Here is a 56,815-nt window from a genome sequence, read left to right on the forward strand (position 1 = left end):
AGTCAAGGCGGACTATTTGGCCTCGTACGCCACCAAAAATCAAAGCGACTTGCATTAAAAAAGAGAAAGAACCCCGCTTTCTCTTTTTTACATCGCTTTTAACGTTTGGCTTTTTTTATTTTTTCCTTCCACACGGGATCGTCACGCAAAAAGGCGTACGCCGGATCTGTTTCCATTTTTTGAGTCAGCCCGATTTTGTTTTGCCGGTTCAACAAAGCGGGATCCGGCCTGTTTCGAACGTCCTCGAAAAGCGGATCCAAAACGAGCTCGTACCGGGTGTCCGGGGCGTTTAAAGTCGTTTCGATCCAAAAAAGGCTGTTCTTTTTGTCTTTTTCCATCAGCGCCATCCGAAGCCGCGCGTGGTCGCTGACCGCCGGATACAATCCGAGCGTCTGGACGAGGGAGTCCACGACTTGCAACACGCGGATGGCCCGGTTCGTTTTTTTGTCCCGCTCAAGCGCGTCGGCCAGTCCCATCCAATGCGCGACAAGACGCAACGCGTCGTTCAGCGCTTTTTCCGAAAGCGCGGCGCAGGCCTCTTTCGTTTTCCCTTGTTTTTGAAGGGAGGCGATTTCCAGTTCGGATCGGTCGACAGTCACAACCGGCAGCGTATGGATCCAGCGCTCCGCCTCTTTCCATTCGCCTCGCTCCAGCTTTTTGCGAGCGACTTGCATCGCCGAGGTGTGGGCGACGGCCTGATTTTTGCTTTGAGCGCTTTTTTCATACCAAGCCAAAATTTGATTCTCGATTTCCTGCCGGCCGTTGAAATCATCTGCCGCCAGACGCAAGCCGTTTTCCATGAGGAACGCGACGCATGCCATCATTTCCACACTGTCGGGATATTGCCGAAACAGTTCCCTCGCCTTGTCATACGCCGCCTTGACGCCATCCCGTTGAAGGAGCGTCTGAAGCTGTTCAAGCCACGCGTCCATGTCCGATTCGGACAGCGAATCGTGAAAACCGAAAAGATCGTTCATATCGACGCCAAGCTGCCGGGCCAGACCGGGCAGCAAGGTGATGTCCGGAAAACTTTTGCCGTTTTCCCACTTGTTGACGGCCTGGGCGCTCACATGCAGCGCCAGACCGAGCTGTTCCTGCGTGATTCCTTTCTTTTTCCGGTTTTCCCGTATGATTTCTCCAATTTCCATGGTCTTTCTCCTTTTTCTTTATTGTAAAAAGAAAGAAAACCGCTGTCGAGTGAGGGCTTCGACAAGTCCGCCTTGAAAAAATCAACTATAGGTTTATCGTTTACAACGCCGTGATGGTCGCTAAAAAACCAAGCACGATGCCGGGTACGTTGGCGGCCACGATCGGCCAGTTTTTCGGCTTGCTGAAGAGGCCGTACAAAGTCCAAAGGACGCAGTTCAGGCACGCCGCCAAAGGCTGGATGAACGTGCCTTTATGGCCGGCTAAATTGTCCTGGATCTGGGCGATGTACGATACGTACATCACGACTGACATAAAGGTCGCGGCCCAGCCCAAATATTGGATCGCTTTAGAGTCTTGTGGTTTTGTCATCATATTATCACTTCCTGTGTTTTATTATAATAAATTTTGTTTTCCAACCCGCAAAAAAAGCCCGCTTTTTTGCGGACTTTTGATGACGAACCAACCGTTTTCGCCCAAAGCGGGTTAACACAAGACGCCAAGAGCGCTTCCGATTTTTCCACCTTGGATAAGAAAACATTTAACCGCGCGTTGAAGGGTCGTTTGCTCGGGAAGCGAGTGAATCGGCGTATCGACCGGCCTTTGATACAGCCATTCGATAAACTCGTCGTCGGTTTTGTCGGTCGCCAAAATAGCAAACCGGTCCTGAAACGCGCGGATATTCGAGTTTTTGGGCAAAAGCGGACGCAGCGCGGGCGAAAGCAGCCACGAATCGCACGTCCATGGAATCTTCGCCGAATCGTCAAAATAACGTCTGGCCTCTTTCAGCGAGGCGTCGACCCTTTCGGGTACAAGCGACGCGTCCGAAGGAATGTGGATGTCGATCACTTTCTGACCTTCCCTCGTCCGTTTTTCATATTCAAGCGCGCCAAGCCGGACGACGCGACCGCTCACCTGCCGCCACGTCCACCATCCCCGGTCAAACCGGTATTTCCCGGTGCGACGCCGGCACTCGTTCACAAAACGGGAGAATGCCTTCATCGTTTCGACGTATATCGCACCCGTTTCATACCGTTTGCGTTGACGGCTTGCGCATACGAGCTGGCACCAAAGCATTTTCCATCCATCCGCGTCTTCGCCAAGCGCCGTTTTCAGTCCGACATACGCCTGCCGGTTTTGTGCCGGATCGCCTAACGCGCTCAAAAGAGGTTCGAGCGCGGCCAGCTCCAGCGTTTCGCTTTGGACTTGTAGCGCAAGAAGAACGTCCTGTGGCATCCCGATTTGACGCGCCAGCTCCAGCGCGGCGAGAGCATCTTTCATTTTACTCGACTTCGACGATCATCTCGATTTCGATCGGCGAGCCAAGCGGCAGTTCCGGCACCGCCACCGCTGTGCGGGCATGCTTCCCTTTTTCGCCAAGGGCCTCGCCTAAAAAGTCGCTCGCGCCATTGGTCACGACGTGCTGCGACACGAAGCCCGGCGCGCTGTTCACAAAGCTTTGGACCTTGACGATTTTTTTGATTTGATCCAAATCGCCGATTGTCGCCTTGATGGCGGCCAGCGCGTTGATCATGCAAAGGCGGGCGGCTTCCTGCGCCTGCTCGAGCGTCACGTCGCTGCCGACATGTCCCTCGTAAATGAGCGCGTTGTTTTGGGTTGGCAACTGTCCGCTCAAAAACAGCAGGTTTCCCGTTCGACTCACCGGAATGTAGCTTCCTTTGGGCGCCGCCATCTCTGGAAGCTCGATCCCCATTTCCTTTAATTTCATTTCGACTTTCATGTTCGTTTCTCCTTTGTTTTCCTTTTTTAAATCCATCCACAAAAAAATGGAGGTGTCCAGCGGACTGTCGTTGTAGCGCGAGGCCGGCTCGAATCCGCAACGCTCATACAGGTGGAGCGCACCTTGTAAAAACGGCAGCGTGTCCAGCCACATCGACTCGTAGCCCATGGTTTTCGCCTGCGACACGATTTCCTCGACAAGCCGGCGGCCAAGATGCCGCTTTTGAAAAGCCGGCCGCACATACAGACGTTTCATTTCGCAGCGCTTCGCGTCCAGACGCCGCAAGGCGACACAGCCCGCCACATCCCCATCGACAGTAGCAAGCAATAACGCCCCGTCGGGCGCGTCGTATTTTTCATCCAGATGCTCCCGTTCCGCCTAGGTAAGTCTGGAACGCCGGATCGTTGGCGACGAGCATCTGCGTGTACTCTTCGAAAAGTTCACAAACGGAGTCAGGATACGCCAGTCCGGATCGTATTTTGATCATATCGTTCCTTTCTATTCGAAAAAGTCCGGTCGCCCGGACTTTTTGTTTTTCCTACAGTTCTTCCCCGTTCGTTTCAATGACGTGTTTGTACCAGCCAAACGATTTTTTGCGGCTGCGCTCCAGCGTTCCGTTGCCGTCGTTGTCCTTGTCGACATAAATGAAGCCGTACCGTTTCTTCATTTCGCCAGTCGAGGCGGAAACGATGTCGATTGGCGCCCACATCGTGTAGCCGAGCAAATCCACGCCTTCGTAGTCGACCGCTTCCTTCATAGCCGCGATATGGTTGCGCAAATAGTCGATTCGGTAGTCGTCGTTGATGGAACCGTCTTCCTCGACCACGTCGACCGCGCCAAATCCGTTTTCCACGATCATCATTGGCTTATGCCAGCGGTCCCATTGCCAGTTGAGGGCGTAGCGCAAACCGGTTGGATCAATTTGCCATCCCCATTCGCTGGCCGCCACATGGTCGTTCGCGACAAGATCCTCCCACTCGTGATAATCGTAAGCCGGATCCTCTTTTTGGTCTTTGGTCGCGAAAGACATGTAGTACGAGAAGCCAACATAGTCCACCGTACCTTCGAGCAAGTCTTTTTGCTCCTCTTCGCTCAAGTCGATCTGGATGCCGTCGCGCTCCCACAACTTGCGGATCATTGTCGGCACGACGCCGGTGCAGTGCACGTCGCCAAACCAATAGCGCGTGTTCATCGCGTTGTACGCTTTCATAATATCGGCCGGTTTGCACGAATATGGATAGATCGGACAGAACGCGATCATACAGCCAACCATCATGTCCGGGTCGATTTCATGGGCGGCTTTCACCGCTCTGGCGCTGGCGACCAGCTCGTTGATGGCGGCCTGGTACATGAGCTGTTCCATATTGTCGCCTTCCTTGACGAGGATGCCGCTGTCCTGAATCAAGTGATGCGCGCTGTTCCACGAAGTCTGGTTGTTGATTTCGTTGAACGTCATCCAGTATTTGACTTTGTCTTTGTAGCGCTCGAAGCATACGCGGGCGAATTTGACAAACAAGTCGATGACGCGCTTGTCCGCGAATCCGTTGTATTTCTTCACGATGCCCCAAGGCATTTCAAAGTGGGAAAGCGTGATGACCGGCTCAATGCCGTGCTTGCGGCACTCGTCGAACATGTCGTCGTAGTATTTCAAGCCTTCCTCGTTTGGTTCTTCCTCGTCTCCGTTCGGGAAGATCCGCGTCCAGGCGATCGAAGTCCGGAACGCCTTGAATCCCATCTCGCCAAACAATTCGATGTCGCCTTTGTAGTGGTGGTAAAAGTCGATCGCCTCGTGGTTTGGATAGTTTTCTCCTTCCAAAACGCCATCCGTCACGCGGCGAGGCACATCCCGGGTCCCGGCGGTCATGACGTCCGCGACCGAGATTCCCTTTCCGCCTTCCTGCCAGCCTCCTTCAAGCTGGTGAGCGGCCACAGCGCCACCCCATAAAAAATCCTTTCTAAAAGCCATAATTTCTTATTCCTCCATCTGCTTTTATTATAATTGGAAACCGCTTAGAAATCATCAAAAAGAAAACAATCCGTGTAATTTATTGTGCTATAATTCCAACGAAAGGATGATACTATGAAAACAAAACAGCAAAAACCGATTGTCGGAATCATCGCGGCGGTCGTCGTCGTTTTGATCGCGGGCTATTTCTTTTGGCACCGCCAAAACACGCAAACCGAAACGGCGACCATCGACACGTCCAAAACGTATTTGGCCGACATCGTCGTCAAAGACTACGGAACGATCCAGGTGGCGCTTGACCCGAAAGAGGCGCCGTTGACGTGCCAAAATTTCATTGAGCTGGCCAACGACGGCTTTTACGACAACTTGACGTTCCATCGCATTATGAAAGGGTTCATGATCCAGGGCGGCGATCCCAACGGCGACGGAACCGGAGGCTCCGAGAAAACGATTCAAGGCGAGTTCCAGTCTAACGGCGTCGACAACAAACTCGCCCACGAGCGCGGCACGATCTCGATGGCCCGCTCCAGCGATCCCAACAGCGCCAGCAGCCAGTTTTTCATTTGCGACGCCGACGATCCGTTTTTGGATGGTGACTACGCCGCGTTTGGCCACGTTGTAAAAGGCATGGACGTCGTGGACAAGATCGCTAGCGACGCCAAGCCGCTCGACAACAACGGCACGATCGCCAAAGACGAGCAGCCCGTTATCGAGACGATCCAAATCACCGAGGAATAAACCATGGACAACGAAGTGGTTTTCCGCCACGACGCGCGTCTGCGCGCCGAGTCCATCGCGATTCGCACCGAAGTGTTCATCAAGGAGCAAGGATTTCGGGACGAGTTTGACGCGTTGGACGAGCGTTCCAGACACCTTGTGGCGTTTGTCGACCGCGTCCCTGTCGGGACGACGCGGTATTACCGGATCGACCAGAACACGTTCGCCATCGGGCGTTTGGCGATCGTGAAGTCGCACCGCGGCCAGGGCCTTGCCAAAGCGCTGATCCGCCAGACCGAGCGCGCCATTAAAAAGGAGGGCGGAAGCCAAATTCAGCTCCACGCCCAAAAACGGCTCCAGGCCATGTATGAGAAATTCGGATTCTCGTCGCTTGGTGTCGAGGACGAGGACGAAGGCGTCCCTCACATCTGGATGGCGAAGTCCATCTAGCATCCGGAAGCGAAAAGCGTTTTCTTTTTCCGCTTCCTTTTTTTTCGTCCGCCTGTATGAAAACAAGCTTGATCATGCGAAAGGATTTTTTTCCACAACTGTGCTTCAATACGTTTATGAAAACAATTCAAAAAGTACAATGGCTGACGGCCGCCTTGTTTGGCGTTCTTGGCCTGATAGCTATCCTTGCGCCTCAATCGTCGGCTTTCTTGTTGATTCGAACGATGGGCTGGCTGGGCGCGTTTTCCGGATTTTTCTTTCTTGTGGACGCGGTTCGTAAAAAGCGAAGCCTCGACGGCGTAGGCGGATTGCTTTGCCTGCTCTTTTTTGTCTGGGTGCTCGTAGGCTGGAACCACGACGACTCGATTTTGCAAGTGTTGTTTTGCGTCTATTACGCGATCATCGCCATCGTTTTTCTCATCCAGGCGTTTTTGGATGGAAAAGAGCGCGTCCAGGACTGGAAAGCGGAAACTGCGCTTGGACTGTTGTACGCGGCGCTATCCGCCTCGGGCGCGTTCGGTCTGGCGTACATCCAGAACTTGTTCGGCTTGTATCTTTGGCTGCAAGCGCTCCAGCTCGTGCTGGAACTGTATTTTTTTCGCCATCCTTACAACGTTCGCTATGCCGCCCTGCGCCCGTGGATGTGCCTGCCGGCGTGGATCGTCGGCGTTTTGCCAAGCTTTGTGATTGGCTTTCTTGTCACGCGGCGCATGGAAAACAAAGCGACGCATTTTGACGCGAGAAAAACTGACGAGCAACCCGATTTGCGCGTATGGATCCATACCGGAACGTACGGAACCAAGCTGTACGGCCATATGACGTTTTCAAGAGATTCGATCATGTATTCGTATGGCAACTACGACGTGCCGGCGATGAAGCTTTTGAAAACGATTGGTCCCGGCGTGTTTTTTTCCGTCAACGACGAAATTTACGCCAACAACTGCTGCATCGTCGAGCAGTGTCCGCTTTTTGAATACGGGATCCGGCTGACCGGGAAACAAAAAGAGGCGTTCGAAGCGATGAAAGACAGCATTCTGGCGCAGTCGAAGCCATGGCATTGCGCCTTGCAAAAAGCGGAATGGGCGCATGGACCGGTCGACTTCCAAGATTTCGAGCACGTGTACGCGAACCGGCTTTGGTACCGAACGTGCGCCCTCTTTCGCAAGTACACAAAAACCCGCTGGGCGTGGTATTCGCTGCTTGGCAACAACTGTTCCAACTTTGATTCCGCGATGCTGAACCAGATCGGGCTTGACATCCCTGTCAGTCACGGCATCGTTTCTCCCGGCGAGTTTTTTGAATATTTCGAGGAAGCGTATGAAGATCCGGATTCGAACGTCATCTCCAAGAGCTGGCATTCGGCTCGCGTTCCTTCGACTTTGTTCCCGACGATCGACTAGATCATCGGGATTTTTTTTCTATCGGATCTTTGATGTCTTTCACATGCTCGTCAATCACATCGAGCAAATGAAACGTCCCGTCTTCGTATTCGTATTCATAGATGACGCAGTTGGCGAACTTTCGCATTTTCCGCGCCCGTTTGGGTTCGACCCGGTTCGCGAATCGAAACGAATTGGAACCGTGCGCGACGATCAAAATGCTTTGGGCGTCGTCTTCCTCCACGAGATGCCGGATCGCCCTCTCAACCCGGTCTTCCACCTCTTTTGGCGACTCGCCGCCATGCGCCACATAAAACGTGTTCAAGTCGTCGCCTTTCTTGCAGCCAAGATCTGTGCTTTCCCCTTCCAAATCCCCGTAGTGGAACTCTTTCAAATCCTCGTTGCGCGAATACGGCATCGACGTGATGTCTTTGAGTGTTTCCTCCGTGCGGTGCAGCGTCGAGCAGCACGCTTTGTCAAACTGGATTCCCCGCTTTTCAAAATAAGCTTTCGTGGCGCGTGCCTGGGCGTGGCCAAGCGGCGTCAAAGGCGAGTCGCACCACCCTTGGATCTTGTTTTTTTTATTAAAAAGCGTTTGTCCATGACGAACGATATAGACTTTCTTTTTCATTGATTTCTCCTGTTTTTCGTGTTTGATAAAAAAAGCATACCACCATTGGATATGCTTTTCCCATTCAAGTGAATGTTATTTCTCGTTTTCGATCGTCGCCTGCGCCGCGGCCAGACGGGCGATTGGAACCCGGTAAGGCGAGCACGAAACATAGTTCAAGCCCATTTTGTCGACAAAGTGAATCGAAGCCGGGTCGCCGCCATGTTCGCCGCAAACGCCCAGTTTGATATCCGGACGCGTTTGACGACCAAGGTTGGCTGCCATTTCCACGAGCTTGCCGACGCCGTTTTGATCCAGACGGGCAAACGGATCGTTTTCATAAATTTTCGCCGAATAGTACTGAGGCAGGAACTTGCCGGCATCGTCACGCGAGAAGCCGAACGTCAACTGCGTCAAGTCGTTCGTTCCAAAGGAGAAGAATTCCGCTTCCTTGGCGATCTCGTCCGCCAAAAGCGCCGCGCGCGGTACTTCGATCATCGTACCAACGTGGTATTTCATATCCGAACCGGCTTCCTTGATAATCTCGTCCGCCGTTGTCGTCACGATTTTCTTCACGTATTTTAATTCAGCTAAATCACCAATCAACGGCAGCATGATTTCCGGCACGATGTTCCATTCCGGATGCGCCTTGTTGACGTTGAGCGCCGCTTTGATGACCGCCGCCGTCTGCATTTTCGCGATACCCGGGTTGGAAACCGCCAGACGGGAACCACGGTGGCCCATCATCGGATTGACTTCGTGCAAGTTCGAAATAACCTGATTCAACTCGTCTTCGCCAATGTTCATTTCGCGAGCGAGCTCTTTGATGTCATCCGGGTTGGTTGGCACGAACTCGTGCAGAGGTGGATCCAGGTAGCGAATCGTCACCGGACGTCCTTCCATCGCCTCGTAAATGCCTTCGAAGTCTTTTTGCTGCATCGGCTCTAGTTTGTCAAGCGCCGCCTTCATTTGATCGTCGGTTTTCGCCACGATCATTTCTCGGATTGCCTTGATCTTGTCGCCTTCGAAGAACATGTGCTCGGTACGCACAAGACCGATGCCCTCGGCGCCAAACGCAACCGCCTGCGCCGCGTCGCGTGGCGTATCCGCGTTCGTGCGGATCTTCAGACGACGACGGTCGTCCGCCCACTTCATGAATCGTTCGAAGTCGCCCGAAATCGTAGCCGGCACAGTCTTGATCGCCTCGCCATACACGTTTCCGGTCGAACCGTCGATCGAAATCCAGTCGCCGCGGTTGAATTTTTTATCGCCAATCACGAAATAGCCTTCGTCGTCGTGCATTTCAATGTCGCCCGCGCCCGATACACAGCAAGCGCCCATGCCGCGCGCCACCACGGCCGCGTGACTCGTCATGCCGCCGCGCACCGTTAAAATACCTTGGGAAACCGCCATGCCTTCAATGTCTTCCGGCGAGGTTTCCAGACGGACAAGAATGACTTTCTTTCCTTTTTCCGCTTCCTCTTTCGCTTCTTCCGCCGAGAAAACGATTTGACCGGATCCGGCGCCTGGCGAAGCAGGAAGCGCGGAAGTCACCGCCTCGGCCGCCGCCAGGGCGTCTGCGTCGAACATTGGATGAAGCAGCGAATCCAGCTGCTGCGGCTCCACCATCATCAGCGCTTCGTCCGTGTTGATCAGCCCTTCGTCCACCATGTCGCAGGCGATTTTCAAAGCAGCTTGCGCGGTCCGTTTTCCATTACGGGTCTGGAGCATGAACAATTTTCCGTTTTCGATCGTAAATTCCATGTCCTGCATGTTTTTGTAGTGATTTTCAAGTTTCGAGCAAATATCGACAAACTGGTCGTATGCTGTCGGCGACACTTCCTTCAGCTGGTCGATTTTCTTCGGTGTCCGTACACCCGCCACGACGTCCTCGCCTTGCGCGTTCATCAAAAACTCGCCATACAGCTTGTTTTCGCCAGTCGCCGGGTTGCGGGTGAAAGCGACACCCGTTCCGCAATCCTCGCCCATGTTTCCAAAAACCATCATCTGCACGTTGACAGCCGTTCCCCAGTCGCCCGGGATGTCGTTCATGCGGCGATAGTAAATCGCCCGGTCGTTGTTCCAGGAACGGAACACGGCCTCGATGGCTTCCATCATCTGCTGTTTTGGATCCGTCGGGAAGTCTTCTCCAAGTCCCGTGCGGTAAAATTCCTTAAAACGCTCCACCAGCGTCTTCATATCGTCGGCGGTCAGCTCCAAATCGTCCTTGATGCCGCGTTCCGCTTTCAACTCGTCGATGATTTCCTCAAAGCGCTTTTTCGAAAGGCCTTTGACGACGTCCGCGAACATCTGGATGAAGCGGCGGTACGAATCGTACGCGAACCGCGGATTTCCACTTTTTTCCGCGATCGTTTCCGCCACGACGTCGTTGATTCCCAAGTTCAAGATCGTGTCCATCATCCCCGGCATGCTCGCCCGGGCACCGGAACGAACCGATACGAGCAGCGGGTTTTCCGCGTCCCCGAACTTCTTTCCGGTTTCCTCTTCCAGTTTCGCCAGATATTCCATGATCTGCGCCTTGATTTCATCGTTGATTACTTCGTCGTCTTCATAATACTTGTTGCAGGCTTCCGTCGTGATCGTGAACCCGTTTGGAACCGGCATTCCCAATTTGCTCATTTCCGCCAGGTTCGCTCCTTTTCCGCCAAGGAGATTGCGCATGTTCGCATCGCCTTCGTTAAAAAGGTAGACATACTTTTTTTCCATTACATTTCCTCCCTCAAATTTTGTAACCGTTTACATCATAAGGAGTATAACACATTATGTGATTTGATACCACAAAAATTAAAAAAAAAGCATCTTTCGATGCTTTATGTAATGTCGAGTACAAGCGATTCCTTTGATTCGTTCTTTCGAACGTCCCGGCAAATATCCAAATTCGCGCAGGAAACCGGACAACGATCTTCCAGCCGCAGCCGGATATGATGCGGAGTGAACGACGTGATCTCCTCGTCGTCAAACCCGACGACCATGTTGTTTTTCGATAAAATGATCGGCCGCTTTAAGATTGACGGGTTATTTTGAATGAGGCGGATCAATTCATTGGTCGACAGCTCGTTAAAATCCTTCTTCAAGGAACGATACACTTTCGAACGAAGGGAGATGATATCCTGCGTCCCGTTTTCACAGCGGGAAAGCAAGTATTTGATTTCATCTTCTTTCATCAAAGTGGTGTAAATGTTTTTTTCGATAAATTCAATGTGATTATCCCGCAGCCACTGCTTCGCCTTGCGGCAGCTCGCGCAGCCCGAGGATGAGTAAAGTATTAGCATAAATCCTCCCGCTAACCCATTTGAATTGTATCATTGTATTTAACGGAAAGTAAAGTATCCAAGAAAAATAAATATTTATTCTTCGAAAGATGATTGCTCGCTGTGATAGAATAAGACCAGCGCTAGGAGGAATCATACATGAAACGAATGTTAAGCGGAATCAAACCGACCGGTCGCCTGCATCTAGGCAACTACATCGGCGCGATCAGCCAGTTTAAAAAATATCAGGAAGAATACGAGATGTTTATCTTCATCGCCAACGAGCACGCCATCACCGTGCCCATCGAGGCCAAGGATCTGCGCAAAAACACGAAAGATCTGATCGCCTTGTATTTGGCCAGCGGTCTGGACCCGGAAAAAGTCACGATCTTTTTGCAAAGCGACGTGCCGGCCCACGCCCAGCTTGGCTGGGTCATGACTTGCATGGCCTACATGGGCGAGCTTCAGCGAATGACCCAGTACAAAGACAAAACCGCCAAAGGCGAAAGCGGCGTCACCGCCGGCCTGTTCACCTATCCGCCGCTTATGGCCGCCGACATCCTGCTTTACGACGCGGACTTTGTTCCTGTCGGCGTCGATCAGAAGCAACACGTCGAGCTTACGCGCAATTTGGCGGAACGGTTCAATCATCGCTATTCCGACACGTTTACCATCCCGCAGCCGCTCACAAGCACGGTGGGACAAAAAATCTACTCGTTGCAGGATCCGGAAAAGAAAATGTCGAAATCGGCCACCGATCCGAAAGGAACGATCGACCTGCTCGACGATCCGGCTGCGGCCCGGAAAAAAATCATGTCCGCCAAAACCGATTCGCTCGGCGTTATTCGCTTCGATCCGGAAAACCAGCCTGGATTGGCCAACTTGCTGACGATCCAATCCGTTTTATCCGGTGAGCCGGTCGAATCCATCGTTCAACGCTACGAAGGCAAAGGGTACGGCGATCTCAAAAAGGAAATCGGCCAAACCGTGTTTGATTTTCTAACCGACCTGCAAGCCCGCTACCGCGATATTTTGGACAGCGGAAAAGCCGACGAGGTTCTCAAAGCCGGCGCGCAAAAAGCGGCCGCCATCGCCAACAAGAAAATTCGAAAGGTGTACAAGAAAATCGGATTTACCGTATGATCGACCTCGACACCCTTTTATCGCAAGCCGCCGATCCAAACTACAAGACGTTTCACAGCCGGCTCGTTCCCGGCGTCGCGCTGCGCGGCGTCCGGACTCCCGCGCTTGAGCGGATCGCGCGCGACTTGGCGAAACAGTACGGCAAACAGGCATTGGACACCCTTTCGCCATCCGACTATGAGAAAACCGTGATTTACGGCATGCTCGTCGCCTACGTCCCGCTTGCGTTCAACGACCGGCTCGCCTATTTGGAAACGTGGCTCGCCCATAACGACAACTGGGCGTCCAACGATCTTGTATGCGCCCGCCAAACGTGGATGCGCAAACACAAAGCCGATCTCGTTCCCTTTTTAAACGCCTGGATGGAAAGCGGAGATCCCTGGAAACAACGCTTCGTGTACACGACGCTGCTATCCCACTACAAACAAAGCGACGATTTGCCCGTGATTTTCGAATTGCTGCGTCATCCCTACGTCTGCTCGTATTACACGCAGATGGGTCTGGCGTGGCTGCTTTGCGAATTGCTTCTTCGCGCCCCGGAATCCATCGAGCCCTGGCTCGTGCAAGGACGGTTTGACGCGTTCACGACGCAAAAAGCGTTCCAAAAGGCGATCGAATCCAAACGGCTTCCGGAAACGAGCAGGAATCGGTACCGGTCTTTAAAAAAACAAATCCAGCCGGCTTGATGGCTGGTTTTTTTCGTGTCGAAAAAAAAGACCCTTGGCCTGCCAAGGAGTCCTACAAATAAAATACCATTAAAATCGCGATGCCCAAAAAGATCCGATACCATCCAAAACCTTGAAACGTATGGTTTTGGATCCAGCGCAAAAACCATTTGATCGTGACCACGCTCACCACAAACGTCACCACCACGCCAAGCGTCAGCAAAATACCTTGCAAAAACGAAAGCGTGTTTCCGTTGTGAAAATAGGCGAACCCGTCCGCCAGTCCTGCCAGCACCATGACCGGCACCGCGATCAAAAAGGAAAACCGGCTCGCGACGGCTCGGGAGCAGCCTAAATACATACCGCCCAAAATCGACGCACCGCTGCGCGAAGTCCCCGGTACAAGCGCCAGGCATTGAAACAGCCCAATCGACAGCGCGGTCTTGGAGTCGATGCCATCCAGCCGCTCGATCGTCACCTTTGGCTCGTGAAACGAAATGAGCACGAAAATGATCCCGTACGCGATCAGCGTGATTGCGAAAACAAAATAAGCGTTCAAGTACGTTTCGATAAGCGAGCGGCACAAAAACCAGCCGGCACAAACCGGCAGCGAGCCGCACAACACGTTGCCCCACAGCCGCCACGTATTGAGCCGTTCCGCCCGCCGCTTTGTTTTCGACCACGGATTGAGAGTCTGGCAAAACACGTACAGCACCGCCGCGATCGAGCCAATTTGCAAAATCACTTTAAAAAACACATAAAACGATTCGGGATGGAGCGGCCAGCTACTTTGCAGCAAAAGCAGATGGGCTTTCGCGCTAATCGGCAGCCACTCCGTAATTCCCTGGACCAGTCCCAGAACGATGGCCTGGAGAAAGTCAAAAAAGATACGCATCGTCTCGATCAATCCTTTCCAAACGCCTGAACGATCCCCTTAAATATCTCCCCTCGCACCTCATAGTTTTTAAACTGGTCAAACGACGAGCAGGCTGGCGACAGTAAAATCACATCGCCCGGCTCGGCGATTTGGATAGCCTGGCCAAACGCCTCCTCCATCGTCTCGACACTTGTTTGTCGCGAAAAAACATCCTGAAAACGCGCTTTCGTTTCCCCAAACGAAAAACAGTGCTTTACTTTGTCGTCGTATTGCTTCAAATCCTCAAACGAGATGTGCTTGTCTTTGCCTCCGCAAAGCAAAATCACGTTTTGATCGAACGCCGAAAGCGCCGCGCACGCCGCGTGGGTGTTGGTCGCCTTCGTGTCGTTGTAAATGCGCACCCCGTTCCATTCACGCACGAACTCGATTCGATGCTCCACGCCATGAAACGAGCGAATGACTTCTTGAATGTCGGCGATAGACACGCCTAGCTTGTACGCCATGCAGGCCGCCATCATCGCGTTGCCGCAGTTGAAGTCGCCCACGATTTTAAGATCCGCCACGTCGAACAGCTTCAAGTCGCCAAGCCAGGCCGCCCCGTTGGCTTTATACAAGTCCACGTCGGTTCGCGTCAAGGAAAAGTCGATCACCGTGCAAGGAATGTCGCAAGCGTAACGCATGATTTCCGGATCGTCCACATTGCGGATGAACCAGTCGTCCGACTGGCAGTTGGCGTAAATCTTCATCTTCGAGCGATAATACGACGCCAGGGAATCCATGTAATCCAAATGATCCGGCGCCAAATTTGTCACCGTGGACACGACAGGATGAAAGCGTTCGGTACCCAGCAACTGAAAATTCGACAGCTCCAGCGCCACATCCAGATTTTCGTGACCGTGTTCCAAAACGATTTCGCTGAGCGGCACGCCGATATTTCCGGCCACCTGCGCGGCCTGGTCCTTCTTTTTCAGCATTTCGAACAGCAGCGTCGTCACGGTCGTCTTGCCATCCGTTCCTGTGATCGCGCCATATCGAAAGCCTGGCGCCAGACGATACGCCGTTTCAATTTCCGTATAGATCGGATTTCCCCGCTCCACGAAATAACGCACGAACGGCGCCGTGTAAGGAATGCCCGGGTTTTTCACGATCAAGGCGTATTCGTCGTCTTTTAAAGAATCCGGATGCCCTTCGTCGAATACTTGAATGCCTTCCAGTCCTTGCCGGTCGATAGCTTTCATGTCCGTCAACACGACGTCGTATCCTGCTTTTCGCAAAAGCTTCGCGGCCGCTTTTCCGCTGCGGGCCGCGCCAATGACCAATGCTTTTTCCATTTTACATCACTCCTAACCATAAACCGAGCAACGCGCAGACGATGCCCGCGATCCAAAAATTGCGAACGACTTTTTCTTCCGGCCAGCCGCCCTTTTCGTAATGATGGTGCAGCGGCGCCATCCGGAAGATCCGTTTTTTCGTCCGTTTGTAATGGGTGACTTGAATGATCACGCTCAAAACTTCCGCCACGAACACCGCGCCGATGAGAATGAGCAGGATTTCCTGCTTCAGCACCATGGCCACGGCCGCGATCAAGCCGCCCAAAGCCAGACTGCCGGTGTCGCCCATAAAAATTTTGGCCGGATGCAAGTTGAACACCAGGTAGCCAAGCAAGGCGCAAATCACGAGCCCGATCAAAAAGCCGACATTGGCTTGCTGCTGAAAAAAGGCGAACGCCAAAAACGGAACGAGGGCGATGACCATTTGCCCGGCGCAAAGCCCGTCCACGCCATCGGTGAAATTGACCGCGTTCGTTTCCGCGGTGAACATGATGAATACCAAGAAAAAGTACCACACGCCTAAGTCGATCGTTTGATCCAAAATCGGGATCCAGACGCCAGTCGAGGCGGTCGAGCGGTACAACAGGAAAAACACGACAGCCAAAACGGACTGCATCGCGAATTTCACCGCGGGCTTCAAGCCCTCATTGTCCTTCTTGACCACAATGATATAGTCGTCAATAAAACCAATCAACCCGTACCCGACGTACGCCAGCAAAATGATTCCCGTGTTCATGTCCAACAGTTTGAACGGCGTGCACAAGGAAAGAAGAAGAAAGACGAGCGTCGGAACGAGAATAAACGCGAGTCCGCCCATCGTTGGCGTCCCGTTTTTCTTTTTATGGGACTCCAGCCCTTCCCCGCGCTCCGTCTGCCCGAATTTGATTCGATGCAGGTAGTCGATGAGTGCCGGCATAAGTCCGAGCATGAGTCCGAGCGTCACGAGGCAGCCCGAAATCATATAAAGTGCTGATGACACATTCATAATTCTTAAACCTCACATTTCATTCCCGATTATAGCACAATTTGTGAAAAATAAAGTAAAACTGATGAATAAACACTTGAAAAACAGTAGGCAGAATGCTATTATATCTAAGCAATTGTGCAAATGGAAGTAAAGGGGGACAGCAAGATGTCAAGAAGATGTGCAGTATCTGGTAGAGGTCCTTTATCTGGAAACAAACGTTCTCACTCTATGCACGCGACTCGTCGTAAATGGAATGTTAACCTTCAGAAGGCGACAATCATGGTAGACGGCAAACCGAAAAAAGTTCGCGTAAGTGCTCGTGCCTTGAGAACATTGAAAAAGCAAAGCGCTATTTAATCTTTACTGGAAAGAGAAGAGGGATTTTCCCTCTTTTTTCTTTTGCGCCACAAAAAGCCGGAAATCTCAAGCGAAGAATTTCCGGCTTTTTTCCCGATAATCGTGCGCGAGCTGATCGTTCCATGGATGAATCGTCCGATAGACGATTGGACTTCCCCGCTTTCCGTATTCCGTTTCCAAAAAATCATAATACGTTCCCGGCGTGATGATGCCCCGCACGCTCAACACGTCGCTGCCAAGCTGCCCGAGAATAATGTCGATAAAAGCGGCGCAGTTGTCACCCAAAACCCAATACGTTTTGAACTTCCCTTTTTTCAGCTTGTAAAACTTCGCTCCCGTCCGGTAATGAAGCCGGGAAGGATAGTCGTGCCGGTACGCCGCGAAATTGTCGTAGCCGTCTTCCTGCTCGATTTTCGTGTACCAGCGATACGCCCGGCGCTCCAGCAAGTCAAGCTGCCGCTCCACTTCCTCGATCTGCTCTTCCTCCAGATGGATCCCGTATTCAAAGATGGAGTTTTTTTCCGCGCGCATCGCGTTGGGAATGTACTTCTCAAGCGGCACGTTAAAAAACGCCCCGTCGCCAATCGTCTGGTTGAACCGAAACGACGTCACGTCGTAGTTTCCATAGCTATAGACGACATCCTTGTACGCGAAACAAATGTGGCCGACTTTCTGGAACCCCTCCGGTCCAACGTGCACCATGACTTTTAACGGCGTCGACTCGTCCATTTTCCGGTCATACAGTTCCGGCGTCTTTCCTTCCGACAAATACTTGTTCACCGAGCGAATCGCCCAATCCGGAAAGAACACACACAAAACTGGCGGCAGCATAATGCGAATATGCCGTTTCCAGCGATACCGGACTTCCGGCTGCACGCTTTCCCAGGCGTCATGTAAATACTGGATGCCAAGCACCACAAAATACAAGCCGAAAAACCGCATCAGCAAACCGGTTTCAAACTCTGGATTGAACAGCAAAAACCCGCCAAGCAACGCGTACAAAAGCGTCAAAAACAAAAAGCCTATTTTCCCCGGAATGTGGTTGATGACATGAAGCACGTACTGGACCAGCATCGCCAAAGCGCACACAAGACAATACGCGCCAAACGTCACCCGGATGATCCATTCCGGAAAATGGGTATACTCTTTCAGCACGATCACAAAGAAAAAAGACAGGACGGAAAACAGCAAATCCGCCTTTTTCTTTTCCTTTGAGTACATATACGCCAAATACACGCAGTTCAACAAGCAATACACGACCGTCAAATCCAATATGAACGAGTATACTTGCGCCGGCATCGCCACGCAAATAAGACCGCACACCATCAGCATCCCGCCAATGGCGACGCGAACAAGCAAATCTTTCATTCCCGATTCTCCTTAGCGGTCCGTCATCACGCACAGCACAGCCCCGGAAGCAATCGTCACGATCCCTTCCTTTGCCACAATCGAGTTAGACAACGTGTAAATGTCCGCCACGTCGATCGCGCGCGAATCCAGCGGATACAAAAACCCTTCCAAAGTGATCACGCTTGGCTCCAAAGCGAAAAATGAAACGTTTCGAAAGCGAGCCGGCAGCCGGTGGACGCCCGCCTCCAAACAAAACGCCACCTGCCCTTGATCGTACAGCACCAGATTACGCGCCCGGTACGCGAGCAGCCGCAAATTCGCGATCGTGTGGTCGACACGTCCGCCAAAGGCGCCCGCCAAAACGATGCGATCGAACCCTTTCTCCTTGGCGATCGCGACCGCCAGCTCCGCGTCCGACTCGTCTTTCATGACCGGATGGCGCTCAATCGGAACCGTTTTTTTCATTTGTTCCAACGCGTCCGGACTCATCGAGTCAAAGTCCCCGACCGCGAAAGCCGGCGCAATGCCCGCTTCCTGAAGCCGCAGCGCCCCGGCGTCGACACCAATGTACGTCGCGCCCGTCACGACCGGAATATCCGTCGCCCTTGGCGTCGCTAAGATAGCCGTCTTCATTCCAGCATGCCGGCAATCGAGGAAATGACGTCGTTTTTAAACACGTAACTGCCGGCTACCAAGACGTCGCAGCCCGCGGCGACCGCCTTCTTGTACGTTTTGTCGTTGATGCCTCCGTCGATTTCGATCCGGAACGGCAAGTCTTTTTCCATTCGCTGCCGGTGCAGCCATTTCACTTTTTCCAGCTGGTCTTCCATAAACGACTGGCCGCCAAATCCCGGTTCGACACTCATGATCAGAACCAAATCCAAATCCGGCAGAATGCCGGCAAACGGTTCGATCGGCGTTCCGGGTTTCACCGTGATGCCCGCTTGGACGCCATGGCTGTGGATCTCGCGCAACAGCGCCCGGATCCGTGCCGGATCGTTGTCAAGCGCCTCGGTATGAAACGTAATCAAGTCGGCGCCGTTTTCCATAAAGACTTGCGCGAAAAAAACCGGGTCCTCCACCATAAGATGAACGTCCATAAACAGAGGGCACGCCTTTTTGAATCCACGCAAAATATCCGGACCAAACGTCAGATTCGGAACAAAATGTCCATCCATCACATCAAAATGAAGCCATTCGGCGCGCGAGCGTTTCAACAAATCTAGCTGGTGGTCGACATCCGAATAGTCCAGCGATAAAATCGAAGGCGCGATAATCAAATGATGCTGTTTCATTTATAAGTCTCCTTTCGCGGCGTCGCTTCCACGATCGCCTTATAGTCTTCATACAATGCCAAAGGCACCTTTCCTTCCTCGACCGCCTGTTTTAGAGCGCAGTCCGGCTCATTGAGATGGCGGCAGTCCGAAAATCGGCACGCGCCCACATACGGAGCGAACGCCTTGATCTTGCGATCCAGATTCGTTTTATCCAGCAGCGTAAAATCCAGACTGGAAAAACCTGGCGTATCCGCCACCCAGCCGTTGGCCACCGCATGCAGCTGGCAAAACCGCGTCGTATGTTTGCCGCGGCCAAGCGCCTTGGAAATTTCCTGCGTCTGAAGCTGGAAACCTGGATCGAGCCGGTTGAGCAGCGAGCTCTTGCCCGCCCCCGACTGGCCGCACAGCACGCTTTCCTTGCCGGCCAGCGCTTCGCGCAACCGGGTGTCGTCGCTGCCGGGATACGTTTTCAGCACGTCGTATCCGCACGCTTGCAGCGCGTCGAGCTGCGCCTCGATCTGGTCGCGTTCCGCTGGCGAGGCGAGATCCCATTTCGTCAGGCAAATGACGGGTTCCACGTCGGAAAGCGACACGAGAATAAGAAGCCGGTTCAGCAAGTGGATCGAGAAATCCGGATCCTTGCAGCTCGTGACGATCAGCGCCTGGTCGACGTTGGCGATGACCGGACGCAACAATCTGTTTTTTCGCGGACGCACTTTGACAATGCGATACGAATCCTGCACTTGCTCGTACTCGACGCAGTCGCCGACGACCGGCGCGGTTTGCCGCCGCATTTTTCCGCGCGGAATCGCGACGACGATTTCCTGCTCGTTTTCAATCGTGTAGTGATTGGAAATGATTTTTGTGATGGTTCCTTGTTTCATGGTCAATAATACAGTGTGACGACACTGTCCGTTCCTTCCTGTGTGTATTCGCTGCCAGCCGGCGGCGAGGTGGAGGTCACCTTGTTGAGCGTTGAGCCACTCACCTTGCGCGTCAGAACCGCGATGCCTTGCGAGTTCAAATAGTCTTTCGCCTCTTCCACGTTCATGCCAATGAGCGTGGACGGAATCGTGATTGTCGGATATTGGGAAACGACAAAATGAATCGGCACATTGGCGTCCGGGTCGATGCGGTCTCCCGGTTCGAGCAGCGACTGCTTCAAAATGACGCCGGGATTGGTGTTGGGTTCTCCCTGATACTCGATTTGCACATCGAGATGCACGTTTTGCGCCGCCAGTTCCTGCTGGACGCTCGCCAGCTCAAGACCGGTGTAGTCCTGCACAAGAAAGCCAAGCCCTTTGGACACGACCACGTCGATCGGCGAGTCGCTCAAAATGACGGATCCTTCTTTCTCGCTGGCGCGAATGACGCGGCCTTGTTCGACCGTGTCGCTCAACGCGTTTTCAAAACGTACGTTTTCCAGCGAGAAATGCGCCTGCGTCAAAGCGTCGCGCGCTTCCTGCTCGGTCATGCCGACGATTTCCGGCATCGTTTCATAGCCTAAAAAGCCGCTAAACCGGATGGCGCCTGTCACCGTGCCGATGGCGACCGCCAAAACGCACACGATCGCCAGCCCGGCCGTCCACATGCCCACCGTGATCCATTCATGCCGCTTCTTTTTGCGAACCTCCGGTTTGCGGGCGGCTTTTTTTTGCACTTTCACATGCCCGTCCTCGACTTCGATAATGTCCATCGTCGGATGTTTGAGCACGAGCCGCGGCATATTGCGATACGCCGTTTCCAAACAATGCTCTAAATCGTACAGCATCTCGTCGGCGCGCTCGTACCGCTCCTCCACGTCTTTGGCCGTCGCCTTGAGGACGATATTCTCCACCGACTGCGGGATGGAAGGGTTGAACAGCCGCGGATACGGCATCGGCTCGCGCAAATGCTTGATTGCGATTTCCGTCGGCGTACTCCCTCGAAACGGCACGTCGCCAGTCAGCAGCTCGTAAAAGACGATGCCCAGCGAGTAAATGTCGATTTGCCCGTTTGGCTCCTTGCCTTGCGCGGTTTCCGGCGCCAAATAATGCGCCGAGCCCATGACGGTGTTGTAGTAAGTCAGCTGTACCGCGTCGTTGGCGATCGCGATCCCAAAATCCGTGATCTTGACGGTGCCGTCGTCTTTGACCAGCACGTTTTGCGGTTTGATGTCGCGATGAATGATGTGGTGGGCGTGGGCCGTGACGATCGCGCTCGTCAGCTGATGCATGATGCCAATCGCCTCGTGGTAGTCCAGCGCCCCGCGTTGGGAAATGAGTTGTTTTAGCGTTCGGCCACGCACGTATTCCATGACGATATAATGGCAGCCTTCCGACTCCCCGACATCGTAAATGTCGACGACGTTTGGATGGGAAAGCTTGGAAGCCGCGCTCGCTTCCCGCTGGAACCGCACCAGCGTGACCGGATCCTCGGCCAGCTTGTCCCGCAGCACTTTGATGGCGACTTCCCGGTTCAGGATCTGGTCGAACGCCAAATACACATCCGCCATGCCTCCCTGGCCGATGACCGCCTTGATTTTGTATCGTTTCGCTACGATGTCGATCATGGCCGGTCACCTGCCTCTTTTTCCAGCAGCACGATCGTGCAGTTGTCCATGCCGCCGGCCTGGTTCGCCTTGCTGATGAGAAGATTGACCTTTTCAGACAGCGACAGCCGCAAGTCGTTGACAATGTCGCAAATCGCGCTTTCGCTCACATAGCCGTGCAGTCCGTCGCTGCACAACAGCAAGTGCCGGTAGTCGGAGTCGATTTTGTGCAAGTCCATCCGGTAGACGCGCCACACACCCAGCGCCGAAGTCAAAGTGTTTCGCTGCGCGTGCGACTTGGCCTCCTCCTGGGACAGCTTGCCTTCCCGCATAAGCTGGGCGATGACCGAATGATCCTCGCTCATTTGGATGAAGCCATCCGCGTAGTCGGCGTACAACCGGGAATCGCCCACATTAAATATATAAGTCGCGAAGCGGGTAATGAGGGCGCCCACGCACGTCGTTCCCATCCCCCGCTGGGTTTTGTTGCGCATCGAGCGCGCGAAAATCTGGTCGTTGGCTTTGTTCAGCATTTCCCGGATCCAGCGCTCGACTTGATAGTCTTTTTTCAAAACCGGCGACTTCATAAATTCATTGTACAGACACGTCGTGGCGATATTGCTCGCGACCTCGCCCGCCGCGCTGCCGCCAATGCCATCGCACACAAGCGCCAGCCAGTCCCCGTTGTCGTTGCGGGCGATGCAGTAGTCATCCTCGTTGGTGCTTCTTGTCTTTCCAATATCTGTATTCCCGCAAACTTTCATCGCTTCCTCCTTCCCGTTTCCACTTGTTTTGTTCGTTTCCTTGACCCCTTGTTCATGTCCTTCCCCTTTCTGTTTTGGCTCACGCGTCCAAATCCGACTCGGCTTTTTCCTGACGGGCCTTGATTTCCTTGATTCGCAGCTGGCCGCACGCGGCGTCAATGTCGTTGCCATGCTCCTTGCGAATCGTGCACCGGACGCCTTCTTTCATCAACGCGTCGTAAAAGACCATCGCCTCCTCGCGCGTCACGCTTTGAAACGTCTTCTCGTCCACGCTATTGTACGGAATCAGGTTGACATAGGCGTTGAACCCTTTCAGCAGCTTGGCCAGCTGGCGCGCATGCGTTTTCGAATCGTTGACGCCTTTGAGCAAAATGTACTCGAAAGTGAGCCGCCGGTTGTTTTTGGCGCCATACTCGCGCAACGCGTCCATCAGCTCCTCGAGCGGATACGCGTGGTTGATTGGCATGAGCTGATCCCGCAACGCGTTGTTGGGCGCGTGTAGCGAAATCGCTAAATTGTATTGCGTGTGGGCGTCGGCAAACGCGCGAATCTTCGGCACGACGCCGCACGTCGAAATCGTGATGTGTCTGGCGCCGATCCCGATGCCGCGGTCGTGGTTGAGCGTCGCCAAAAAATTCATCACGTTGTCATAATTGTCAAATGGCTCGCCGGTTCCCATCACGACGATGTGCGAAAGCCGGTCCCCTGTCTTGTCCAGTTCCCGCTGGACGTTCATGAACTGCGCGACCATTTCGCCGCTTGTCAAGTTCCGTTTCTTTTTGGTCAGCCCGCTGGCGCAAAACGCGCACCCCATATTGCATCCGACTTGGCTGGAAACGCAAATGCTTTTGCCATAGTCAAAATGCATGAGGACGCTTTCGAGCAGCGCGCCGTCCTGCGTCTGAAACAAAAATTTCGTCGTTCCATCCGCCGCCACCTGCTTGCGCACCAAAGTCAGCGGGTCGATGATAAACTCTTTGGCCAGTAGCTCCCTTGTGTCTTTTGACAAGTTGCTCATCTCGTCAAACGATGTCGCCCGCTGCCGGTACAGCCATTGAAAAATCTGGTGTCCTCGAAAGGATTTCCATCCGCAAGACTGCGCGAATTCCCCCATTTCCTCGTAATTCAGGTCGTAAATACTTTTCATATTTTTTCTTCCTTTCGTGTTCCAAAGTGTTATTATAGCACGTCGTCCGCTGATTTTTTCAGCTTCGCGACGTAAAATCCATTGGTCGTTTTCGATGGCTCGATCGTTTTTTCCATATCCAGGCTAAACGCGGGATGGGATTTTAAAAACTTCGCCACCTGCTTCTCGTTTTCCTTTTGATTGAGCGTACAAGTCGAATACACGAGCACCCCGCCCGGTTTCACATGAGCGGCCGCCTGCTCCAAAATCGCCGCCTGCACAGGAATGAGCGTGTCCATCGTGGCTGGATCCAAATGCAGCTTGATGTCCGGCTTTCTCGACAGCGTTCCATAGCCGGTGCAGGGCACGTCGCACAACACCCGGTCATATAGCCCCAAACCGCTTAAATCCGTCGCGTCCTGACAGCGCGCCTCCACGTTTTTTAAATGGAGTCGGCGAATGTCGTTTTGGATGAGCGCCACCCGGTGCGGATGCAAGTCAAGCGCCACGACGTGTCCCCGGTCACGCATCGTCTCGGCGATCGCCATCGTTTTTGTTCCCGGCGCGGCACACACATCCAAAATCATCTCTTCGGGTTTTGGATCGAGAACGCGGACGATTTCATACGCCCCCAGATCCTGCGGCGACACGACACCTTCGCGATACAAAGGATCGGCTTCCAGCGTGTTGCCGGTATACTGGTAAATCGGATCGCGCAACTCCTGAAGCCGGTCAACCTCCGGCTTGTCTTTCATAACGTTGCGGCGCACCGACAAAGACTGGGTATCCAGGCTCGCCTTCGCGAAAGCGAGCGCCCGATCCGCCCCGTACTGGGCGATCCACATTTTAACAAGCCAGGGCGCGATCGAATACGTTGTCGCGATCTCGTCGACATCGTCCCGGAACTCGATTTTCCGCTCCCGGTCCACCTTGCGCAAGATGGCGTTCACAAAACCCGCCGCTTGCGGACGAATCATTTTCGCAAGGGAAACGGCTTCGCTGATGACGGCATACGCCGGCACCTTTTCCAAAAAGAGGAGCTGGTATACGGACATCGTCAGCAAAACGCGGATCTTTTTGTGGACTTTGTTCCCGTTAGAGTACTGGCTCCACATCCGCTGGCAATACGTGTAGTTGCGCAGCGTGCCGTAAAAAATCGTCGTCGCCAGCGCCCGGTCTTTCTCGTCGACTTCGCGCAAGTGTTTTTTTAAATACAAGTTGCTGTAGGCGCCATCCGCGACGACCGCGCACAACGCCTCCAAAATCCAGTTTCTTACCATGGTTTATTCCTCCAGCATCAATGGATGCATATTGATTTCCATTTTCACATTGGACCGGTCGAAATGATGGACCAGATCCCACATCACCGTTTCCAAATGCGGCTGACTTTTGTCTTTTACCAGCAGCCGCACGCGCTTTTTCTTCATGCGCATCGAGATTTCAATCGGCCCAAGCACCCGCACGCCGTCCAGTCTTTCTTTCGCCTGCCTGGCGACGCGCTCCGCTTTTTCTAAATCGTCATGCGAGAAAACGATCGTGGCCATATACACATAAGGCGGATAGCTGCCCAAATGCCGATACTGCATTTCACGGACGAAAAACGACTTGTAGTCGTGGTTTTGCACGCTTTTCATGACGTAATGGTCCTGATCGAACGTCTGGATCAGCACCTCGCCTTCCTTTTCGGCGCGCCCGGCGCGTCCGGACGCCTGTTCCAGCATCTCATACGCGATTTCGCTTGCCCGGTAATCCGAGCGAACGAGTCCGGCGTCGGCTTGCAAAATCCCGACAAGCGTCACATTCGGAAAATCCAGCCCTTTGGCGACCATTTGCGTGCCAATCAAAATATCGCCTTCGTTTTCAAATTGTTCGAGCAGCCGGGCGTGGGCGTTTTTTTTCCGCGTGCTGTCCGCGTCCATGCGAACGATGCGAGCTTGCGGAAAAAGCGACTGGATGCGCTGCTCGAGCTTTTCGGTTCCCATGCCGTGATTGAAAAAATGCTTTGATCCGCAATGCGGGCACGTGTGGTCGAAAGCGTACACCGTTCCGCAGCAATGGCACATGAGCGAGTCGTTGGAGCGATGGTACGACAACGCGATCCCGCAATCCGGACACGTGATGACTTCGTTGCAGGCCTGGCATTTGACGACGGGCAAATAGCCGCGCCGGTTCAGCAGCAAAATCACCTGCTCCTTTTTTTCGAGCCGTCTGGCGATCGCGTCCAGCAGGCTTTGCGAAAACCCCTGAACGACCGGTTCCTGCCGCAAGTCGATCATTCGAATCGCCGGCATCGTTCTGGCGATTCGCTGTTTGAGCTCGACCAGCTCGAACACGCCCCGATACGCTCTGGCGTACGATTCAAGCGAAGGCGTCGCGCTGGCGAGAACGACTTTGCAGTGATGATACGCGCCACGCCACAGCACGAGGTCGCGGGTGTGGTATTTGGGCATCATGTCCTGCTTGTAGGACGTGTCGTGCTCCTCGTCCATTAAAATCAATCCAAGATTGGAAAACGGCATAAAACACGCGGAACGGGTGCCGACGACGATTTGCACTTCGCCGGTTCGCACTTTCTCGTACTGGTCGTATTTCTCGCTGGCGCTCATTTGCGAATGGTAAATGGCGATGTTTTGACGAAACCGCGAACGGACGCGGGCGATCATCATCGGCGTCAAGCCGATTTCCGGCACGAGAAAGAGCACTTGCCTGTTTTCGGAAAGCGCTTGCTCGGCCAGCCGCAAAAACACTTCCGTCTTTCCCGAACCCGTGACGCCATGCAGCAAAAACACGTCGTGGCTGGACGCGCTGATTTGGGCGATGGCATCGCGCTGCTCGTCCGTCAAGGCGAACGTCTGGTCTTCCTTTTCCGGCAAATCCAGCGCGCTTTCCTTGCGCCGCTTCTCGACGCGCAAATACCCGCGCTCCAAAAACGAGCGGGCATGCGACTTGGCCAGTTTTCGAAACGCGCTAGCCTTCATTGGCAGCGCATCTTTGAGCCGCTCCCACGTTTCCTGTCCTTTTTTTGTCAAAGGCTGCGTGGAATCGCCGGCGACAAACCAGTCCTCGTACACCACACTGGCGCGGCGGGTGGCGGGGCGCAAAGCGGGTGGCAGCATCGCTTTGAAACAGCTCATCATGCTCGAAACGTACGTATCGGCCATGTAGGCCGCCAAGCCAAAGAGCTCCTCGTTGAGTAGCGGCTGTTCGTCCAGCACTTCGATCACGTCTTTGATGCGGGAAGGATCGTCGGGCTGCTCGCACGCTTCCATGACAATCGCCACAAGTTCGCGATGGTTGAACGGCACTTTGACGCGCATTCCCCGTTCAAGCGCCGCGTCGTGACGGTAAGTGAAAGTTTGATTGAGATCGAGCGCGACATGCTCGATCCACACGTTGTAGAATGGCATACGATTATTGTATACCGAGATCGCCGAGGTGTGCAAACAAATGGCGCGAAAACAAAAAGGCGGTCCAAGCCGCCTAGTTTTCTGAAATGACCGCGCCGGAATTTTCCAGCGACATTTTTGAAATGTGTTCCGTCAGCCGCATTCCCTCAATTTGACACGTCATGCCGGTTCGGGAATGATCGTAAACGAAGCCGCACTTTTCCTGCACCCGTCTCGATTTTTCGTTGCCGTCGAAATATCCGCACCACAACGTGGACAAATGAAGGTCTTCTTTCGCGTACCGGATCAGCGCCGCGACCGCCTCGGGCACCAGTCCCTGCCCCCAGTACGGAACTCCGATCCAGTATCCGATTTCCGCTTCCTGGCTGGAGCGCGTCAAACGGGAAGCCTCGCCAATCATCAAGCCCGCGCTGCCAACCGGCTCGTTCGTTTCCTTTAAGACGATAGCGTACGTGCCGGGCGCCGAAAGAATCGTTTCAATGATTTGCCGGCTGTTTTCCACGCTTGTGTGCGGTGGCCAGCCCGCGCAAGGGCCAACGCGCGCATCGCTGGCGTACCGGTACAAGGAAGGGGCGTCTTCCGTTCGCCACGGGCGCAAAATCAGTCTTTGCGTTTCAAGATTCATAGACGTTCGATTCCTTCCATGTACGTTTTCAAATTGGCGTCCGCCTCGACGCGCGGAACGATCTGGCCTTCTTTTTTCGTGGTGGCCACGACGCAAACGCCCGGACCATGTCCGCTGGTAAACGAGTCGGAATGGACGATGACGCCAATCGACATCGCGCCGCGCAAGTAGTGCGGCCCATAGGTGCAATCGTGGTCCTGGATCGCGACAAAGTCGCCAAAGCGCAGCTTGTCGATGCCGTACTGCTTGTTGGCCGCCTCGTCCTGGGTCATGATGTCGTAGTCGCCTTCCATCATCGTCTGGCTGCCAAGTCCGCTCCCCATCAAATGCGCCGGCACGATCGTGACGACCGGCCACGACAAGGCGCCGTTTTCTTCACGCACCGGCATGGCGGCCAGCAAGTCGGGATCAAGGTTCATCATATGCACGTCGGGATGGTCAAGCAGTTTGAGCCCCTGCCCATACGCCTTGATTAAAAACGTTTCCGTCCCATCCATGTTTTCAATGACGTCCGGCGGAAAACAAGCCATCGTGTGGTCGACGCCGCCATGCGTTCCGCTGACGTAGCCTGTCTTCCCTTTTTGCTCGCCGTTTAAAATCTTTACTTCGTTGCCGACGCACGAGAACGTTTCCAAAGCGTGGTTTTCCTTGGGGCCGGCGTTGGCCATGGAAACGCCAGGCTCGATATGGTCGCCCGCGATGTTCATACACGAATCCCCGATGGCGTGCGAATACACCACGCCGCCGGTCCCGATCGGCATTCGGCCCTTGCCGTCGTAGCCGACATAAAAACCGGATACCCGCGGATGGTCGACTTTCGCGTTGAGCGCGATTTTGACGAGTTTATCTTGATTGATGTTCATGTTCGATCTCCTTGTTCCGTTTGGTGAAGGCGAAAACCGCGGCCGAGCTGGCGGTATCGAGGGCGTTGCGGTAGTCGCGGCCATATTGAATATAGATGTTTTCATCGGCGTGTTTGAGAATCTTTTTCGAAAGACCGCGCATGGCGCCGCCAATCGCGATGCAGCAAGTCGAAGGAAAGTCATATGTCGCCAGCGGGACGGCGTCTTTGCGATGCGCGCAAAGAAGCGGAATATGGTGCTTTCGCAAATAGTCGACGCATTGTTCCTCGCTGGCGTACGCGATGTCCAGTTTTTCGAACGCGCCCGCGCTCGCTTTTAAGATCGTGTCATACGCGTTGGACCAGTCCCGGGGCGGCAAAATGAGCAAATTGGCGCCCGCCGCGTAAATCGTGCGGCACACGCTGCCCAGGTTGTAAGGGTCCTCCAGCCCTTCGATGTAAAAAACCGCGCCGCTTTTTTTCCCAATCGTTTCAATGCTTGGAATCACGAGATCCTCGGCTTCCAGCGCCATGCCGCCATGGGTTTTGGATCCGGTTAGCTCGTCGAGTTTTTCCCGGGGCGTCTGAAGCACGGCCACGCCGGCTTTTTTCGCTAAATGAATAATGTACGAGAAGTCTTTTGTTCGCTTGTTGGGATCCACGTACAAGGGTCCCGCTTTCCGCTTTCCTGCCTCTAAAATCGCCTTGCAGGAAATGGTTCCTTGATAAAATTTGTTCATGGTTCCATTATACGCCGTTTTCCGAAAATGTCCGTTTAAATTGGGTTTTCCAATCGAAAACAAGATGATAGAATAAACACAATGCAGAGGAGGTGCTCGATGCATATTGAAATTTCAAAAGAGATGCGGAAGCGAATCATCGTCTATTCCTCATCTTTGATCCTCGCCATTCTTGCCTATACATTAATCAACCGGTTCGATGAAGTGATGGGTATTGCTGGCCGGATCACCAGTATATTGTTTCCGTTCCTGCTTGGTTTCGCGATCGCGTTCATTTTAAATCAGCCCGTCATGACCTTTGAGGAAAAAGTGCTGGGGCGCACAAAGCTGAACGGGCCATCCAAGCGGATTCTTTCCGAGCTTGTGATTTTCATCATCGCGATTGGATTGCTCATTTTGATTGTCGGCATGGTCGTTCCTTCGTTGATCGACTCGATCAAGACGTTCACGACCAATGTCCAGGAATACTCCAACACGCTGTATGAGTACATGGACTACATCGCCAAAACGTTCAACATTTCCTCGGATATGATTTCGAAGTGGTTCGCGGATCTGGATCTGCTGCCTTCGATTACCGAGGCGTTGCGCTCGTACTTGCCAAAAATCGCGGATTATTCGGTGGGGTTTGTCAAGGAGATCGCCAACTTCATCATCGCGATCGCGGCGGCGTTTTACATTTTGCTGGACAAGGAATCTTTGATTCGCGGAATCAAAAAGCTGAACTATTCGATTTTTTCCAAAGAGATCGCCAACTATTTGACTTTGTTCTCGCACGACGCCAAGGAAGTGTTTGAACAATACATCGTCGGCAACTTGCTGGATTCCCTGATCGTGGGCGTGATTTGCTATTTCGGGATGCTGATTTTCAAGATCCCCTACGCGCCGATGATTGGATTTATCGTGGGCGTCACCAACGTCATCCCGATTTTCGGTCCGTTTCTAGGCGCCATTCCGGTCATTATCATTTTGCTGCTCATCAATCCGTGGTTTTCGCTGATCTTTGCGATCTTCATTTTGGTTTTACAGCAAATCGACGGCAATGTGCTCAAACCGGTTATCCTTGGCGACAAGCTCGGGATCTCGGGTTTCTGGATTTTGTTTAGCGTGACGGTGGGCGGCGCGCTGGGTAGCATTTTGGGAATGTTCCTTGGCGTTCCGGTGTTCGCGCTTATTTACGCCAGCTTAAAAGATTTGGCGCAAATCAATCTGGAGCGAAAAAACATTGAAATCAACGACGAGTCCGGCATTATCCGGTAAACGAAAAGCGCGTGGCGCTTTTTTTGTATCTAGCGTGCAATATTTCGCGGAATGAATACAATGAAACTAGAATTGGAGGGATTTTTTGGATTTTTTCATCGACTGCATCCTGGATGCGGGGCACGACACGTGGCTCATGCTGCCGCTGTTGTACATCGCGTATTTGGTGATTGAATACTTTGAACGAAAGGACTCGAAAGACGATAAGCTGTTTTTCGCGCTGCAAAAGTACGGGCCGCTCGTTGGCGCGCTGATCGGGCTCATCCCGCAATGCGGGTTCAGCATTTTGGGCGCGATGCTCTTTGTGCAAGGAAACATCACGATCGGCACGCTGCTGGCGGTGTTTATCGCGACAAGCGACGAGGCGGTGCCGATTCTTCTCGCCGAGCCCGCCTTGTTTTCGACTTTGATTTTTTTGCTCCTATGCAAATTCATCCTCGCGGTGGCGGTTGGATTTTTCGTCGACCACGTTTTGTTCCGGCACCAGAAGATTTTGCGTTTCGAAGATCTTCCGGAAGAGGAGGACGTGGAAGTGTTCGAGGAGGATGAAAACAACGCGAGCGCCTGCCCTTGCTGCTATCCGGAGTACCCGATGGCGCTAAGCGCCTTGATCCGGACGATCAAGATTTTCGCCTTTGTCTTTTTGACGACAATCGCGTTCAATTTGCTTATCGGATGGATCGGCGAGGCGACCTTGTCTAAATTCCTGCTGACGGGTTCTCTTTTCCAGCCGGTGCTGGCCGCCTTCTTTGGTTTCATTCCGAATTGTGCGGCGACCGTTATCCTTTGTCAGCTGTTCGCGCTTGGCCAGCTGTCGTTTGGCTCGTTGCTGGCTGGATTGATTACGAACGCCGGTCTGGGCTTTCTCGTTTTGTTTCAATATGGCGAAAACAAAAAGACGATCGCCAAGATCGCCTTCCTGTTGTGGATCGTCGCCGTCGTGTGCGGCGTCGCGTTTCACTTGTTCGCTTGACGGTATCGCTCGATATCGTCTTTTTTTGCGCTATTCAATGGGCTGCTGGTAAAAGTTGCCGTAAAAGTTCGCCGTTTTGTACGTGTTGACGATGACTTTGGGATCCGCCTTGCGCACCTGGTCGATGACTTCCCTGGCCTGGTACGAGCTGACAACCGTTTTGCAGATGTAAAACTTTTTGTTGGAGTACGCGCCGTGGGCTTCGATAATGCTCATGCCATGCCGGCAGCAGCTCATAAACGAGTCGATCACAAGCTGGGGTTTGGCGGTCGTGAACTCGATCGTGATTTGCTCGTAGCGCTGATACAAACTGGAAATCGTCTTCGTGGACAAAAACTGGAAGATGATCGAATAGCCGGCTTCCTTCCACCCGAATACGAATCCGTAGCACACATACATAAAGCAGTTGAAATAAAATACATAGTCCCAAATGCCTTTATGGATCTTGTTCGAAACGTATTGCGCGATAAAATCCGTTCCGCCTGTCGAACCTCCCGCTTTGAGCGCCAGAGAAATGGAAAAGCCCCAGAGCACACCGCCAAACAAGATGTTGAGCACCTGGTCGGTGAAGAGCGGTTCGAACTGGCAAAATGTCAGCAGCAGCGACACGAGCGAAAACTGGATCGTGCTCAAAAGGACAAACCGTTTCGAAATGGCTTTGGCGCATAAAAGCGCGGCTGGAATGTTGAGCAGCAAAATCCCGGCCGACGTCGTGAAATCGACGTGGAACAAAGCGAACGCCTTGTGCATAAACAGCGCGATTCCCGTGAAGCCGCCGGAAATGAGATTGCATGGGTCCATAAACACATTGATGATGTACACTTGAAGAAAGGCGCTCACGCACACCATCGCCAAGGACAAGATCAATCGAAAGACTTTGTTTCGATTCAATCTTTTAAAAAATTCAATCATAATGTTCTCCTGATAATCGCTTCCATTATAACAATCTTTTCTTCAGTTGACAGCCACAAATACCAGTCGTTTCTTTTTCATCGAAAAGAGAAGCATTTTTTTCAAAAAAGAGTTGATTTTCAATCGGTGTCATGGCATAATAACTAAGCAATTGGTTCCGTAGCCAAGTGGTAAGGCAATAGACTGCAACTCTGTGATCATCGGTTCAAATCCGATCGGAACCTCCATTTTTTTTGGGGTCGTGGCGAAATCGGCAGACGCAACGGACTTAAAATCCGTTGGGAGTTTATCCCGTGTGGGTTCAAGTCCCACCGTCCCCACCATACTTTTGCGATTTAATTCCTCGTTCGAAGGAATTTTTTTTTGCGTCGACTCCTCGACGTCTTTTTATTTTTCCCTTGATCTTTCCCACAAAAAAAGGGCTTTCGCCCTTTTCCCGTTTGGTTTAGTCGCGGTTGCTGCTCATGCCCAGCAGACGGAGCACGTACAGGAAAATATTAATGAAGTCCAAATACAGCTCCAGCGCCATAAAGATCGCGAATTTCTCCTGCGTCATGCCCGACGTGTTAGCCATCAGCTGATTTGTCCGCTGCACATCCCAGGCCGTGATGCCGGTAAACAGCAGCAAGCCCACGATACTGATCAGCCGGGTGTTCATGTTGAATCCAAACAGCATCAAAATCACCTGCGTGATAATGAGCGCGCACAAGCCGCCAAGACAAATCGTTCCAAAGCTCGAGAGATCTTTTTTCGTTGTAAACCCGATGACCATCAGGCACGCAAAGTAAACCGCGCTCACTAAAAACGCGACGAAAATCGTTCCCAGCTGGTAAACGATTCCCAGGGATGTCAGCGAGATTCCCATCGTGATGGCGAAAACGACAAACAGCACTTTCATCGTCAAGCTTGACGCGCTGCGCATCGCTCCGGTAAATCCAAACGCGATTCCGAATTGCACAAGCATCAAAATCAGCGGCATCGGCCCGCGGATAATGGCGAAATACAAGTTGGTCGCGTACATCAAATACGAGGTGGCGGCCGTGATCAGCAGCCCGAAAAACATCCACGTATATGTTTTCAGAAGCCCGCGGCGCTGCTCGCTCACTCCCGTGAAATTCGAATAGTTATAATCATGATATTGAGGCATCCATTGCCCTCCTTTCCTAAATTACTACTCATTATAACACACGAACAATAAAAACATAGACAAAGGCATACCAAATCGGCATGCCTTTTCAATCAATTAATCTTTGCGAATGAACTCAAGCAGTTCTGTAGCCGCTTCGTGCAGTCCATGACGGTTCATCTTGTCAAAGCCAAGATGCGTGTAAATCTCGCCGACAAACACGCCGTTGTCTTTCAAAGACTGGAACACTTCGTCGATGAGCGGCTCGCACACGTCCTGCTGCTGCATCGGACCGAACGGATTGGCGAAATACGTTGTCGAAATGCCGACTTCCTGCGTCGTTCCCAGCGCCATTCGCTTCCCTTGCTTGCACGTTTCCTTGACTTCTTCCACTTCCAGCTCTTTCAAACCATATTCGTCGGTGTAGTTGTTGGCGTAGGCGAACAAGTCGATCTTGTGGTTCGATACGACCATGCGGTATGGGGCCGCCGGCACGATCATGCGCGAGTTTGGATTTTCCGGCGCCATGAACACCGAACGGTCCATATCCCGGTATGGCGTTCCCGGATCGAGATCGTCCAGACGAATGAACGCGCCGATCTCCGTTCCTTGTCCATACGGCACGCCGTTTTCGATGTGGATCGTTCCCATATCGTCGAATACGACGTCGATGTCTTTAATGATGTCTTTACCAACGACTTTGAGCGCTTCGATCGACTCCGATTTTCCGGCGCCCGAGTCCCCCATCAGCATGATGCCTTTGGTTCGCCCGTCTTTTAACGTGATATTGACAAACGCGCCGTGGATTGGCAGCCATCCCTGGCTCATCATCGCCAGATTGTGCAGCGTCAGCGCCATTTTCTTCATATAGCCGAAATATTCCACCCGCGGATGATCCGAGATCGAACCGACCCAAATATCGTTTTCCGTGTCGTGGTAGAACGTTGTCTCGTTTTTGTTGTCCTCGTTGCCGTACAGCACGATCAAGTCCGGTTTCTCCTTGGCCTCTTCGCGCGTCGCCAGCTCGAACAAGTTGGCCAGGGAAAGCGCCGTCGCCGTGTATTTCGAGTTGAAGTACACAAAGCAAAGCAGCTTGCCAACTTTCATTGGGAAGCAGAACCAGTCGTCTTTCTCGAACCGGAACGTATTGAGTGGATTTTGGTCAATCTCGGTAAACATGCCCGTTCGCTTGCTCGATTTTGGATGCAAAATCATTGGCGTCCGCAGCATGACGGTGTCAATGATCGGAATGTCCTCCAATTTCTTATATTGATCCGGTTTTGTAAATTCCTTCGCCTTATGCACCGAGAAACAAGCGTTGGTTCCCGCCTGCACCTGGCGATACACGAGGTTTGGCCGGCCCTGGACCTTTTCCTCGAACAACCGGTAGGTACGCAAGATCAAATCGTTCAGCGAGCTGTCTTTCTGCACCAAGTTGTTGATTCCAAAATCCGGCGTTTTCTCCGAATACATGTAACCAAACCGCTGCAGCGAACGCCACTCTTTGTAAATCTCTTCCAAAAGCTCCAAAAGCAGTTCGCGCTCCGTCAAATAGTCGCTGTCGATTTCCTCGATTTTAAAAATCGCTAATATTCGCAAGAATGTCACAAAGTTTTCCGTCGCCTCATCCTCCGTAAACTTTCCATGACGAGTGACATAATCATATAGTTTTGGACTTTTTTCTTGAACCGAATGAATAAAGTACCCGATAAACCGTTTAAACGATTCCGACCCGAGAAGGGTCTCGCGATTTTTCGGATAGGCCTTATTGTAATTCAAAATTACTTGTCGACTTCCAATATGAATTTTATTTTGCATTCTATACTACTCCTCCCATAATATAATCAACTATACATGAAACTTTTTGAAAAGTAAATGAAAAGAAAAGAAATTTTCTGAAAGACAAACAAAAAGGTGAAACTGTTTCACCTTTTTCAAATTATTGCCGATAAATCGCATCCAGACGCGACTTCGCTTCCTCGATTGAAATTTCCTCTTTGCCTTCCTTGGCCCGTTCGACCCATTCCACCAGGCCGTCCTTGGCACCGCGGCCCACCGTGATCCGGTATGGCACGCCAATGAGCTCCATATCCTTGAACTTCACACCCGCACGTTCCTTGCGGTCGTCCAGCAAAACATCGTATTTGTTTTCAAGGCAGTACGCGTACAAGTCGTTCGCGCATCCAAGCTGCGTCTCGTCCTTTACCTGCACCGGCACGATGCACGCTTTGAATGGCGCGACCTCCAGCGGCCAAATGATGCCCTGGTCGTCGTGGTGCTGTTCGACGATCGCCGCCATACAGCGCTCCAGCCCGATGCCGTAGCTGCCCATCCAAACCGGCTGCTGCTCGTTGTTCGCGTCCGTATACAGCAAATTCATCGACTTGGCGTACTTTGTTCCCAGCTTGAACAAGTTGCCGACCTCGATACCGTGGTCGAACGTCAGCTTCGCGCCGCACTTCGGACAAATGTCCCCTTCCTTCACCTGGCAAAGGTCAAGCACGGCCTTTGGCGTGAAGTCGTCCACGTTCACGTTGACGTAGTGGTGGTCCGTCTTGTTGGCGCCCACGATGAAGTTGCGCATCTTTTCGATTTGCCGATCCATATACACTGGCACATTCAAACCAACCGGTCCGGCGAAGCCGACTTTGGCGCCTGTCGCCTTTTCGACATCCGCGAAGTCCGCCAGCTCCATTTCCGCCGCGCCCAGCGCCTTGAGCGCCTTCGTCTCGTTGAGCTCACGATCGCCCGGAATGCAGAACGCGACGATGTTTCCGTCGACGTTATACAACAGCGTCTTCACAAAGTCTTCCGGCTGCTTGCCAAAGAACGCGGCCACTTCCTCGATCGTTTTCGCGTTCGGCGTCTCGACAAGCTCCATTTCCTTCTTTTCCTCGGTTGAAGCCTCTTTCGTGTCCATGACTTCCGTGATTTCCAAATTGCTCGAGAAATCGCACCCTTCGCAACCGACAACGATGTCCTCGCCGATATTCGTAATCGCCTGGTACTCTTCCGACAACAAGCCGCCCATCGCTCCGGTGTCAGCCCGCACGATTTTATACGTCAAATCGAAGCGGTCGAAAATGCGGCAGTAGGCGTCGTACATCTTGTCGTATTGCGCGTCCAGACCGGCCTCGTCGATATCGAACGTGTAGGCGTCCTTCATAATGAACTCGCGCACGCGGATCAAACCGTAGCGCGGTCTTGTCTCGTCGCGGAACTTCGTCTGGATCTGGTACAAGTTGTACGGAAAATCCTTATACGACTTGCCGTCCATGCTGGCCGCGATGGCGAACAACTCCTCGTGCGTCGGGCCGAGCACGTACTTTTTATTGTAGCGGTCCAGCAGCGTAAACATGTTGGACCCAAACGCGCTGCGCCGTCCGGATTGCACGTACACGTCTTCCGGAATGAGCGCCGGCATCAGCAGCTCCTGCGCGCCCTTGGCGTCCATTTCCTCCCGGACGATGTTTTCGATCCGGGACAGCACGCGCTTGCCCATCGGCATGATCATGTACATCCCGTTCGAGCTTTTCTTGATCATGCCCGCGCGTACGAGCAAATTGCCGGAAACCGAATCCTCGTCTTTGGAGTTTTCCCGCAATGTATAGAAGAAACTTTCACTTAATTTCATGTTATCCTCTCCTCTTTATTTGATTTTACGGATCATCGCGTCTTTCTCGATCGGTCCGTCCCATTTAGTATACACGATTTGCATCGGTTTATTGCAAACTTCGAGTTCAAAACCATCTTCATCGGTGATTTTGCCAACTTCGATTGCGGTGCTCGAAATATTCGGCCCGAAAATCTCCAGCGTCGAATACGGGCGGAAGTGGTTTTTCACCTGCAAGACAGCCGTTTTGGTGAATGGATCGAAGTCGAGCACCGAAGCCACGTATTCCTGCGTGACGATTTCATCGTGATCCACGTACAACTGCACATTCTCGTCCGGGATCCCCCGATAAAAGCCTGGCCCGGTCGGCCGGTTTTCCGCCTTGCGGATCTCGCGCTCGATGGCTTCAATGTCTTCCGCTTCCAAGTGGCCTTTCTCGTAAATCATGTCAATGAGCCGCCGATAGCTGGAAACGACCGTCGCCAAATAGTACGCCGATTTCATGCGCCCCTCGATTTTCAGCGAACTGACACCGCATTGGATGAGCTTTTCGACGTATCGAACCGCCTGCAAGTCTTTGGAAGACATGGAAAACAAATCGGATGGATCCGAGATTTCCGCGCCTCGCTCCATCAAATGGTACTTCCAGCGGCAGCTTTGCGCGCAGCCGCCCCGGTTGGCGTCGCGCAAAGTCATATGGTTGCTTAAAACGCAACGTCCCGAATACGAGATGCACATCCCGCCGTGGATGAACACTTCGATCGGCAAAATGTTTTTCTCGCAAATCGCTTCCACTTCGTCGAGCGTGCATTCCCGGCCTAAAACGACCCGATCCACACCCTGTCCTTTCCAAAAGCGAACCGCCGCCGAATTGGTGGACGAATGCTGCGTGGAAACGTGGATCTCGTAATGGCATCCAAGCGCTTTCGCCCGTTTCATGATCGCGGGCGACGCCACGATGATCGCGTGGACACCCGCTTTGTCGAGCGCTTGCAAGTAGTCGCTCAAACCATCAAGATCTTCATCGTGCGGCAGCAAATTCACCGTCACGTGGACTTTGGCTTGGTGAGCGTTGGCGAAGCGCACGAGTTCGGCGATGTCGTCCAGTGTGAAATTGGAAGCGCGGGAGCGCAGGGAAAACTGCTTTCCGCCAATGTACACCGCGTCGGCTCCATATAAAATCGCGATTTTCGCCTTTTCAAGATTTCCGGCTGGCGCCAGCAATTCGATTTTTTCCATTTAATCCACCTTCTTCTTGACTGTCGTCTGCCCATACCAGCGATCGCTTCCCGCCAAAGGGCGCGCCGGCTGTCCGCCCGCCAAAACCGCCGCGTACGCTTTGGCGGCCTCGATGATTTCCTCGTCATTCAAAAACAAGGAGTCGAGCCGAAACCGCCGGACTCCCGCGTCGTAAAGCGCTTGAATGTAATCCAGCGACTGAATTGGCTCGGCCGAGAATACGTGGGTTCCGCTTTCATCTTCCAAAACAGGCATCGCTTCGTCGCGGGTTTGCTCGACAAGATCATAGCGATCGCTCTTTTTTTCTTTGCCGATATGACGCAAATAATTGGTCACAAGCGGACGGCGCGAATACAAAATGGAAAAGTAGCCGTGAATCAAAATTTCCGCTTGCGGACAGTTTTGAACGATGCCCACGATTTCCTCGAGCGAGAGCTCGTGGGCGAGCGACACGCTTTTTACGCCCAAATCGAGGTAAAAGCGAACGTCTGGCGTATTGGTCACGAGCGTTTCGGGTTGATAAACGAGTTTCTCCTGCAGACCGAGCCGCTGCGCGATTTCAAACACGCCCTCGTCGGCGTAATAAATCGCGTCCACATCGACGTCTTTGAGCGCCTGCAAAAAATGTTCTAACCCGTCGACTTCCTCTTCCATAAACAGCTTGAGCGCGTTGACGGCCATTTTCAAGCCGTGTTGCTCGCAGGCCGCTTTCCAGTCGGCGAGCGAGTCGATCGGTTGTTTGGCTTCGCTGCGCAGCGAAAAGCCTTCAAACGCCACCACGACTGTGTCGATGGGGCTTGCCTGAAAGGCGGGCAAAGACGCCATGGACTGTATCGTACTAATAAACATGGACTGGTTTCCTTTCTATTCGTTGAAACGAGAAAAACCCGATTGGACAATCGAGTTGTTTATAAAGCATCAAATTCCGTATTTCTCGTCGTACTCTTTGAAATATGTCGCGTACTCGCCGGTCTTTTCGCGGCGGTACTGGCTTAAATACGCGTGAGAATCGTAGTCGGATGTCGCCATTTCGAGCAGACACACCGCGACATTCGAGCAATGATCCGCGATGCGTTCCAGATTGTTGAGCAGCTCGCTGTAGTAAATGCCCTGATCGAGCGAGCAAATGCCATCGCGCAGACGCTGGACGTGGCGCATCTTGAGCTCGTCGCATAAAATGCTGATGAGATCTTTTAACGGTTCGACATGTTTAGCTGTGTCCATGTCCTGATTTTCGAACGCGTCGATCGTCAAGTCCATAATGTCCTTGGTCGCGCTTTCCAAAATCGAAAGCTCGTGTTCCGCCACCGACGAGAACCGGATTCCTTTTTCAGACATGTCCTTGCCGATGTGGGCGATATGGTAGGCGTGGTCGCCGGTACGCTCGAAATCGCCAATGCAGTGCAAATATTCGGACACTTCTTTGGATTGGATCTCCGTCATTTCCTTTCCAGTCAGCTGGATCAGGTAAGCGCCGATTTTGTCTTCGTACTTGTCAACTTTCTTTTCCCTGTTTTGCACTTTTTTATACAGCTTGTCGGAGAAATCGCCATACAGCGTAAACGCGCGGCTCAAATTTTTCAAACAGCTTTTCGCCATCATGACAATCGAGCGGTGGCACTGGTTGATGGCGATGGCCGGATACGACAGGAATCGCTCTTCGAGAAGCTCGAAATCGTCGTCTTCGTCGTCATCCTCGTCCTTTCCGGGTACAAGCAGCGTCACGATTTTCTCAATGCCTTTGACAAACGGGAGCAAAATGATCATCGCGGCGGCGCGGTACACCGTGTTGAGCAGGGCGACCGAGAACGGCGACATGGTCATTGAGTAAAAATCAAAGTGGACGAACGCATTCACGCTGTAAAACAGCGTGGTTCCTAAAATCATCGCGAAAACATCGTTGATCAAATAAACGAGCGCCGTTCGTTTTCCGTACTTGTTCGTTCCCATCGCCGACAGCAAAACCGGGCAGGCGGCGCCGATGCCGATTCCCATGATCATTGGATAGGCGGACTGGAAGACGATCGCGCCGGTTACCGACAAAGCCTGAAGCACGCCGACGGCCGCGGATGCGGATTGAAGCACCGCGGTCAGCGCGATGCCAAACACAATGCCAAGAACCGGATTGGTAAACGAAGTCAGCATGGAAACGAAAGCCGGCGAATCTTTCAGCGGCGCCACCGCGCCAGACATCGTCTGCATGCCGATCATCAAGATCGCGAAGCCAAGCATGATATTTCCCAGCTGCCGATACACGTCTTTTTTAAGAAAGGTGCGGAAGATGATTCCAAGAATCGCGACGATTGCCGAGATGGTCGCGGTCGACAAAAGCTGGGCGATTCCCTGCTGTCCGTCGATGTACGACAAGCAGAGGATCCATCCGGTAATACTTGTACCGATGTTCGCTCCCATAATGATGCCAATCGCCTGCGCGACTTTCATCATTCCGGAATTGACGAAACCGACGACCATGACGGTCGTAGCGGAAGACGACTGGATCACGGCGGTGACGGCCGCTCCCAGCAAGAGACCTTTGAGAGGCGTGTTCGTGAGTTTGTATAAAATGAGTTCGAGCTTGTTTCCGGCCATTTGTTTCAGCCCGTCGCCCATCACGCTCATTCCATACAAAAACAGCGCCACCCCACTCAGCAAGGTCAAGACCAACACGATAGTATTTATGTCCATTGTTGCCTCCTAAAGTGTCTTTTTACTAAACAAGGCTATTATACCTGAAACGTTGATGAAAAGTAAATGATCTGAAAAATGGATTGTTTTCCGGGAAAAAACTTTTTTCGTCAATCCCCCTTTATTGACTCTCGCAAGGGTTGTTTTATAATGGAAACAACAGGTAAAAAAAATATGAACAAATACTCTCAACTGAAAGAAAAAACCGCGCACGGCACCAAACGCAAGCCCATTTGCCACTTGATGTTCGACATCAAAAACCAGCAGTCCATCTATCCGGATAATTTTTTCGTGGACCGGCACTGGCATCCGGAATGCGAGATTCTCTACGTGGAAAAAGGAATGCTGGAATTGGAGCACAACTTGAATAAACGCGTCTTGCATCAAGGCGATATCGCGTTGATCGACCCCGAGGATTTGCACGAGGTGACGGGATGCTCGAACGACACGATCCACCACGCGATTCTTTTTGATCCTTTGCTGCTGTCGACAACAATGAAAGACGCGTTTCAGGAAGATATCGTCGACCACTTTCTGGAACGGCGCGTCGGATTCACGACAGTGCTCTCCGCGGATCGTCTGGCGTACTCGCTGGTGGAAGCGCAAGTCAAGGATTTGATTGAGTGCCTGTCCCACGAAACGGAGTACTCCTACTACAAAGCCAAGGTCATGCTGTTTCAGTTGTTTTTGACTTTTTACGAAATGAAGCTGTTTATTCCAAAAAACGCCAATTTGAACGAGGAGCAACGTCTTGGCATCGACCGCTATAAGACGATTCAAATGTACATTGAGGAGCATTACAAAGAGGAGATCCATCTTGAGGAGCTGGCCGCCTTGATCGACTGCTCGGAAAATTACGTGGGCCGGCTGTTCAAGCGCATTCAGCACGACTCCCCGATCCACTATTTGATCCAGTATCGAATCGAAAAAGCGTGTGAGCTGCTGAAGAACACGACCTTGTCCGTGCTGGACATTAGTTTGGAAGTTGGCTTTACCAATGTTTCCTACTTCATCCGCCAATTCAAGGAATACAAAAAAACGACGCCTTTACGATATAGAAAAAGCTTTCAGTCTTCACGCTGAAAGCTCTTTTAATAATTCAATTAACTGCTTTTCGGAATAGACGACATAGTCCGCCGCTTCTCCTTCGGGACCATGGTGGCGGTTGAAGTGGATCGTTTTCATGCCGACGTTTTTCGCGCCCTCCATATCATTTCCATACGAATCGCCGATATAGTACCAGTCCATCGCGTTTTCGTTCAACGTATCCATCACTTCGGTGAACGCTCTTGGATCCGGCTTGGCGTAGCCGATCTTTCCGCTTGTGAACACGTGGGACGGATGAAAGTAGTCAAACACGCCCAAAGTTGACAGTTTGGCGTATTGATGGCCATGATCTCCGTTGGTCAAAATCGCCAGATCCGCGTCGGTTTCCTGAAAAAAGTCGACAAGCTGCGGGTCCATCGCGATATTTTTTTGATAATCGCGGTACATCTTCTGAAATTCGTCCGCGAACGCGTCATCCACCGGAATGCCGTAACGGCTGCATACGGTTTTAATGCGGTGGCGTCCGGATTCGTCAATCGAAATTTTTCCGGTCTGGATTTGATCAAAGATCTCGTCTCCCGCCTTTCGATAATCCAAATAAAACCGTTCCATGTCGATTGGATCCAGCTGTCCGTCGGCGAATAAATGGCTCGCGCTCATTCGAAACGGCCAGGAAAGATCGTATAAAGTATCATCACAGTCAAAACATAGTTTCAATTTCATATCCAAAATACTACACGCTTTTGCCGGTGTTGTCAAAACCAACGCAAAAAAGACAGTCGTGAGACTGTCTTTCAAGCGAATTAAATACCTTCTTTTTCAATCGCAAGCAACCGCTCGTGACGACGTTTCGCATCGCTGATCGCTTTCGCGAACATCTGATCGGCCGCTTCTTTGCCTTTCAGTTTCACGAGTTGCGCGAAACGGTTTTCCTTCATCATGAAGGCTTCCATCTTCGAGTAGTCTGGCTCTTTCTTCGTGTCGATTGTCAAAGGTTTTTCTTTTCTTGGGTCGTAACGGTAAATGTCAACGTATCCGCATTCAACAGCTTCGCGCTGTACTTGCTGATGGTTTCCAAGTCCGCCTTTGATTCCGTGCTCAACGCATGGTGCGTACGCGATGATCAAAGATGGTCCATCGTAGCTTTCCGCTTCCTGGAAGGCTTTCAATGTCTGCATCTTGTCTGCACCCATACATACCGATGCCACGTATACGTGACCGTAAGTCATGGCAATCTGACCGAGATCTTTCTTGGCTGTCGTTTTACCGCCGGCCGCGAATTTCGCGATCGAGGAACGCTGGCTCGATTTCGAGGACTGTCCACCTGTGTTCGAGTATACTTCCGTATCCAGAACGAGGATGTTGACGTTGACATTGTTTGCCAATACGTGGTCTACTCCACCGTATCCGATATCGTATGCCCAGCCGTCGCCACCGATGATCCAGTTCGATTTTGTAACCAGATCGTACTCGGCAAGCGTTTTAACATCTTCTTCAACATCCGCTTTCGCAACGAGTTCTTTGATTTTCGGTGCGAGTTCGCGTTGTTTTTCGCGGTCGTTTCCGGCTGCCAAGTATTGTTCGAACAAGTCTTTCAGTTCAGGAGTTACCTTATCCAGGTTTTCTTCCATGATCTTGTATACTTTCGAAGCGGTGTAGTTGTTGGCCAAAGCCATACCGTAACCGAATTCGGCGTTGTCTTCAAACAGCGAGTTTGCCCATGCCGTTCCGTTTCCGTCTTTATCTTTGACAAATGGAGTCGAAGGGTTGGCGCCACAGTAGATGGACGAGCATCCTGTCGCGTTGGCAATTTGCATGTCTTTACCGAACAGCTGCGAAGCCAGACGGTAGTATGGAGTTTCACCACATCCAGGGCAAGATCCAGGAACCTCGAAGTAAGGCATCTGGAGCTGGCTTCCCTTGATCATTGTTTTCGGGAACAGATCCGATTTGTATTCTGTTTCTTTGAACAGGTAGTCTGCCAGAGGGTCGAGATACAGCTGCGAGTTGATATCCGCCATCTGAAGCGCTTTGTTTCCGCCTTTTCCAGGGCATTCGCTGACGCAAAGACCGCATCCGACACAGTTCGAAGGCGATACTTGTACACGCCAACGCAGATCCGTGTTTGGTTTTCCCATCAAAGGCAACGTAGCGAATCCTTCAAATTCTTTTGGCGCGTTCGCGATTTCTTCCGGAGTCAGAGCGAATGTACGGATCGTCGCATGAGGACATACGAACGAGCAGAATCCACACTGGATACAGTTTTCCGGAATCCATTCTGGAACGTTTGTCGCGATTTCACGTTTTTCCTTGAACGCGATGTTGTTTTGCATCGTACCGTCAAGCACTTTGTTTTTCGTGAAGGCGCTGACCGGCATGTCGTATCCTTCAAGAGCGTTGATTCTCGAAGCGTATTCATCCCAGTAAGGATCACCGGTTTCTTTGCGCAGGCTTCCGCTAGGCAGTTCGGCCCATGCAGGATCTACGGCAACTTCTACGACGCCTTCTTTTCCGGCGTCAATAGCGCGGTAGTTCAATTCAACGATCGCGTCGCCTTTTTTGCCATACGATTTCTTAGCGGCCGCTTTCATCAATTCAACGGCTTTGTTGATTGGCATGATTTGCGGGTTCAAAGCGAAGAACGCCGACTGCAAAATCGTGTTCGTACGACGTCCCATGCCGATGGTTTCGGCGATAGCCGTCGCGTCGATGATGTAGAATTTCGCGTGTTTTTCTGCCAGTTCCTTCTTCAGACGGTTTGGCATGTGTTTTACAACTTCTTCCGGCGAGAATGTCGTGTTCAACAGGAACGTTCCGCCGTCTTTCAGGTTTCTTGCCAGATCGTATTTGAACATGTACGAGTCAAGCGAGCAGGAAATGAAGTCCGCGTTGTTGATGTAGTAAGTCGAGTGGATCGGGCTGTTTCCAAAACGCAAGTGGGAACGCGTTACACCACCGGCTTTTTTGGAGTCGTACGCATAGTAACCCTGCGCATACATATCCGTGTTGTCACCAATGATTTTAATCGACGATTTGTTGGCGGATACAGTACCATCCGAGCCAAGACCCCAGAACAGACACTCTGTGGCATCGCCTTTGATTTTGTATGATTTGTCCACTGGCAGCGAAGTCATCGTTACGTCGTCTTCGATACCGATCGTGAAGTTTTCTTTTGGTTCGTCTTTTTGCAGTTCGTCGTAAACCGCTTTGATTTGGTTTGGCTCCGTGTCGTGGCTACCAAGACCATAACGTCCGCCGACGATGTCGATGTCTTTGCCTTTCAATGCGGCCAAAACGTCGAGATACAGCGGATCGCCCATCGCTCCGCCTTCTTTCGTACGGTCGAGAACGGCGATTTTCTTTACGGTTTCAGGAAGAACGGCTTCCAGATATTTTGTCGAGAACGGACGATACAGATGCACTTTGATCAATCCGACTTTCTCGCCTTTGCTGTTGAGGTCGTTTACGACTTCAAGCGCTGTTTCCGTAACAGAACCCATCGCAACGATCACGCGGTCTGCGTCTGGCGCACCAACGTAGTTGAACGGCTTGTAGTCGCGTCCAGTGATCTCGGAGATCTTCGCCATGTAGTCGGCTACGACATCCGGTACGTTTTCATAGTGCTTGTTTCTTGCTTCCACGCCCTGGAAGAAGATGTCATCGTTTTCGTTTGCGCCACGCGTAACAGGGTTTGTGTGTGGCTGCATTGCGTTTTTGCGGAATGCGTCCAGCGCTTCCCAATCAATGAGTTCCTTGTATTTGTCTGTGTCGAACACTTCGATTTTATCCACTTCGTGCGAAGTACGGAATCCATCAAAGAAATGAACAAATGGAACATGACATTTGATCGCCGTCAAATGAGCGACACCGGCCAGATCCATAACTTCCTGAACCGAGTGGCTCGAAAGCATTGGAACACCAGTCTGGCGGATCGCGTAAACGTCTTCATGATCGCCGAAGATGTTCAAAGAACGGCTTGCCAGTGAACGGGCCGCAACGTGCAGAACGACCGGAAGGTTTTCTCCGACCCATTTATAAATGTTCGGGATCATCAACAACAAACCTTGGGATGCCGTGAATGTCGTTGGCAATACACCCGCCTGAGCGGCACCATGAACCGCTCCGGAAGCTCCGGCTTCCGATTGTAATTCGGCAATTTTTACAACTTCGTCAAAAGCGTTTTTTCTACCTTGACTTGCCCAGACATCCATTACTTCGGCCATTGGCGAAGATGGGGTGATTGGGTAAATACAGCTCATTTCAGTAAGAGCATAGGCATTATGGGCGGCAGCAGTGTTACCATCCATAGATTGAAACTGTTTTGCCATTAAAGTATTTCCTCCTTCGTTATGTAAATACACAATACATAGCAGTATCATTATAATTCTTTTTATCTCGTTTTGAAAGCGATTTTTTTAAGAAAACCCGGGAGTTTTCAACCCAAAAACAGTGAAAGCGGCCAAAGATTTCATTTCCCTGTCCTTTTCCGTCCCATCGCCTGCTTTTTTCGTGGTCTTTCTTCCCCGTTGTCCCATATCGCAATAAAAACCGCGGCTTATCTATTCCGCGGTTTCATTCGTTTTTCCAGCGCCACAAGACGCTTTCTTCCTTCTTCAAACGCGTCCGCCGGCACTCTTTGTTCCAGCATCCGCCATTTTTTTTGTTCGGCCACCAAATACGCCCCGTACGTCGCGTCCTCCACGACGTGATACCCGTAATAATCGGATGCCTCGTCGCCTGGCTCGTTTCCTTTTCTCACGTACAAAATCGGATAAAAGTGGTTTCCCTCCTGCACGAAACGCTCTTTTTCGATGCGCCATCCCGCCTTTCGCAAATACGAACGCAACAAATGCACGTCCTTATGCGGGGATAGGATCATCGAATCCAGCCGCATGGCGCGCGCTTTCGAACGCTCCAAAATGTGTTCGATCAGCTGGCCTCCCATTCCCGCGATCACGATTTGATCTACGTCGCCAGGCAGCCCCTCGATTCCGTCCATCAACAAGCATGGGATATCGGCTTCCTCCTGCTTGAAAAGCGCGCGGGCGCGTTCGAGCGGCTTACTCGCCACATCGCAAGCGTACGCTTTGATTCCTTTGTCCTGGACGCACCATAGCGGGATATAGCCATGATCGCAGCCGATATCCGCCACCACGTTTCCATCGACCCAGGCGTAAATCGCGTCAAGCCGAAGCGAGCGCCGAATCATGACTTCACAAAGTCTTTCAATCGTTTCGAGCGGTTCGGATGTTTCAGCTTCCGAAGCGCCTTGGCCTCGATTTGACGAATCCGCTCCCGCGTCACGTTGAATTCCTTGCCGACTTCCTCCAGCGTCCGGGTCCGGCCATCAAGCAGTCCGAAACGTAAACGAAGCACTTTCTCTTCCCGTTCCGTCAAGCCTTGAAGCACCGCGTTGATCTCGTCTTTGAGCAGCTGGTTGTTCGTGTAGTCGTCTGGCGAAAGCGTGTCTTTGTCTTCGATAAAGTCGCCCAGATGCGAATCGTCTTCTTCACCGATTGGCGTTTCCAGCGAAACCGGATCCAGGGCGATTTTCTGGATCTCGCGCACTTTTTCGGCGCTGATGCCTTCCATCTTTTCGGCGATCTCTTCCGGAAGCGGATCCCGGCCCAGATCCTGCACGAGCTGACGCTGGATCCGGGTCAGCTTGTTGATTGTTTCCACCATGTGGACCGGAATTCGAATCGTTCGAGCCTGGTCGGCGATTGCCCGGGTAATCGACTGGCGGATCCACCACGTCGCGTAAGTGGAAAATTTAAAGCCTTTCGTATAGTCGAATTTTTCAACCGCCTTGATCAAACCGCAGTTTCCTTCCTGGATCAAATCCAAAAAAAGCATTCCGCGGCCGACGTATTTTTTCGCGATTGAAACAACCAGACGAAGGTTCGAGGAAATCAAAAGCTGCTTGGCCTGCTCGCCATCGTCGATCTTCCGGTCGAGCGCCTTCTTTTCCGCTTCGTCCAAATTTGGATCGGAACCCAGTTTTTCTTTGGCTTCCGCCCCGTCCTGGATGCGCTTGGCAATGATTGGCTCCTCTTTGGGATCGAGCAAAGGAATTTGTCCGATTTCCTTTAAGTACATTTTGACCGGGTCGTTGATCTTGGCGTGGGACGCGTTGGCGAACGACTGCTCCAACTGCGAAATCGAATCGTCGATTGAGTTTTCGTCGTCGTCCATGTCGTCCGAGAGATCGTCTTCCCCTTCCAGTTCGTAATCGTCGCTGTCGACGACGAAGGTGATGTTGTTTTCTTCACACCAGTTAAACAATTCATCCGTCGTCTCGTCATCCAAATTCAAATGCGAGATCGAATCCATGAACTCGTTTTGCGTGATGTCGATGTTGCTGTCGCGGACAGCCTCCAGATACACTTTCGCGTCGTCAAGCGAGGCGAATTTCTTTTTCGTTAATTTTTTTTCCAGTGCCGGCATTGGATCAACCTTCCTTTCGATTTCTGATTTTATTGCGTTGTTCGATCAGCACCGCCTTTGTTTTCGCGAGGGTGGCTTTTTGAATCGGATCGTGAAGAACCTGGATTTGTCCGTTGATCTTCTCGATCTGCTCGTTGATCGTACATTCCTTGATTTTCCATAAACTGTCTTCAAACACCTCGTCGCTTAGCTCCTCGCGCTCGTACGCGATCAAAGAGGCAAGCAAGTCGCGCACCTCTTCCTCTTCGATGGAAGCGAAAAGCTGGTCCGCGTCGATTTCGTCATGAAGCCGATAAAGATCGTAAATATAAAGAGACAACCGTCGATACAAATCGTCTTTGAAAAAGCCGATTTCCTCCTTGAAGCGTAGCGAGTGCCGTTTGGAAGCCAAAATGGAATTTAAAATGAAAAATTCCGCCTTTTTCCGTCCGCTTTGCGGCGCTGGAATGTACGTCGGGCCTTTTGGGCGCGGCGTGGCTTTCGCCACGGTCTGCGGTTTTTGAGCGCTCGAGGAAAAATCGAAGCCCGTCATCTCTTTGAGACGGTTCCAGTACGCCGCCTGTTCAAACGGCAGTCCTCCGTTTTCGATGGCGCGGTTCATTTCCTGCGCGAACGCCTTCTTGTCTTCGTAATTGTCCAAATTGTATTGATCCGGCAAATATTGAAACAAAAATTCGACAAACGAAATCGTGTGGTCGGCAATTTGTTTCACTTCGTCGGCGCCATAGGCGCAATACACCTCGTCCGGATCTTTGGCGTGCGCGTCGCTTACGATTGAAAACGGAATGCCCGCTTTCGATGCCGCCTGTCCAAAATGATACGCCGCTTTGCGTCCCGCCTTGTCGTTGTCGTACCAGACGTGAACCGGCACTTTGAGCAAGCCAATCAGCCGCAGCTGCTCGTCGGTCAGCGCGGTCCCCAGACAGGCGATACCTTCATGCAGTCCCGCCTTTTCCAAACCGAGAACATCCATCGCCCCTTCGCACAAAATCAGGCGTCCCGCTTTGCGGGCGTGCTCTTTGGCGCGGTGATAGTTGAAAATCAGCCGTCCCTTCTCGTAAAGCGGCGTCGAAGACGTGTTGATATACTTGGGCACAAAGTCGTTGTCCCCAAGCCGGCGGGCCGTATACCCGACCGGAAGCCCTTTTGAGTCATGAATCGGAATCATGATCCGGTCGAAGAACACCGCCCGTCCCTCGTTGAGCACCCCGGCGTCCCGCATCCGTTCCTCGCCAAAATGCTTGGCTTTTAAAAAGTATTCCGACTTCTTTCCTTCCGGGGCGTATCCGATTTGAAAGCGTCGAATCGTTTCCTCGTCGAATTGACGGGCGTGCAGCGCGGCCAGCGCCGCCTTGCCATCCTCGCTAAACAATTCGTACTCCAAATAATCTGAATATTCCCGCAGAACTTTTCGCTCCTGCTCAAACGGATCCTTTTTTTCCTTGATTTGGATTGAATCGAGCGCCAGCGGATAGTTGATCCACTGCGCCACTTTGTATACGGCTTCCGGAAACGTGATTTTTTCGTATTTTTGCACGAACGAGAACACGTTGCCTCCCGCTCCGCACACAAAGCATTTGAAAATTTGTTTTTCCTCGGAAATGGACATGGACGGATCGTGGTCGTCATGAAACGGGCATTGCGCCTGATAGTTTTTTCCTTTTTTTTCTACCGAGATATATTTCGAGATGATATCGACGATATCCGCCTGCGCGCGAATCGCCTTCATATCCTCCTCTTTGATCCAGGCCAAGTCCCGCCTCTAAAACTGCGTCCGAACGCGCAGATATTCGCAAAGATCCTGAATGGCGACGCGTTCCTGCTCCATCGTGTCGCGATCACGCACCGTCACACAGCCATCGTTGGCGGTGTCAAAGTCAACCGTCACGCAATATGGCGTGCCGATGCTGTCCTGACGACGATACCGCTTTCCAATGCTTTGGGCGTCGTCGAATGTCGTCGAAAAGTTTTTCGCCAGAAGAGCGAACACATCCATCGCCTCCTCGCTTAGCTTTTTCGAAAGCGGCAGGACGGCAGCCTTGTACGGCGCCAGATTCGGATGGAGCTTCAACACGAGGCGCGTGTCGTTTTCACCAACTTTTTCTTCGGTATACGCCTCGCACATCACAGCCAACAGCAAACGCTCCACGCCCACGCTTGGCTCGATCACATACGGGATGTATTTTTCATTCGTCTCCTGATCGAAATACTCCAGAGACTGCTTACTCGTGTCCTGATGCGCCTTCAAATCGAAATCGGTTCGATCTGCGATTCCCCACAGTTCCCCCCAGCCGATTGGATGGGCAAAATTGTACTCGATATCGCTTGTGCCGTTGGAGTAATGGGCGAGTTCCTCTTGCTCGTGGGCGCGCAGCCGGATATTTTCCTCTTTTAAGCCAAGGTCTTTCAAAAAGCCAACGCACGCGTTGCAGTAATATTCAAACCACTCCAGATCGGTTCCCGGTTTGCAGAAAAACTCAAGTTCCATCTGCTCGAACTCGCGGGTCCGGAAAATAAAGTTTCCCGGCGTGATCTCGTTGCGGAAGCTCTTTCCAATCTGGCCGACGCCAAACGGCAGTTTTTTGCGCATCGTCCGCTGCACGTTTTTAAAGTTCACAAAAATTCCCTGCGCGGTTTCCGGGCGCAAGTAAATCGTGCTTTTCGCGTCTTCAAGCACACCCTGGAACGTCTTGAACATCAAATTGAACTGACGGATCGAAGTAAAATCATGCGCGCCGCATTTCGGGCAAGCGATACCCCGCTCCCGAATGAACGTTTCCATTTCCTCGTTGCTCATGCCCGCCGGATTGACTTCCCCATTTGTTGTTTCCTCGATCAGCTGGTCCGCGCGGAATCTCGACTTGCACGCCTTGCAGTCCATCAGCGGATCCGAAAAGCCGCCAACATGTCCGCTGGCCACCCACACGTTGGGGTTCATCAAGATCGCGCTCTGGATCCCGACGTTGTGGACGCTTTCCTGAATAAATCGTTTCCACCACGCGTTTTTGATATTATTTTTTAATTCAACGCCTAAAGGGCCAAAATCCCACGTATTGGCCAAGCCTCCGTAGATTTCGGATCCCTGATAGACGAATCCGGAATTTTTCATATGGGCTACTACATCATTGAATGTTTTCTCGTTCACTGTATTCTCCTCTTTCCATCTTCACACCATTCCTTGTCATAAGGATAGACTGTTTCATTATAGCACGTTTCCTTACTCAATGCCACAACCGAGCCAACGCGAAAAACAGGTTCCAAAGAACCTGCCCTTCTTCTTTTCTTATTTCGCCTCCAGCGTGCGAATGGAAGCCAAAAACCGGACGCTCGCCAGCTCCGTGTGCGAAAACAGCTCGAACCATTTCGCCAAAAACAAAAAATCGTCCAAGTCGTACCGCGCGCTTTGCGCAAACGGCTCCACCAGCGTTTCCTTCACAATAAACAAGGCGCGGATTTTTTCCAGTTCGGTTTTTTTCCACTTTGGATAGCGCCCCTGGTTGCAGCGCACGCATAAGAACCCGCCATCCGGCTTGGAGAGCGTCTCAATCTGCCGTTTCGAACCGCACCCTACGCACGCATCGACATGAGGCGCGATGCCTTCGTTTTTCAAGATTTGCGCCATCAAAAGACAAGCGTACGTCAGCGCGGACGACTCTTTTCGATTGTACGCCTGCCACACTTCTTTTAATAAAGAGGAGTACATCGGTACGATCGCGACCCGAAACAGGCAGTCCCGCAAAACAAAGCAGACGCTTTGGGCGACCAAATCGTCCTGGATCGTATGATAATACGCCAAAACGCTTCCTTTGATCAAAAAATCCATCGTGGACATTTTGCGATCCGCCACGATGAGCGAGACTTCCGAAAACGGATTGCACAGCCGCCGGTTTTTCGAAGCCGGGTTTTGAATGCCCCGGGCATACACGCTCTGGATGCTTTCCGGTGTCAACACAAAGACGATGCCGTCTTTGTCCTTGTAGTCCTGCAGCGCGACAACAAGACCCGCCACATCGCTCATCGGGTGCCTTCGTTGAGCTCGTCCAATCCGAATTCACGGATTTTTTGCTCTTTGTTGCGCCAGTTTTTTTCCACGCGCACATACAACTCCAAGTCGATACGCATGCCAAGCATTTTGGAAAGCTCACGCTGCGACGCGATTCGGATCTCCTTGATCATCGAGCCTTGCTTGCCAATCAAAATGCCTTTTTGCGAGTCCCGGTCCACAATGACGAGCGCGTTGATAAACGCCTTCCCGTCCCGAATCTCCTTTTTTTCAAGCACGACAGCGATGCTGTGGGGAATTTCCTCCTCGGTTTTGTTGAGGATCTTTTCGCGAATGACTTCGCAAATCCGGAAATTTTCATCGTGGTCGGTTTTCATTTCGTCCGGATACATCGCCGGGCCGTCCGGCAAATAGTTTTTGATCGTGGCCAGCACTTCATCCAGATTTTCCTGGTCTTTGGCGCTTAAAGGAATGATTTCGTCAAAATCGTATTTTTGCTGCCACGCCATCAAAGCCTGGATCATTTTTTCTTTTGAGAACCGGTCGATTTTGTTCACCAAAAGCAAGACCGGTTTACGCAACGACTTGATGCGGTTCAAAATGAACTCGTCGCCCGGACCAAACCGCTGGGTGATGTCCACGATCCACGCGATCACATCGCAGTCCTCCATCGCAGTATAGGCGTTTTTATTCAGCACGCGGCCAAGCTGCTGCTGCGGCTTGTGGATGCCTGGCGTGTCGACAAACACGTACTGGACGTCGTCTTTCGTCAAAATTCCGGCGATGTTGTTGCGCGTCGTGTTCGGCGTGTCGGTCATGATCGCGATTTTTTCTTTCATTAAAGCGTTTAACAGCGTGCTCTTGCCGGCGTTGGGACGACCGACGATCGCGATAAACCCTGATTTATAATTTTCCATAGTAATACCTCATCCTATCAATTTGGGAACCATGATGACAATGGCGCTCACGAAGGCGAATCCGCACACGATCATGACGGCGGCCGCGGCCATGTCCTTGATCAGGCCCGCGCGCGGATCGCGTTCCAAAGAAATGTAGTCCACGCAGCGCTCGATGCACGAATTGAACGTTTCCGCCACGATCACCAGCGTCACGCAAAGCAGGATCCACAACCATTCCCACACGGAACAGCGCAGGATGGCGGCCGCGAAAAACGCCAAAAGCCCGCCGATAAACTGGAACCGGATGCTTTTGTCTTTCATGATTCCGTTTGTGACGCCTTGCCAGGCGTATTTGAACCTACCTTGCAACCACTTCATCGAGAATCTCATCTTGCAGTCCAAACATCACTTTTTCTTCTTCTTCCGTCATGTGGTCGTATCCAAACAAATGGAGCAGCCCATGGCAAAACAAAAAGCACGCTTCCCGGCGCTGGGAGTGGCCGTATTCCTTCGCCTGGTCGGCCACCGCCTGCACGTTAATAAAAATATCGCCCAGCTCCTCCTCTTCCTCCTCGATGAGAATGTTGGAAGAATCGTCTTGAAGCGCGAAGGAAATGACGTCTGTCGGCCGGTCGATTTGCCGGTAGTCCCGGTTGATTTCGTGGATCTTTTCCGGCGTCACGAACACGACCGACATCACGTACGGTTTGTCTTTGCGCAGGATTTCACACGCCCGTCTGCCGATGCGCGCGAAATCGTCGGCATACGTTTGTGCCATTTCGTTTTCCGTTTCGTTCACTATGATGATTTCCATAAACTCAGTATATCCTTTCTTCTCCTGAAAAAAAAGCCGGATCACTCCGGCTGCGTTGTTTGTCTTTGAATAAAGGTGTATCCGATCTCGATATCTTTGTTGTCCTTGACTTCGTCATCGTTGACGAGCATTTTTGTAAGCAGACGCATCGCGATCGCACCCATATCGTAATCCGGGAAGTTGAACGATGAAATCGTCGGACGCATCATCCGCAAATACTTGTCATCCAAAATCGAAATCACTTGCGTATCCTGCGGAATTTGATAATGCGCTTCGTTGCAGGCGTTCAGGAAAGCGATCGCCTGCGAGTCGCGGAACGTGATCACGAGTTCCGAAGGCTTGTGGGTCTTGAAGTACTCGGATAGGAAATCGTAGGAGGAACGGTACGTCTCGTCATACGAAACGTATTTCTTGAACTCCATGCCTTTTTCCTTGAAGGCGCGCTCGACGCCATGGCGAAGCTGCGACATCATCGAGAGATTCAGCTTGTCCTCCACAAGGGAAATGTCCGTGATTCCCTTTTCAAAGTACTCGTTGACCAGCTCGTAGGCGAGCTTTTCAAAGTCGACGTACACATTGCCGACGTTGCCGACTTTCTTGTCTTCGATTTTGCTGCCAACCACAACCATCGGGATTTGATACAAGTGCAACACTTCCAGCTCTTCTTCCGAAAAATTGTCGTTGAACAAAATCACGCCGTCGACGCGGGATTTGATGATCGACTCGATCACATCCTGCATTTTGGAAATTCCCTTGCTCGTGGTATGGAGCATGATATTGTAGTTGTAGATCTTGGCAACATCCATCAGGCCGTTCAAAATCTTGGCGTTGTAGGCGAACAGCTTCTCCGACATCACAATCGAGATCGTTGTGGTTTTGGAAAGAGCGAGTCCCTGCGCGATCGCGTTTGGCTTGTATCCTAGTTTTTCGATGGCTTCCTGTACGCGGATCCGGGTATCCTCGCGCACGACGTTGCTGTCGTTGATAACCCGGCTAACCGTGGCTAGCGAAACATCCGCTTCCTTGGCCACATCGTAAATGGTGATTCTTTTCATTGATAACTACTCCTCGTCCTTGTCCTCGTCGGATTTCATTTCGATTTCCTTGGGAGCCTGCGGCGTCTGTTTTGGCTTGAAAAACTTGTTGATTCCCGAAAAGATCGCGTTGTTCAGTTTTTCCGTCGCGTCCTGAATGTGGTCGACCGCATCTTTCAGGTTTTCATTGGCGCGCAGCTTTTCGATTTGCTCGTCGGCTCCATCGAAGACCTTTTTGATCGACGGATTTTGGCAGAGGGCGCCTTTGAGCTCCTTGAATCCTTCCCCGATCAAAGTACCGGTTCCTTTCAAAAAGTCTTTGCCCGCCTCCAGCGTCTGCTGAAATTCCGGACTGTTGGACACCTCGATCGCTTTTTCGCGCGCTCCGTTGAGCACCGCGATCGTCTGATCCTTCGCTTTTTCAATGTTGGCTTTGATCGCTTCCGGATCCGAATTTTGCTTCAACCACGCTTTCAAATCCGCGAAAATCTTTTTAATTTCGACTTCGGCGTCGTCGATGACTTCCTCGTTGGCCTCGTTGTTCGCCTCCTTGAGCGTCGCCAGCTCGTTGAGCGACTGTTTTTCCGTTTCGTCGATCATTTCGTCAATGGTTTGCTGGTCGTCGGCTTTCGGAGCCTGTTCCTCGTTTTCCGCCGGCGTCACGCGCACTTCGATTTCCTCGTTTACTTCTTCGTTATCATTCGGCTTCTTTTCCTGATTCATCTCTGACATAAATAATTTCCTCCTCTTCGTATGGGTCGTCCTGCACCGCGTTTTGGATCACGTCCACATCCGCTTTCAGAACCTCTTTTTCCTTATTCAATTTCGCGCTCAATTCATCTTTTTTAGCGGCGAGCTCTTCTTTTTTCTTTGTCATCCACGACTTCGCCTGCTCCATATCTTTATTCAGCGTCGCGGTCGCCTTTGTGACCATTTTCCGGGTCGCGCCATGGACGTCATCCACCGTTTTGGACAGCGATTCCACCGTGCTCAACGGTCCGTCCAGCTTTTTCAGCTCACTTTCCGCGGTCAACAAAGTCAGCGATACGTCTTTTAACGTTTCGATCAGCGTTTTGATCAGCAAGATCAAATAGATCAAAGCGACGACACCAAGCACAGGCAGCAGATAGGTGGCGACTTGCGCGATGGCGCCAAACAATGCGTCTATACTCATTTTAATCACCTCTTCAGGAATTATACCATGTTCCAACTCGGAAAATGAACTGTTTTGAAAAAAATTTTCAAAACTTTGTAACCGCTCCATTTGTGCCCGCCTTCCGTCAAAAAAAGCCATGCCCCAAATAAAGGCTGGCTTTTCTTTTATAAAATTTCTTTTAATTTGTCCTTGAGCAGGTAAATATCCTTGCTGGACATGAAAATGTATACCGCCGGTCCCATCGCTTTAAGCGCCTCGGCGCTTGGCTCGTCGATCTCAAGCAGCCGCGCGCCAGGACAGCGCGCCAGCAAATCGTCGATCGTCACCGT

54 protein-coding genes and 2 tRNA genes (1 of these 56 only partly in view) are annotated in these 56,815 nt (G+C 52.0%); 11 read left to right on the top strand and 45 right to left on the bottom strand.

Going from position 1 to position 56,815, the window contains the following annotated elements:
• Positions 1-98: 98 nt before the first annotated feature.
• From ABNS49_RS01230 to ABNS49_RS01255, 6 genes are all read right to left on the bottom strand, one after another.
• Positions 99-1,148: a helix-turn-helix transcriptional regulator gene (locus ABNS49_RS01230; RefSeq protein WP_348687709.1), complete on the bottom strand. Its 1,050-nt coding sequence runs from the start codon at positions 1,146-1,148 to the stop codon at positions 99-101.
• 100 nt (positions 1,149-1,248) lie between these two features.
• Complete coding sequence (locus ABNS49_RS01235; protein WP_277820727.1) at positions 1,249-1,521, bottom strand: SemiSWEET family transporter; 273 nt, start codon at positions 1,519-1,521, stop codon at positions 1,249-1,251.
• 111 nt (positions 1,522-1,632) lie between these two features.
• A complete protein-coding gene (locus ABNS49_RS01240; RefSeq protein WP_288343056.1) occupies positions 1,633-2,427 on the bottom strand; it encodes an acyltransferase domain-containing protein in 795 nt (264 codons plus the stop codon).
• Position 2,428: 1 nt separating this feature from the next.
• Entirely contained in the window at positions 2,429-3,214 is a 786-nt protein-coding gene (locus tag ABNS49_RS01245; RefSeq protein WP_289108274.1) for an Atu1372/SO_1960 family protein, read from the bottom strand.
• A 28-nt stretch (positions 3,215-3,242) separates the two neighbouring features.
• Positions 3,243-3,374, bottom strand: a complete 132-nt coding sequence (locus ABNS49_RS01250; RefSeq protein WP_289108275.1) for a hypothetical protein — start codon at positions 3,372-3,374, stop codon at positions 3,243-3,245.
• Positions 3,375-3,425: 51 nt separating this feature from the next.
• Positions 3,426-4,853, bottom strand: coding sequence for a 6-phospho-beta-glucosidase (locus tag ABNS49_RS01255; RefSeq protein WP_289108276.1), 1,428 nt, complete (start codon positions 4,851-4,853; stop codon positions 3,426-3,428).
• A 114-nt stretch (positions 4,854-4,967) separates the two neighbouring features.
• On the opposite strand from ABNS49_RS01255, the gene ABNS49_RS01260 reads away from it, so the two are divergent.
• The 3 genes from ABNS49_RS01260 (at position 4,968) to ABNS49_RS01270 (ending at position 7,420) form a co-directional block, all read left to right on the top strand.
• The gene (locus ABNS49_RS01260; RefSeq protein ID WP_135979296.1) at positions 4,968-5,591 is read left to right on the top strand and encodes a peptidylprolyl isomerase; all 624 of its coding nucleotides are present in this window, start codon (positions 4,968-4,970) and stop codon (positions 5,589-5,591) included.
• A 3-nt stretch (positions 5,592-5,594) separates the two neighbouring features.
• Positions 5,595-6,020, top strand: coding sequence for a GNAT family N-acetyltransferase (locus tag ABNS49_RS01265; protein WP_135979297.1), 426 nt, complete (start codon positions 5,595-5,597; stop codon positions 6,018-6,020).
• Between the two features lie 116 nt (positions 6,021-6,136).
• Positions 6,137-7,420 (top strand): DUF308 domain-containing protein, encoded by a 1,284-nt coding sequence (locus ABNS49_RS01270; protein ID WP_289108277.1) that lies wholly within the window; start codon positions 6,137-6,139, stop codon positions 7,418-7,420.
• A gap of 1 nt (position 7,421) precedes the next feature.
• Here ABNS49_RS01270 and ABNS49_RS01275 read toward each other — a convergent pair whose 3' ends face one another.
• From ABNS49_RS01275 to ABNS49_RS01285, 3 genes are all read right to left on the bottom strand, one after another.
• The gene (locus tag ABNS49_RS01275; protein WP_289108278.1) at positions 7,422-8,030 is read right to left on the bottom strand and encodes a histidine phosphatase family protein; all 609 of its coding nucleotides are present in this window, start codon (positions 8,028-8,030) and stop codon (positions 7,422-7,424) included.
• A 75-nt stretch (positions 8,031-8,105) separates the two neighbouring features.
• A complete protein-coding gene (gene ppdK / locus ABNS49_RS01280; protein ID WP_135979300.1) occupies positions 8,106-10,736 on the bottom strand; it encodes a pyruvate, phosphate dikinase in 2,631 nt (876 codons plus the stop codon).
• 104 nt (positions 10,737-10,840) lie between these two features.
• Positions 10,841-11,302: a Spx/MgsR family RNA polymerase-binding regulatory protein gene (locus ABNS49_RS01285; protein ID WP_135979301.1), complete on the bottom strand. Its 462-nt coding sequence runs from the start codon at positions 11,300-11,302 to the stop codon at positions 10,841-10,843.
• 138 nt (positions 11,303-11,440) lie between these two features.
• Between ABNS49_RS01285 and trpS the strand changes: the two genes are divergently transcribed.
• A complete protein-coding gene (trpS, locus tag ABNS49_RS01290; protein ID WP_135979302.1) occupies positions 11,441-12,424 on the top strand; it encodes a tryptophan--tRNA ligase in 984 nt (327 codons plus the stop codon).
• Positions 12,421-13,110, top strand: coding sequence for a DNA alkylation repair protein (locus ABNS49_RS01295; RefSeq protein ID WP_135979303.1), 690 nt, complete (start codon positions 12,421-12,423; stop codon positions 13,108-13,110). Before trpS ends, ABNS49_RS01295 begins: the two co-directional genes overlap by 4 nt.
• A 52-nt stretch (positions 13,111-13,162) precedes the next feature.
• Here ABNS49_RS01295 and ABNS49_RS01300 read toward each other — a convergent pair whose 3' ends face one another.
• Genes ABNS49_RS01300 through mraY form a run of 3 tightly spaced genes read right to left on the bottom strand, consistent with a single transcriptional unit; the run spans position 13,163 to position 16,282 of the window.
• Positions 13,163-13,984 (bottom strand): undecaprenyl-diphosphate phosphatase, encoded by an 822-nt coding sequence (locus tag ABNS49_RS01300; RefSeq protein WP_135979304.1) that lies wholly within the window; start codon positions 13,982-13,984, stop codon positions 13,163-13,165.
• An 8-nt stretch (positions 13,985-13,992) separates the two neighbouring features.
• Positions 13,993-15,297 carry a UDP-N-acetylmuramoyl-L-alanine--D-glutamate ligase gene (murD, locus tag ABNS49_RS01305; RefSeq protein ID WP_135979305.1) on the bottom strand — a complete coding sequence of 435 codons (1,305 nt, stop codon included), beginning with the start codon at positions 15,295-15,297 and terminating at the stop codon, positions 13,993-13,995.
• Between the two features lies 1 nt (position 15,298).
• Positions 15,299-16,282: a phospho-N-acetylmuramoyl-pentapeptide-transferase gene (mraY, locus tag ABNS49_RS01310; RefSeq protein ID WP_135979306.1), complete on the bottom strand. Its 984-nt coding sequence runs from the start codon at positions 16,280-16,282 to the stop codon at positions 15,299-15,301.
• Positions 16,283-16,429: 147 nt separating this feature from the next.
• Here mraY and rpmB point away from each other — a divergent pair, with 147 nt between their 5' ends.
• A complete protein-coding gene (rpmB, locus tag ABNS49_RS01315) occupies positions 16,430-16,621 on the top strand; it encodes a 50S ribosomal protein L28 (RefSeq protein ID WP_135979307.1) in 192 nt (63 codons plus the stop codon).
• Positions 16,622-16,687: 66 nt separating this feature from the next.
• Here the strand turns inward: rpmB and ABNS49_RS01320 are convergent, their stop codons facing one another.
• From ABNS49_RS01320 to ABNS49_RS01375, 12 genes are all read right to left on the bottom strand, one after another.
• Positions 16,688-17,989, bottom strand: coding sequence for a DUF308 domain-containing protein (locus ABNS49_RS01320; RefSeq protein ID WP_135979308.1), 1,302 nt, complete (start codon positions 17,987-17,989; stop codon positions 16,688-16,690).
• A 12-nt stretch (positions 17,990-18,001) separates the two neighbouring features.
• Positions 18,002-18,604: a thiamine diphosphokinase gene (locus ABNS49_RS01325; RefSeq protein WP_135979309.1), complete on the bottom strand. Its 603-nt coding sequence runs from the start codon at positions 18,602-18,604 to the stop codon at positions 18,002-18,004.
• Positions 18,601-19,266 carry a ribulose-phosphate 3-epimerase gene (gene rpe, locus ABNS49_RS01330; RefSeq protein ID WP_135979310.1) on the bottom strand — a complete coding sequence of 222 codons (666 nt, stop codon included), beginning with the start codon at positions 19,264-19,266 and terminating at the stop codon, positions 18,601-18,603. Before rpe ends, ABNS49_RS01325 begins: the two co-directional genes overlap by 4 nt.
• Entirely contained in the window at positions 19,263-20,132 is an 870-nt protein-coding gene (gene rsgA / locus ABNS49_RS01335) for a ribosome small subunit-dependent GTPase A (protein WP_135979311.1), read from the bottom strand. The genes rpe and rsgA overlap by 4 nt, the downstream gene beginning before the upstream one ends.
• A 2-nt stretch (positions 20,133-20,134) precedes the next feature.
• On the bottom strand, positions 20,135-21,799 hold the full coding sequence (pknB, locus tag ABNS49_RS01340; protein WP_289197314.1) for a Stk1 family PASTA domain-containing Ser/Thr kinase: 1,665 nt from the start codon (positions 21,797-21,799) through the stop codon (positions 20,135-20,137).
• Positions 21,796-22,713 carry a Stp1/IreP family PP2C-type Ser/Thr phosphatase gene (locus tag ABNS49_RS01345; protein WP_277820729.1) on the bottom strand — a complete coding sequence of 306 codons (918 nt, stop codon included), beginning with the start codon at positions 22,711-22,713 and terminating at the stop codon, positions 21,796-21,798. The genes pknB and ABNS49_RS01345 overlap by 4 nt, the downstream gene beginning before the upstream one ends.
• Positions 22,622-23,689: a 23S rRNA (adenine(2503)-C(2))-methyltransferase RlmN gene (gene rlmN, locus ABNS49_RS01350; protein ID WP_135979313.1), complete on the bottom strand. Its 1,068-nt coding sequence runs from the start codon at positions 23,687-23,689 to the stop codon at positions 22,622-22,624. The genes ABNS49_RS01345 and rlmN overlap by 92 nt, the downstream gene beginning before the upstream one ends.
• A gap of 32 nt (positions 23,690-23,721) precedes the next feature.
• Complete coding sequence (gene rsmB, locus ABNS49_RS01355) at positions 23,722-24,948, bottom strand: 16S rRNA (cytosine(967)-C(5))-methyltransferase RsmB (protein ID WP_135979314.1); 1,227 nt, start codon at positions 24,946-24,948, stop codon at positions 23,722-23,724.
• A gap of 3 nt (positions 24,949-24,951) precedes the next feature.
• Complete coding sequence (gene priA, locus ABNS49_RS01360) at positions 24,952-27,075, bottom strand: primosomal protein N' (RefSeq protein ID WP_135979315.1); 2,124 nt, start codon at positions 27,073-27,075, stop codon at positions 24,952-24,954.
• Between the two features lie 73 nt (positions 27,076-27,148).
• Positions 27,149-27,700, bottom strand: coding sequence for a GNAT family N-acetyltransferase (locus ABNS49_RS01365; RefSeq protein WP_135979316.1), 552 nt, complete (start codon positions 27,698-27,700; stop codon positions 27,149-27,151).
• Entirely contained in the window at positions 27,697-28,563 is an 867-nt protein-coding gene (locus tag ABNS49_RS01370; RefSeq protein ID WP_135979317.1) for a DUF4438 domain-containing protein, read from the bottom strand. Before ABNS49_RS01370 ends, ABNS49_RS01365 begins: the two co-directional genes overlap by 4 nt.
• On the bottom strand, positions 28,544-29,281 hold the full coding sequence (locus ABNS49_RS01375) for an RNA methyltransferase (RefSeq protein ID WP_168353503.1): 738 nt from the start codon (positions 29,279-29,281) through the stop codon (positions 28,544-28,546). Before ABNS49_RS01375 ends, ABNS49_RS01370 begins: the two co-directional genes overlap by 20 nt.
• A gap of 99 nt (positions 29,282-29,380) precedes the next feature.
• Between ABNS49_RS01375 and ABNS49_RS01380 the strand changes: the two genes are divergently transcribed.
• Together ABNS49_RS01380 and ABNS49_RS01385 are read left to right on the top strand one after the other, a co-directional pair.
• Complete coding sequence (locus ABNS49_RS01380) at positions 29,381-30,538, top strand: AI-2E family transporter (protein WP_168353504.1); 1,158 nt, start codon at positions 29,381-29,383, stop codon at positions 30,536-30,538.
• A gap of 85 nt (positions 30,539-30,623) precedes the next feature.
• A complete protein-coding gene (locus ABNS49_RS01385) occupies positions 30,624-31,511 on the top strand; it encodes a putative manganese transporter (protein ID WP_277820730.1) in 888 nt (295 codons plus the stop codon).
• Between the two features lie 30 nt (positions 31,512-31,541).
• Here ABNS49_RS01385 and ABNS49_RS01390 read toward each other — a convergent pair whose 3' ends face one another.
• The gene (locus ABNS49_RS01390) at positions 31,542-32,423 is read right to left on the bottom strand and encodes a YitT family protein (RefSeq protein WP_135979320.1); all 882 of its coding nucleotides are present in this window, start codon (positions 32,421-32,423) and stop codon (positions 31,542-31,544) included.
• 153 nt (positions 32,424-32,576) lie between these two features.
• On the opposite strand from ABNS49_RS01390, the gene ABNS49_RS01395 reads away from it, so the two are divergent.
• Both ABNS49_RS01395 and ABNS49_RS01400 read left to right on the top strand, forming a co-directional pair.
• Positions 32,577-32,650, top strand: a tRNA-Cys gene (locus tag ABNS49_RS01395).
• Positions 32,651-32,658: 8 nt separating this feature from the next.
• A tRNA-Leu gene (locus tag ABNS49_RS01400) sits at positions 32,659-32,746 on the top strand.
• Positions 32,747-32,868: 122 nt separating this feature from the next.
• On the opposite strand, the gene ABNS49_RS01405 is transcribed toward ABNS49_RS01400, so the two are convergent.
• The 6 genes from ABNS49_RS01405 to ABNS49_RS01430 all read right to left on the bottom strand — a co-directional run bounded on the left by ABNS49_RS01405 (position 32,869) and on the right by ABNS49_RS01430 (position 41,086).
• Positions 32,869-33,570: a Bax inhibitor-1/YccA family protein gene (locus tag ABNS49_RS01405; protein WP_135979321.1), complete on the bottom strand. Its 702-nt coding sequence runs from the start codon at positions 33,568-33,570 to the stop codon at positions 32,869-32,871.
• 96 nt (positions 33,571-33,666) lie between these two features.
• Positions 33,667-35,367 carry a phosphoenolpyruvate carboxykinase (ATP) gene (locus ABNS49_RS01410; protein WP_135979322.1) on the bottom strand — a complete coding sequence of 567 codons (1,701 nt, stop codon included), beginning with the start codon at positions 35,365-35,367 and terminating at the stop codon, positions 33,667-33,669.
• A gap of 121 nt (positions 35,368-35,488) precedes the next feature.
• A complete protein-coding gene (locus tag ABNS49_RS01415; RefSeq protein ID WP_135979323.1) occupies positions 35,489-37,183 on the bottom strand; it encodes a proline--tRNA ligase in 1,695 nt (564 codons plus the stop codon).
• A gap of 15 nt (positions 37,184-37,198) precedes the next feature.
• Positions 37,199-38,401, bottom strand: a complete 1,203-nt coding sequence (locus ABNS49_RS01420) for a U32 family peptidase (RefSeq protein WP_135979324.1) — start codon at positions 38,399-38,401, stop codon at positions 37,199-37,201.
• Positions 38,402-39,250, bottom strand: a complete 849-nt coding sequence (locus ABNS49_RS01425) for a U32 family peptidase (protein WP_135979325.1) — start codon at positions 39,248-39,250, stop codon at positions 38,402-38,404. It lies immediately after the preceding gene.
• Between the two features lie 69 nt (positions 39,251-39,319).
• Positions 39,320-41,086 (bottom strand): Na/Pi cotransporter family protein, encoded by a 1,767-nt coding sequence (locus tag ABNS49_RS01430; protein ID WP_135979326.1) that lies wholly within the window; start codon positions 41,084-41,086, stop codon positions 39,320-39,322.
• Positions 41,087-41,260: 174 nt separating this feature from the next.
• Between ABNS49_RS01430 and ABNS49_RS01435 the strand changes: the two genes are divergently transcribed.
• Positions 41,261-42,169, top strand: coding sequence for an AraC family transcriptional regulator (locus ABNS49_RS01435; RefSeq protein WP_168353505.1), 909 nt, complete (start codon positions 41,261-41,263; stop codon positions 42,167-42,169).
• Here ABNS49_RS01435 and ABNS49_RS01440 read toward each other — a convergent pair.
• The 14 genes from ABNS49_RS01440 to ABNS49_RS01505 form a co-directional block, all read right to left on the bottom strand.
• Positions 42,161-42,856: an HAD family hydrolase gene (locus ABNS49_RS01440; RefSeq protein WP_135979328.1), complete on the bottom strand. Its 696-nt coding sequence runs from the start codon at positions 42,854-42,856 to the stop codon at positions 42,161-42,163. The genes ABNS49_RS01435 and ABNS49_RS01440 overlap by 9 nt on opposite strands.
• 80 nt (positions 42,857-42,936) lie before the next feature.
• Positions 42,937-46,461, bottom strand: a complete 3,525-nt coding sequence (nifJ, locus tag ABNS49_RS01445) for a pyruvate:ferredoxin (flavodoxin) oxidoreductase (RefSeq protein WP_135979329.1) — start codon at positions 46,459-46,461, stop codon at positions 42,937-42,939.
• 227 nt (positions 46,462-46,688) lie between these two features.
• Positions 46,689-47,342 (bottom strand): class I SAM-dependent methyltransferase, encoded by a 654-nt coding sequence (locus ABNS49_RS01450; protein WP_135979330.1) that lies wholly within the window; start codon positions 47,340-47,342, stop codon positions 46,689-46,691.
• The gene (rpoD, locus tag ABNS49_RS01455; protein WP_135979331.1) at positions 47,339-48,580 is read right to left on the bottom strand and encodes an RNA polymerase sigma factor RpoD; all 1,242 of its coding nucleotides are present in this window, start codon (positions 48,578-48,580) and stop codon (positions 47,339-47,341) included. Before rpoD ends, ABNS49_RS01450 begins: the two co-directional genes overlap by 4 nt.
• A gap of 4 nt (positions 48,581-48,584) precedes the next feature.
• Entirely contained in the window at positions 48,585-50,333 is a 1,749-nt protein-coding gene (gene dnaG / locus ABNS49_RS01460; protein ID WP_277820731.1) for a DNA primase, read from the bottom strand.
• A gap of 9 nt (positions 50,334-50,342) precedes the next feature.
• Entirely contained in the window at positions 50,343-51,725 is a 1,383-nt protein-coding gene (locus ABNS49_RS01465) for a glycine--tRNA ligase (RefSeq protein ID WP_135979333.1), read from the bottom strand.
• A gap of 138 nt (positions 51,726-51,863) precedes the next feature.
• On the bottom strand, positions 51,864-52,598 hold the full coding sequence (gene recO / locus ABNS49_RS01470; RefSeq protein ID WP_135979334.1) for a DNA repair protein RecO: 735 nt from the start codon (positions 52,596-52,598) through the stop codon (positions 51,864-51,866).
• Positions 52,595-53,500, bottom strand: coding sequence for a GTPase Era (era, locus tag ABNS49_RS01475; RefSeq protein ID WP_135979335.1), 906 nt, complete (start codon positions 53,498-53,500; stop codon positions 52,595-52,597). Before era ends, recO begins: the two co-directional genes overlap by 4 nt.
• Before the next feature lie 9 nt (positions 53,501-53,509).
• A complete protein-coding gene (locus ABNS49_RS01480; protein WP_135979336.1) occupies positions 53,510-53,860 on the bottom strand; it encodes a diacylglycerol kinase family protein in 351 nt (116 codons plus the stop codon).
• The gene (ybeY, locus tag ABNS49_RS01485; RefSeq protein WP_135979337.1) at positions 53,841-54,296 is read right to left on the bottom strand and encodes an rRNA maturation RNase YbeY; all 456 of its coding nucleotides are present in this window, start codon (positions 54,294-54,296) and stop codon (positions 53,841-53,843) included. Before ybeY ends, ABNS49_RS01480 begins: the two co-directional genes overlap by 20 nt.
• Positions 54,297-54,337: 41 nt before the next feature.
• Positions 54,338-55,351, bottom strand: coding sequence for a LacI family DNA-binding transcriptional regulator (locus tag ABNS49_RS01490; protein WP_135979338.1), 1,014 nt, complete (start codon positions 55,349-55,351; stop codon positions 54,338-54,340).
• Between the two features lie 6 nt (positions 55,352-55,357).
• On the bottom strand, positions 55,358-56,062 hold the full coding sequence (locus ABNS49_RS01495; RefSeq protein ID WP_135979339.1) for a hypothetical protein: 705 nt from the start codon (positions 56,060-56,062) through the stop codon (positions 55,358-55,360).
• A complete protein-coding gene (locus ABNS49_RS01500; RefSeq protein ID WP_135979340.1) occupies positions 56,028-56,504 on the bottom strand; it encodes a hypothetical protein in 477 nt (158 codons plus the stop codon). The genes ABNS49_RS01495 and ABNS49_RS01500 overlap by 35 nt, the downstream gene beginning before the upstream one ends.
• Before the next feature lie 146 nt (positions 56,505-56,650).
• Positions 56,651-56,815 carry the final stretch of a Mur ligase family protein gene (locus ABNS49_RS01505; protein ID WP_135979341.1) on the bottom strand. Its footprint extends 1,143 nt past the window's final position, so the window shows 165 of its 1,308 coding nt (coding positions 1,144-1,308); its start codon lies off the right edge, out of view; its stop codon occupies positions 56,651-56,653.

This window comes from uncultured Dubosiella sp. (genome assembly GCF_964018005.1).
In the GTDB taxonomy this organism is placed as follows: Bacteria; Bacillota_I; Bacilli_A; order Erysipelotrichales; family Erysipelotrichaceae; genus Dubosiella; species Dubosiella muris.

What these genes read in the sequence shown, in the direction of transcription:
- ABNS49_RS01365 (WP_135979316.1), bottom strand. Translation starts at nt 27,700, where the DNA reads ATGAATCTTGAAACGCAAAGACTGATTTTGCGCCCGTGGCGAACGGAA.
- ABNS49_RS01275 (WP_289108278.1), bottom strand. Translation starts at nt 8,030, where the DNA reads ATGAAAAAGAAAGTCTATATCGTTCGTCATGGACAAACGCTTTTTAAT.
- ABNS49_RS01325 (WP_135979309.1), bottom strand. Translation starts at nt 18,604, where the DNA reads ATGAAGACGGCTATCTTAGCGACGCCAAGGGCGACGGATATTCCGGTC.
- murD (WP_135979305.1), bottom strand. Translation starts at nt 15,297, where the DNA reads ATGGAAAAAGCATTGGTCATTGGCGCGGCCCGCAGCGGAAAAGCGGCC.
- nifJ (WP_135979329.1), bottom strand. Translation starts at nt 46,461, where the DNA reads ATGGCAAAACAGTTTCAATCTATGGATGGTAACACTGCTGCCGCCCAT.
- ABNS49_RS01345 (WP_277820729.1), bottom strand. Translation starts at nt 22,713, where the DNA reads ATGGCAACGACATTGACGCCGCGTGCGGCCAGCTGCGAATCAAGGAAA.
- ABNS49_RS01240 (WP_288343056.1), bottom strand. Translation starts at nt 2,427, where the DNA reads ATGAAAGATGCTCTCGCCGCGCTGGAGCTGGCGCGTCAAATCGGGATG.
- ABNS49_RS01320 (WP_135979308.1), bottom strand. Translation starts at nt 17,989, where the DNA reads ATGAAAGATTTGCTTGTTCGCGTCGCCATTGGCGGGATGCTGATGGTG.
- ABNS49_RS01425 (WP_135979325.1), bottom strand. Translation starts at nt 39,250, where the DNA reads ATGTTTATTAGTACGATACAGTCCATGGCGTCTTTGCCCGCCTTTCAG.
- ppdK (WP_135979300.1), bottom strand. Translation starts at nt 10,736, where the DNA reads ATGGAAAAAAAGTATGTCTACCTTTTTAACGAAGGCGATGCGAACATG.
- ABNS49_RS01480 (WP_135979336.1), bottom strand. Translation starts at nt 53,860, where the DNA reads ATGAAGTGGTTGCAAGGTAGGTTCAAATACGCCTGGCAAGGCGTCACA.
- ABNS49_RS01390 (WP_135979320.1), bottom strand. Translation starts at nt 32,423, where the DNA reads ATGATTGAATTTTTTAAAAGATTGAATCGAAACAAAGTCTTTCGATTG.
- rpe (WP_135979310.1), bottom strand. Translation starts at nt 19,266, where the DNA reads ATGAAACAGCATCATTTGATTATCGCGCCTTCGATTTTATCGCTGGAC.
- ABNS49_RS01420 (WP_135979324.1), bottom strand. Translation starts at nt 38,401, where the DNA reads ATGGAAAAAATCGAATTGCTGGCGCCAGCCGGAAATCTTGAAAAGGCG.
- ABNS49_RS01440 (WP_135979328.1), bottom strand. Translation starts at nt 42,856, where the DNA reads ATGAAATTGAAACTATGTTTTGACTGTGATGATACTTTATACGATCTT.
- rsgA (WP_135979311.1), bottom strand. Translation starts at nt 20,132, where the DNA reads ATGAAACAAGGAACCATCACAAAAATCATTTCCAATCACTACACGATT.
- rpmB (WP_135979307.1), top strand. Translation starts at nt 16,430, where the DNA reads ATGTCAAGAAGATGTGCAGTATCTGGTAGAGGTCCTTTATCTGGAAAC.
- ABNS49_RS01450 (WP_135979330.1), bottom strand. Translation starts at nt 47,342, where the DNA reads ATGATTCGGCGCTCGCTTCGGCTTGACGCGATTTACGCCTGGGTCGAT.
- ABNS49_RS01265 (WP_135979297.1), top strand. Translation starts at nt 5,595, where the DNA reads ATGGACAACGAAGTGGTTTTCCGCCACGACGCGCGTCTGCGCGCCGAG.
- ABNS49_RS01260 (WP_135979296.1), top strand. Translation starts at nt 4,968, where the DNA reads ATGAAAACAAAACAGCAAAAACCGATTGTCGGAATCATCGCGGCGGTC.
- ABNS49_RS01250 (WP_289108275.1), bottom strand. Translation starts at nt 3,374, where the DNA reads ATGATCAAAATACGATCCGGACTGGCGTATCCTGACTCCGTTTGTGAA.
- ABNS49_RS01430 (WP_135979326.1), bottom strand. Translation starts at nt 41,086, where the DNA reads ATGGACATAAATACTATCGTGTTGGTCTTGACCTTGCTGAGTGGGGTG.
- era (WP_135979335.1), bottom strand. Translation starts at nt 53,500, where the DNA reads ATGGAAAATTATAAATCAGGGTTTATCGCGATCGTCGGTCGTCCCAAC.
- ABNS49_RS01490 (WP_135979338.1), bottom strand. Translation starts at nt 55,351, where the DNA reads ATGAAAAGAATCACCATTTACGATGTGGCCAAGGAAGCGGATGTTTCG.
- rpoD (WP_135979331.1), bottom strand. Translation starts at nt 48,580, where the DNA reads ATGCCGGCACTGGAAAAAAAATTAACGAAAAAGAAATTCGCCTCGCTT.
- ABNS49_RS01285 (WP_135979301.1), bottom strand. Translation starts at nt 11,302, where the DNA reads ATGCTAATACTTTACTCATCCTCGGGCTGCGCGAGCTGCCGCAAGGCG.
- ABNS49_RS01415 (WP_135979323.1), bottom strand. Translation starts at nt 37,183, where the DNA reads ATGAAATTAAGTGAAAGTTTCTTCTATACATTGCGGGAAAACTCCAAA.
- ABNS49_RS01405 (WP_135979321.1), bottom strand. Translation starts at nt 33,570, where the DNA reads ATGCCTCAATATCATGATTATAACTATTCGAATTTCACGGGAGTGAGC.
- ABNS49_RS01270 (WP_289108277.1), top strand. Translation starts at nt 6,137, where the DNA reads ATGAAAACAATTCAAAAAGTACAATGGCTGACGGCCGCCTTGTTTGGC.
- ABNS49_RS01380 (WP_168353504.1), top strand. Translation starts at nt 29,381, where the DNA reads ATGCATATTGAAATTTCAAAAGAGATGCGGAAGCGAATCATCGTCTAT.
- mraY (WP_135979306.1), bottom strand. Translation starts at nt 16,282, where the DNA reads ATGAATGTGTCATCAGCACTTTATATGATTTCGGGCTGCCTCGTGACG.
- ABNS49_RS01500 (WP_135979340.1), bottom strand. Translation starts at nt 56,504, where the DNA reads ATGAGTATAGACGCATTGTTTGGCGCCATCGCGCAAGTCGCCACCTAT.
- priA (WP_135979315.1), bottom strand. Translation starts at nt 27,075, where the DNA reads ATGCCATTCTACAACGTGTGGATCGAGCATGTCGCGCTCGATCTCAAT.
- rsmB (WP_135979314.1), bottom strand. Translation starts at nt 24,948, where the DNA reads ATGGTAAGAAACTGGATTTTGGAGGCGTTGTGCGCGGTCGTCGCGGAT.
- ABNS49_RS01370 (WP_135979317.1), bottom strand. Translation starts at nt 28,563, where the DNA reads ATGAACATCAATCAAGATAAACTCGTCAAAATCGCGCTCAACGCGAAA.
- ABNS49_RS01295 (WP_135979303.1), top strand. Translation starts at nt 12,421, where the DNA reads ATGATCGACCTCGACACCCTTTTATCGCAAGCCGCCGATCCAAACTAC.
- ybeY (WP_135979337.1), bottom strand. Translation starts at nt 54,296, where the DNA reads ATGGAAATCATCATAGTGAACGAAACGGAAAACGAAATGGCACAAACG.
- trpS (WP_135979302.1), top strand. Translation starts at nt 11,441, where the DNA reads ATGAAACGAATGTTAAGCGGAATCAAACCGACCGGTCGCCTGCATCTA.
- ABNS49_RS01235 (WP_277820727.1), bottom strand. Translation starts at nt 1,521, where the DNA reads ATGATGACAAAACCACAAGACTCTAAAGCGATCCAATATTTGGGCTGG.
- recO (WP_135979334.1), bottom strand. Translation starts at nt 52,598, where the DNA reads ATGAGCGATGTGGCGGGTCTTGTTGTCGCGCTGCAGGACTACAAGGAC.
- ABNS49_RS01435 (WP_168353505.1), top strand. Translation starts at nt 41,261, where the DNA reads ATGAACAAATACTCTCAACTGAAAGAAAAAACCGCGCACGGCACCAAA.
- pknB (WP_289197314.1), bottom strand. Translation starts at nt 21,799, where the DNA reads ATGATCGACATCGTAGCGAAACGATACAAAATCAAGGCGGTCATCGGC.
- ABNS49_RS01495 (WP_135979339.1), bottom strand. Translation starts at nt 56,062, where the DNA reads ATGTCAGAGATGAATCAGGAAAAGAAGCCGAATGATAACGAAGAAGTA.
- rlmN (WP_135979313.1), bottom strand. Translation starts at nt 23,689, where the DNA reads ATGAAAAGTATTTACGACCTGAATTACGAGGAAATGGGGGAATTCGCG.
- ABNS49_RS01300 (WP_135979304.1), bottom strand. Translation starts at nt 13,984, where the DNA reads ATGCGTATCTTTTTTGACTTTCTCCAGGCCATCGTTCTGGGACTGGTC.
- ABNS49_RS01255 (WP_289108276.1), bottom strand. Translation starts at nt 4,853, where the DNA reads ATGGCTTTTAGAAAGGATTTTTTATGGGGTGGCGCTGTGGCCGCTCAC.
- ABNS49_RS01410 (WP_135979322.1), bottom strand. Translation starts at nt 35,367, where the DNA reads ATGCAAAATAAAATTCATATTGGAAGTCGACAAGTAATTTTGAATTAC.
- ABNS49_RS01375 (WP_168353503.1), bottom strand. Translation starts at nt 29,281, where the DNA reads ATGAACAAATTTTATCAAGGAACCATTTCCTGCAAGGCGATTTTAGAG.
- ABNS49_RS01230 (WP_348687709.1), bottom strand. Translation starts at nt 1,148, where the DNA reads ATGGAAATTGGAGAAATCATACGGGAAAACCGGAAAAAGAAAGGAATC.